Here is a 57671-nt window from a genome sequence, read left to right on the forward strand (position 1 = left end):
TCGCCAAATCGGCTTCCGTGACGCGACTACTATAACTATCATCATGAATATCAAGTTGGCGGCGGGTATATTTTACGTTGAATCGCGCCTCGAACAATTCCTGATGAAGCTCCTTGGGGTTAATCACTTTTTCATTTCTCATAGGGTTTCCTTTAACGCCTTTTCCAGATTGACCCACTGCTCGTCATAGCCGGCAAATGCCGGTTTTTGACCAAAATGGCACTGAGTACACCAGACCTGCAAGTCATCATCAGAAAACAGCGCCACGATAACCTGCAATAACATCAGTCCTGCCTGCGCCTGCCAGGAGGCTAGTTTCCCCAACAGTCGCAGCGCGCCGGTACGCGTCATAAACTTGCCGGCGATTTTTTTACCGTATCTTGACAAAGCATCGGCCCCCCCCGCAATTCTCTCTCCGCGCCCGTAAATAGAGGCCAGTTCGCCGGCGGCGGAAAGAAACGCTCCCAGATATTTTAACGCCCCCGCGCCATCCGCCACCCCTTTGACAAAATAGAAGCACGCCATGCCAAAACGATTTTGGCTCAGTGATTTTTTGACATTCATACCGTCAAGCATCACCGTCAATACCGATGCGGCACAGCCGACAAAGGCGCCGAATAACTTCATACTCTCGATAGTGACTTTGGCCGCCTTTTCCCCTTTTTCCAGCGCCGGCAACAGCAGGTCGCTGAGCACCGACATCATGCTTAGCCCGCTGGCCGCCAGCGCTGCTTTGCTTTTCCAGTCATCCTGCTTAAGCTGGTTGTATAGATAGCTGACGTCCAGCGCATTGAAAAACAGCATCAGCAGTCCGACGCGCGACACCTTCAGGGTATTTCTCCCCTCGTCTGTGCCGGAAAACTCCGCCCAACTACTCTTCAGTTTTTTATACTTTTCTAACCTTTCACCGCCCTCCGGCAAAAATTCCTGATTGGCGCTCAGATCATGCAAAATTTGCCGGCGCAGGTGCGGCATCTCCTGCAACTGAACCTCGAAAAGGCGCAGCGTATGCTCCAGCGGTACTCCGGCTCTGACGGAAAAAATGGTCTTGTAAATCATCGTGACATGATTATCAATATGCCCGCCCAGGCGGGTAACGTTAAAGATGCGATCGCCTACCGAGGCCATAAACAGATCCGCTTTTCTAAATTGCCGGTTTATCAAGTCGAGGTTATCCGGCGGATTTTTGGCGGACTCTTTCAGTGAGTTGGAGACAAAGTCGGAAAAATTTTTCAGATCGCCGGATTTCGCCAGCGCGGCATTCAATGCCGCCAGCGTGGTCGGCGCCGAATCGTCTTTGGCGTTCTTAGCCGAGGCCAGCAGAGCTTCAAGCTCATCTTTTATCTGCGGATTATTGCCGGCGACCTGGTTCCAGATGAGATTGGCGTCGCTGCCGGTGCTTTGCTCATCAACCCAACGCTCAATCAGCGCCTGCCCCTGTGGGACGTTGCCGATACCGTACAAGGCCACGCTGACGATATGGCAGTAGTTAAAATTATCGAGAAATTCCGTCGTCTTATAATCCTGCAACGTAACGATAAATAACTCCGCTTCCAGCCAGTGCAGAATATTTACCGCCCGCTCATCAAACGCCTTCTTCAGCGACGCGCTGAATGCATCGGCGCAACGCACGAAGTTTTCCCGCTGCGCGTTGTTCAGCCGCGACTGATATTTCCGCCAGCTTTGATGTCGCAGTTCGGCCGAACGTGTCGGATTACCCGCTAACCATATGTCCACCGATTTTTTTAGCTCGGCAAATTTCGCGCGTCGATCTTCCGCGCTGTTACGACGCAAGAGACCGCGTTGTTGAATGTAGCTATCCGGCACTTTCTGCTGATACCACTCATCCACCCTGTCGCATTCGTACAACAGTTGTTGCCGCATCGCCGGCTGGTCGGCATAACGGGTGCGAATGGCGGCACGCTCTGCCTCTATTTGCGCCGGCATGTCCACCGGGCTTGCCCTTCTGTCGCGAATCGACGTCAGCCTGGTCTGCGCCGCATCACTAACCAGCCCCTGCACCATCAGCAGGTCGCTGTGGGTTTTCAGCTCCAATTCCCGCTCATCGGAAAATTGCGCCTGGCGCCCGGCGATATCCATACACCAGCCGTTCAGCTCATGCACGATGCCGACGGCATCCCACAGCGGCAGCAATAAGGGCGCGCAGGGCGAACCGTCTTTTTTCTTGCTGCGGCTCAGCATTTTCTGCGCGGTATCCCGGCTTTTACCTTGTCGCTCCGACGCCCAGGGATAGAGTGTGGAAATACTTTCCAGCACTCTTTGGTCGTACCTATAGTCAGGACCATTGGCTTTGACGACCGCGCTTATCGCCCTCTGCGATGCGGCGGAAGTGATGCTGGGCAGTAACCCGGCGGAGCTGATATCCTGGTAATCAATCACGCTTTGCAACGCGTCCGCCGTCGCTTGAGCGGCGCCGGCCTGTTGCGGCTGATTAATCCATCTGGACGGCTGGATTTTCTGCATCCGCTTATTACGCGCGCGCTCATCCTGCTGATAGCGCGTCATCGTCGCGCCGCTCCATTGATATTGACTGAACGCGACCCATACATCCCCGCACGTATCAGGCTCCGCGATGCAAAAAAATTCAACCATAGCGGGATCATGCTGTGTCGCATCGCATGCCGGCGCATGTTGAGCTATGGGATTGCCAGGATGGCTTTGCAACCATAACGATCCATTCGGCGCAATACTGTAGCACTGCCAGTCATTGACGCCTTGCGCGCGTTTGGCATAAAAAACATACAAATAACCTTGACGCAACGCTCTCAGGGCATAATGGTCGCCATTTTCCAGCGGTACCCCGGTCAACGGCTCGCTTTGCGCCCAGGCAGGCAAACGGGTGGAGATGGTTTTAGGCACGACGGCATAACGCACCGGCAGGATTGCCAGTCCGGTGGAAATACATTGGCTGTTACAAATCATGGTAGAGTCCTTTCCTATTACCGCTCACTGATTAAAAATTTGCGCTTGCGCCACTACAGTCCAGATCCTGTACCGGGCAGGCAGCACCATCCATGATAAGGAATATGCCTTTGGGATGACGAGATTCTGCGCCATACGGTTTCCTTTTCATGTCCATTGAGGAAATTTATGGCGCGCATTATGCATAAAAAACCGGCAGTCTGACAAGCGGTCTTTTTAATAAAAAATAAAGTAAAATCAAATAATTAAAAACAAAATAATATTTATAATAATTATTATCAAGTGAAGGATCAGGCGGCTCTCGCAGCCTGATCCCGGTTGATGATGGAAAGAATAAACTGCGGCGCCTAAGGCTCAATTCCCCATATCAACGCGCCTTTATGATACACGGTCACCTTATCCCAGTCGGTAAAGGTGGCGATGTCTTTCTGGTAGGAATAATCATTGGTTTCGTCATAGCGGCTCCAGTCGGCCGGGTGAATACGCACCTGCACTTCGCCGCTCTCCGCGCCGGGTGGAATTTCCCCGGCTTCGCCGCTGAAAGAGACTTCCACATAGCGATTAGCCCGCTCGCCGCCGTCGGGCAACGCCGCCGTGGCGACGATAACCTGGTCCGCGCCGATATCGGCCCAATCGACATAGCGTTGATCGGCTGATTTACCATCGTCATTGAAATAATAACGCACCTTCAGATCGGTCAGATTGATTGCGGCGTCGCCGGTATTTTTGATCTTGAACGCCAGATGAATGGCGTTATCGGCCGGGTCGCTGTTTCTATTGATATATTGCAGCGTTACCTGCGCGTCGCCGTTTTCCGGCTCGGTCGGCATCGCGTCGTCCTCGCCGAGCAGCCGCTTTCTGACGAATTTTCCCGAGGTGGTCAGATCGGCATCCGTCCAGCCCCCGGTTGCGCTCGCCCCCGGTACCAATGCAGACGACATCTCCGCCTTGTCCGCCAGCGACCAGTTAACCCAACTGATGCCGCGTTCGTTGAGAAAATCAAGCCAAACCCGCGATTCCGCCAGAAAAGGGCCTTTATCGCCCGCCGCCTCGCTGGTTCCCCATTCGCTGACAAAGACAGGAACGCCCCGATTCAGGGCATCATCGAGCCGTTCGCGTAACGACAGCTTATGCGTGCCGGCATAGAAGTGCAGGACATACATGGTGTTTCGATCCGGCAGCGGATTGTCGGCGGCATCCTGTATATCCTGGCTCCAGTTGCCGGTGCCGACCAGAATGATGTTATCGGCATCTTTCGCCCGTATAGTCTGCGTCAACGCCAGCGCGTAAGGGCGAATCCGTTCGTTCCAGGTGACGTCGCCGTTCGGTTCATTGGCGATTTCATAAATCACATTCGGCGAATTGCCGTACAATTCGGCCATTTCGTTGAAAAAGGCCTGCGCCTGCGTTTTATATTTGTTCGGATCGCCATCCGACAAAATATGCCAGTCGATAATAACGTAAAGACCGAGACTCTGCGCCGCCTCCACCGCTTCTTTCACCTTGCCGGCCACCGACGGGTCGCTAATATAACCGTCCTCCTCCGTATACATCGCCAGCCGGAATACCGAGATCCCCCAGTCGTCGCGCAGCCATTTCATCGCATCCTTATTGACGAATTTACCGTACCATTGCAAACCGTGTGAGCTCATTCCCCGCAGTTGCACCGGCTTGCCGTGCGCATCAACCAACTTGCCGTTGGCGATGGATAATTGTCCGTGAGTCTGTACCGGTGTTTCCGTCTTCGCCGGTAATGCCCAGGCAAAGCCGCACAGCGCCACGACCAGTAGCGCCGACAGCTTGCCGCCGACATTTTTTTTGACGCGTTCCATCCGCATACTTCCTTCTCCTTTGTGGTCATACCCGTAACTAGCGGTATATATAAAGACAAATAGCGCCATCAGGCGCCGCGCATAGGCCGCGGCAAATCGCCTTCGCCGGCAAACACGCTATGTCAGGATAGGAAACAAGGTCGAAAAAACCTATAGGATGAAAGCTAAAAGGACGAAAAGCGGCGAATACGCCGCTTATCCGCAAGATTATATCGCCGTTATCGACGCCGCTTTTATTTTTTCGCCGCGCGATGGATAAAGAACGGCAACGTTTCCTCATCCACGCGCGGCGTAAAGGTTACGCTATCGGCGCGAGACGCCCACACCGACGACAGTTGCACCACCGGAATAATATCGTAGTTCTCCAGCGTCGAGGTCATCGCCTGCTGGAACAGTTGGCTGCGCTGGTCGTTGTCCAGCGTACGCATGGCGGCGGCGATCAGCTCATCGCTCTTCGGGTTGGAAACGTGCGAGACGTTGAAAGCCCCCAGGCCTTTGCTTTTGTCATTGGTGTGCGCAATCGACGACAGCGTATAACCCGCCTCACCGCTGACCGAACCCCAGCCGGCCATGGTCATGATATAGTCGCCGCGCGTACGCGCGGGAACAAAAACGGTACGCGACAGCGCGTTAACCTGCGTATCGATGCCGATGCGGGCAAACATCTGCCCCAGCGCCGTGCAGGTTGCGCCATCGCCGGGGAAACGGTCGCTGGTGCAGTGCAGCGGGAGTTTGAAGCCGTCGGGATAACCCGCATCCGCCAGTAGCTGACGCGCCCTGGCGACGTTGTACTCAAGTTTCGGCGGCGTGGGCAGCGCGCCGAAGAATTTATCGTCAATCAACTGATAGGCCGGCTTGGCGAAGCCTTCCAGCGCGCGTTCGGCAATCGCCGTACGATCGATGGCCAGCGACAGTGCCTGACGCACCTGCGGTTTGCTCAGCGGATTGACGTCCAGCGGCTTGCCGGACTTGTCCGTAACCAGATTGCTCTGCGCGCGCTGATCCGGGTAAAGCAGGAATACATAGATCGACTGCCCCTGTACGACGCTGACATCACGGTTACGGCGCATTTTCTCCACATCGGAGAACGGGACATAGTTCACCACATCCACCCGTTTGGACAGCAGCGCGGCCACGCGGGCGGCATCGTTGGAAATTTCGGTGAAAGAGACTTTGTCCCAATCCGCTTTTCCGCCCCAGTAGTCGTCGTTACGTGTGACGTCAAAACCGGTTCTGGCTTTAAAACCGGCGAATTTGAACGGCCCGGTGCCAATCGCCGCTTTGCCGCTGTTGAAATCCTCCACCGTCGCGTTGCCAATCGAATGCGGCAGGATGCTGACCCGCGCCAGATCCTGCGGCAGCGCGGGATTCGGCACGCTGGTCGTGACCTGTACCGTTAACGGCCCGGTCACCTCGACATGGGTGATATTGCGGGTATTAATCACCAACCCGCCGTCGGGGCCGGCGGCGCCCGGCACGCGATCCAGCGAGAATTTCACATCTTCCGCCGTCAGCGGTTCGCCGTTATGGAATTTGACGTTAGGACGAATGGCGAATTCCCACGTGGTGTCATTAATGGGTTTCCAACTTTCCGCCAGCCCCGGCGCAATTTGCAGATTTTCATCAAACGTGACCAGCGCTTCATAAATATTTTTCACGGCGGCGATTTGATGCCCCAGCGCCATATAGTGCGGATCCATCGCTTCCGGGCCGGCGCGCACGCCGATTTTCAGATCTTGCGCCTGCGCGCCGCCGACGGCGAGGGAGACAGCCAGCGATAACGCGCTAATCAATGTCCTGGATTTCACAGCTACCATAATGCCTACTCCTAAATGAAGAATGGGACCGTCTAAGTATTGAGATGACAAGCGGAAAAATGCCCCGCCTCCACCTCACGCAACGCAGGCTCCTCCTGAGAGCAGCGCGCCATCGCATGTGGACAGCGGGGGTGAAACTTACAGCCTTTCGGCGGCGACAACGGCGAAGGAATCTCCCCTTTGATGGGAATAAAGGTCTGGCGCCGGGAGTTCAGCGTCAGCATGTTGCTTAAGAGCGCCTGAGTATAAGGATGATTGGCGCGGCCAAAGATGGTTTCCGCCGGCGCCAGTTCCACCAGTTTGCCGAGATACATGATGGCGACGCGATCGCTCAGATGGCGCACGACGCCCAGATCGTGACTGACAAACAGATAGGTCAGTTGCAGGCGTTCGCGCAGATCCATAAACAGATTGATCACCTGCGCCTGAATGGATACGTCCAGCGCGGCGACGGCCTCATCGCACACCAGAAACTCCGGCTGCATCGCCAGCGCGCGCGCAATACCGATACGCTGGCGCTGGCCGCCGGAAAACTGATGCGGGAAACGGAAACGATAGGCGGGATCGATGCCGGCCTGATTCATCATCTCGCAGACGTACTCATCCTGCTCGCCCGGCTTAATCAACCGATGGTATAGCGGCCCTTCGGCGATAATGCGGTTGATGCGGTGGCGCGGATTCAGCGAAGCGTAGGGATCCTGAAAAATCATCTGTACCCGGGTGGTCAGCTTCACTTCCCGGCGCCCCTGCGTCACGGCGACCGGTTCGCCGCGATAGGTCACATTGCCCGAGGTCGGGGCATGAATACCCGCCATCACGCGCGCCAGCGTCGACTTGCCGCAGCCGGACTCGCCCACCAGTCCCAGCACTTCGCCTTGCCTGATGCTGAGCGAAACGCCGTTGACCGCATGGACTGTCGGAACCTCGACCTTGCGCCCCAACAGGCGGGCGATGCGTTGTTCCATCGACAGCGGCAGCGGAAAACGCTTATCGACGTTATTCATCTCCACCAGATTCATAGCCCGGCCTCCCTTTCGAGGGCATCGCGTTCAGCCGCGCGGCGAGGATGAAAACAGCTCGCGGTCTGGCCATCGGCCCAGCGCTGTTGCGGCGGCGGTCGTCGGCAGATGTCGCTCGCATACGCGCAGCGGGTGCGAAAAGCGCAGCCATCATCCAGCCCCAGCAGCGAAGGCGTCATCCCCGGGATCGGTTTGAGGGGCTTGCCCTGCTCGCCCTGTCCCGGCAGGGATTCAATCAGGCCCAGGGTATAAGGGTGAGCGGGATGATCCAGCACCTGATCGGTGGAGCCGGATTCCACCACCCGACCGGCGTACATCACGCAGATATGGTCGGCCAGTCCGGCCACCACCGAGAGGTCATGGGTGATCCAGAGCAGCGCCACGCCCTCATCCCGCGCCAGCCGTTGCACTTCGGCCAGAATCTGGCCCTGAATCGTCACGTCCAGCGCCGTTGTCGGCTCATCGGCGATAATGACGTCGGGCCGATGCAAAATGGCGGTGGCGATGGCGACACGCTGGCGCATCCCGCCGGACAGTTCATGCGGGTAGGCGCGCAGCCGTTCATCCGGCGCGGGAATGCCGGCTTTGACCAGCGCCGCCCGCGCCCGCTGCATCGCCTGCTTGCGCGGTACGCGCTCATGCACGGTGATGGCTTCAATCATCTGATCCGCCACCCGCATGACCGGGTTCAATGTCATCATCGGATCCTGGAAAATCATCGCCATACGCACGCCGCGCAGCGGACGCAGCGATTTTTCCGATAATCCCACCAATTCCGTGTCGCCAAGGCGAATACTGCCGCCGTGAATTTTCCCCGGCGGATCGATGAGTCCCATAATGGAAAAACCGGTGACGCTTTTGCCGGAGCCAGATTCGCCGACCAGTCCCAGGATCTCGCCGCGGCGCAGCGCGAAATCCACGCCGTTGACCGCTTTGATGGCGCCTTGCTCCGTGCTGAAATACGTTTGCAGGCCACTGACGCGCAGCACTTCTTCACGATGGCGTTCTGTGTTTGCGTTCATTTGTTCAACCTCGGATTCAGAACATCGCGCAACTGGTCGCCGACCAGATTGATCGCCAGCATCAAAATCACCAGCGTGACGCCGGGATAAACGCTCATCCAGTAACGGCCGCTGAGCATATACTCGAAGCCGCGATAAATCAGACCGCCCAGCGAAGGTTCGGTAACCGGCAGTCCGACGCCCAGAAAAGAGAGCGTGGCCTCCAGCACAATCGAGCTGGCGATCTGCACCGACGCCACGACGATCAGCGGCGGCAGCACGTTAGGCAGCAGATGGCCGAACATGATGCGTCTGGCGGGCAGCGGCAGCGCGCCGGCGGCTTCGATATATTCCTTCTGCCGTTCGGCAAGCGCCGCCCCGTGTACCGTGCGGGCAAAGTAGGCGTACTGCGCCGCGACCAGCGCCGCTATTACCTGAAATTGTCCCTGCCCCAGCATCGCCACCAGCACCAGCGCCAACATCAGCGGCGGGAAAGAGAGTTGCAGATCGACGATGCGCATCAGCAGCGCTTCGGCGCGCCCGCCGACAAACCCCGCCATCAGGCCGATTAACGAACCGATAATCATCGCAGCCAGACCGCTGATCAGTCCGATCGTCATGCTCAGCCGCATGCCGTAGACGATGGCGCTGTAGAGATCGCGTCCGTCGGCATCGGTTCCCAGCACATGCACATAGCCGCCGCTGCCAATCGAACCGGGGCTGAGGCGGGCATCCGCCAGTTCCAGGATCGACTGATCGAACGGGTTTTGCGGCGTGATCCAGGGCGCGAAAAGCGCCATTAGCACCGCGATAACCAATACCAGCAGCGCCAGACAGGCAATCCGGCTGCGCCGGTAATTACGCCAGACTTCCCGCAGATAGCTTTCCCGCCGCAGCGGGGTGCGTTGAGTCACGTCGCTCATTTTCGGCCCCCAAGGCGAATACGCGGATCGAGCAGGGAATACAACATGTCGACCAGTAAATTGATGACGACGAACATCGCGGCCACCAACAGCAGATAGGAGACCACCACCGGCTGGTCCAGCGTGCGAATGGAGTCAATGACCAGTTTGCCCGCTCCCGGCCAGGAGAAAATGGTTTCCGTGACCACGGAAAACGCCACCATGGCGCCGAATTCCAGTCCCAGCACCGTCGTCAGCGGGATCATAATGTTGCGCATAACATGACGCAGCAGGATGCGCATCGGCGGCACGCCCTTGGCGCGGGCAAATTTGACATAGTCGGACAGGATCGCTTCGCGCACGCCGGCGCGGGTCAGCCGCACAATCAGCGCCAGCCGGAACAGCGCCAGATTGACGGCCGGCAGCAGCAGATGCGCCCAGCCGTCCAGCGTCAGCACCGACCACGGAACGCCCAATACCGTCACCGTTTCGCCGCGGCCGCCGGAAGAGAACCAGCCCAGCTCCACCGAAAAAATCAGGATCAGCATCAGTCCCATCCAGAATCCCGGCACGGAAAACGCCAGCACGCTGCCGCCCATAATGCTCTTGCTCAGCCAGGCGTCCGGGCGATAGCCCGCATAGATACCCAGCGGGACGCCGATGATGATGGTCATCGCCATCGCCACCACCGCCAGTTCAAGCGTGGCGGGCAGGTACTCCAGGATCAGCCCCATCGCCGGCACGTTATAAATAAACGACAGGCCGAAATCGCCATGCAGCGCATTTCTCAGGAAGAACAGATATTGTTCCCACATCGGCTTATCCAGCCCGTAGCGCGCAATGGTCGCCTCGCGCAGCGCCTGATCCGCCTGCGGATTGATCAAAATGTCTATCGGGTTGCCGATGGCGTAAACCGCCATAAACACCAATATCGACATCAGCAACAGCACCAGAAGCGACTGCCAGGCTCGTACGGCAAAAAAACTCAACATATCGTATCCTTCACGGCGCGCCTTAGAGGAATCGGTTCGGTCGTCATTTGCCGCCGTCTACCGTTAACGTTTGCCCGGTGGTCCAACCGCTATGCTCCGAAGCCAGAAACAGCACCGCCGGCGCGATATCGCCGGCGACGCCGGTACGTCGCAGAGCGATCCCCTCGACCAGCGCCTTCTGTCCCTCGGCGCCGTAGGCCGCCCACTGACGTTCGGTGGTGGGATTGGAACGGACAAATCCGGGCGCCACCGCGTTAACCGTAATGCCATAAGGCCCGAGCTCATGCGCCAGTTGTCGCGTCAGCGCGACTTCGGCGGCCTTGCTGGCGGCGTACGCCTGGATGCCTGTCAGGCTGACGCCCAGCCCGGCGATGCTGGAAATGGTGACGATGCGCCCCCACCCTTTGCGCTTCATCGCGGGCGTCACCGCCTGCGAGAACCAGAACATGGCGTCGCTGTTGACGGCGAATATTTGCCGCCAGGCGTCTTCGCTGACGGCCTCAATCGGATGCCCCGTCTGACCGCATACGCCGCCGGCGACATTGATCAGCACATCGACCTCGCCGACGCCGTCGACAAAACGCTGTATTTCCTGACGCTGCGACACATCCACCACCGCCGTTTGGACGTCGGCGTCCGGCGCCTGCGCGCGGCAAAACGCCAGCGTCTGCGCCAGCCCGGCCGCATCAATGTCGCACAGCCATAATGCCGCGCCCGCCTGCGCCAGATTGCCGGCGATCTCGCGGCCAATGCCCTGGGCCGCGCCGGTCACAATGGCCTTGCGCCCATCAAACCTTATCTGCATAACGTCTACTCCTCTGGGCCGCCGCGCGCAGGACTTTCAGATTTCCCCAGGCGCGCGGAAGTCCGTCTTCACAGGCATGAATCAGTTCTATCAGTCGATGGGTTAACGGCGCCGCGATGCCATGACGCTGCGCGGCATCCAGAATCGGCCCCAGTTGGGCATCCACTTCGGTTTTACGCCGACGTACCGCCAAATCCCGCCAGATGCCGCTGTGCGTTTTCGTCGAGCGCCGGTTATGCGCCGCCATCGCGTCCAGACTGGCATAGGCCAGCGACAATGGCGCGTCGGGGAGATACGCCGCGGGTTCGAAGCCGTCAAACGCTTCCATGACCACCTGTTCGGCGCTGGCCACGGCGGCGATTTCTTTGCCGAGCAGGATGAAAACGTCGCGGTAATCCTGATGATCCAAGCATTCACAGATGGCGCCATCCGTCAGCGCGGTGGCATACAGCATGGCGCCATATACCAGTTTGCCCCACAGGTATCCCCAGATATTGTCCGTCAGGATCGCCCGATCATCGAAGGTCTGTAGCAATGCATGTATCTGTCGGACCCGCGCGCTGGATTGACCGTCCAGCTCGCCCACCACCACCGCCGCGCGGCCGCCATACAGAATATGACCGGGAGAAAGGTAATCGGCGCCGAAATTCACAAAGCACCCCAGGGTCCGTTCCCGCCTCAGCACGCCGGCGATCACCTGTTCATTCAGCCCGTTCTGGGCCGATACCACCACGCCGTCGTCCGCCAGAAACGGGCGCAGTTGCCGACAGGCTATCGCGGTGTGGTGCGCTTTCACCGCCAGAAATACCCACTCGTAGCACCCTTGCAGATCGTCCGGCGTATAAGCGCGCACGGCCAGATGCTGCTCGCGGATCGGACCTTCGATATAAAGCCCGTCGTGATTCATGGCATCGACATGGGCCTGTTCCCGATCGACAAAAACCACCGGGTAGCCGGCGGCGACAAAGGCGGCGCCCAGACTGGCGCCGATAGCCCCCGCGCCCCAAATCAGAATAGGTCGTTGCCGACTGATCATCACCGTCATGCCCAGCCGTCCTCCAGCAGTTGACGCGTCTCATCGACCGCCACCTGCCATAGTTGCCCCATCGTCTCATCCGGCTTCTGGTAATCGCCGCCGTAATTGCCGTCGCCCAGATAGCCGCGCGTTTGCGCAGGATCCAGCAGACGCAGGCGATCGAGATCGATCATCGCTTTTGCGACCTCCGGCGATGGCGCGTGCGCCAGGCGGGTAATGGGAAAGTTTTCCATCCACGAAGCGTGCGACGCCACCGGATCGATTTCTTTGACTTTTGCCCATGTTTTCGGCGCATTCCACCAGTTGTGAAAACGCACGCGATGGCCTGCATGTTGCGCCGCCCACTCCTGAGCAACCGCCGCCGCGGGCTGATTGCCGCCATGACCATTCAGGATCATGATGCGCCGGAAGCCATGCGCGGACAGACTGTCCAGCAGATCGGTGATCAATGCGGCATAGGTGGATACCCGCAGCGAGATGGTGCCGGGATACGCCATAAAGTAAGGCGCCAGCCCGTACGGCACCGCCGGATAAACCGGAACGCCCAGCGGCTCGGCGGCGGCGACGCCGACTTCCTCGGCCAGAATGGCGTCCACGCACAGGCTCAGATAGGCATGTTGCTCGGTACTGCCGATCGGCAGCACCACGCGGTCATCATGCCGCAAATAATTTTCAATATGTTGCCAGTGACAATCGCGGATCCTCATCTTCCCTTTGCTCCTAACGATAGATAGCGACAAACAGCGGCTGACCGATACGGGCATAGCCGCGATACATGCCGGCGGTATTAAACGGCAGAGCCACGTTGCCCGCGGCGTCGACGGCAATCAGCCCGCCCTGTCCGCCCAGTTTGATCTGGTTCTCATGGATCACCCGTCGGCCGGCTTCTTCCAGCGTCAATCCGGCATAGCGCATCAGCGCACAGACGTCGTAAGCCGCCACGCCGCGAATGAATGTTTCCCCGGTGCCGGTGGTGGCGACCGCGGCGGTACGATTGTCCGCATAGCAGCCCGCGCCGATAACCGCGCTGTCGCCCACGCGGCCCGGCGTTTTATTGGTCATCCCCCCGGTGGAATTGGCGGCGGCGAGGTTGCCGCGCAGATCGCGCGCCACGGCGCCGACGGTGCCGAATTTGCTGCGCGTATCGATGGGCTCGCCGGTATTGGTCAACGCCTCTGCGTCATGATCCAGCAGCAGGCGCATGCCGCCCAGTTTCTGCACTTCATGCAGTTGTTGCAGACGTTCGGGCGTGGCGTAATAACTTTGCTCCACCATCGCCAGTCCGGCATCGCGGGCGAACGCATCGGCGCCCGCGCCGGTCAGCAGGACGTACTGCCCGGACGCCATCAGCGCCCGCGCCGCTTCAATCGGGTTGCGCACATGGCGCAGTTGCGCCACCGCCCCGGCCTGGAGCGACTCGCCATCCATAATGGAAGCATCAAGCTCATGGTCGGCGGCGCTGGTGTACACCGCGCCTTTGCCGGCGTTGAACAGCGGACAATCTTCCAGTTGCCGAACCGCCTGCGTCACCACATCCAGCGCGCCGGCCCCGTCGGATAATGCCGCCTGCCCGACGCGCAATACCTCGCGCAGGGCGTCCTCATACGCACGCGCCTTCTGCGGCGTGATCTTGGCGCGGTTAACCGTTCCGGCGCCGCCGTGGATAGCCAGGATTGCATTTTTGCTCATTCTGCGTTGTTCCCCTTTCGCCGCGGGCGGCGGCGTTTTTGATTATTCGCGCGGTCTAACGATTCAGCGGCTCCCCCTGCCGGTTGATCGAGATAGAAATAAGGCAGCAGTTGTCCGGTCAGCTCGGCCGCGCTGTTTAACCCTTCCGGGGTACGGTGCGCCATCGCGGCGGCCAGCGCCTCAATCAAGGCAATCGGGGCGACCATCGAACTGGAAAGCAGCTGATGTTCCGCCGCGGCCAGCAGCGTGTGGTCGGCCAACCCGACCAGCGGCGAGCTCGGGCGATCGGTCAGCGCCAAAATCGAGGCGTTACGCGCGCGCGCAAAATGCATAATGCGGATCATGTCGGCGGAATAGCGCGGAAACGAAATCGCCAACAGCAGGTCCGGTTCGCCGATCTTCTGCAAATGGTGCAGCGCCATTTCCGCGCCGCCGTAGCTCGCCAGAGCATGGATATTCTGGCAATAGGCGGAAAAGCGGAAAGCGGCGATATTGGCCAGGTGAATACTGGTTCCCAGGCCAAAGCAGTACACATTGCGAGCGGAGGTGATCATGCGGATAGCCTGCTCGAGGCCGCTGCGGGTGCCGTGATCCCGCGTCTGACCGATGCTGGCCTGCGCGCCGGACAGCGATTCATCCACCACCTCATCCAACGGCGCATCGCGTCCCAGTTCGTTACGTAGCTTTTCCACCGGCGCCATCGACGGTTTGAATACCTGAAAAAGCGCATGGCGAAATTCCGCATAGCCGGAATAGCCCAGCGCGACCGCAAAACGGTTGGCCGTCGCGATGGAAACGCCGGTCGCGGCGGCCAGATTTTCGATATTGCCGGAGGCGACCTGAAACGCATTTTCCAGCACATAGTTGGCCAGTCGGCGCTGCGCCGCCGGCAGGCTGGGCGCAACATAGGCCACCTGTTTGATGACCTCGGCTTCCAGATAATGCGATGTCGTCATCGGTTTCACCTGTTTGAGTCGCTATGTGAAAAATATAATTCACAAATCTTCAATCTATGAAAAATTATTTTCTTATGTTAGACAATAATTGGCTAATGAAATTTATTTTTCAATTAAATTAAAGAGTTAATAATGTAAATAACTTCCCGCCTAAAGGAATTAGGAGAAAATAACCGCTCATACCGATTTAAAGCGATGCCGCCGGGCCGTTTTCCCGGTAACGGCGGGAATGACGGATTCAGCCAGACAGACGCCGTCGCCGCTGGCTCAATGACTACAGCGACTCGCGCCGCAGCAGCGGACTGGTTATTTTGGTGATGTCGGTGTGTTCCTGACGATTGATGATGTGCAATGTGGATTGCCGACCGATTTCATAGTGCGGGAGTTGTACGGTGGTCAAGGCAGGCAGGAACAGATCGCCGATGCCGACCAGATTGTCATAGCCGAGAACCGCGACGTCTTGCGGTATGCGAATGCCTTTCGACAGTAACGTCTGGTAAACCAGAAACGCGATGCGGTCGTTGCCGCACACCACGGAATCAAAGCGCGGTTTCCCGTGATCGAGATATTGCTCGATAATCGTCACGGCATCGAGGTAATACTCGTCGCCAAGGCGCAGATGATGTTGCCAGAGCAGTTCGGGATCGAGAGAAAACTCGCGGCAGGCGCGCTCAAGCCCCTGCCGGCGCCGGGCGCTGGCCAGTCTCTCCCGCGGCAGATGGATGCACAGCGGTTTACGGTAGCCCGCGCAGAGCAACGCGTATACGCCGTCATACTGCCCCTGTTCATCGTCCGGTATATAACTGGCCACGCCGCCCTGCTCGCTTTCGCAGTTCGCCAGCACGCAGGGCAAACTCAGCAACTTTTTCGGCACCGGCACCGTGCGCAGCCCCATGGTGGTGTAGATAATGCCGGCGGGCCGATGGGATAGCAGTAAATCGACGATATCGTCCACGCAGTCCGACATGAACATGTTGACGACAAAGCTGTTCCAACCGTGAGCGCGGGCCGTTTCTTCAATCGACAGGGTCATTTCGACTGAAAATGGCGTGGTCACGGTATCCAGCGCCAGCACGCCAATGGTCTTGGGCGTCGCCCTGGCGCCGCGGATTTTTTTCGCCGACAGGTCGGGTACATAATTCAGTGCTTCAATGGCCTGCTTAACGCGCTGATAAGTTTCCGGCTTCAGACTTTCCGGACTGTTCAACGCCCGCGATACCGTCATCAGGGAAACATTCGCCAGCTTTGCCACATCTTTTAAAGAAGCCATACCATCCCTTATTCCCGTGCTGAATGCACAAAAGTCATCGCTTATCCGCCCGCGGATAAACCGGCCCGACGTGGTTATCGCCGGAATGCGCTCGATTTCAGATGTTTATTATATTCATGCCGTTAGCGCCCTGATAAAGCGATTTTTACTCATAAACATGACCGCGATCGCATAAAATCAATGTTAACGTTAACTATTGTGATTAACATCAGAATTCTTTCATACGCCATCTTCTGCACCTTCGCCCCTCAATGTTAACGTTAACTCGCACGATTTACTAAAAGCAGAAGCTAATGTGCGACACCCACCAATAATGATGAGACCGATACGTGATGAAAAATACATATCTCTGTATTTCGCTTGCGCTGTTTGCAGGTCAGACCGCGGCGGCGACAACCGACAATGCCGCAGAAGCAGAACAAAAATGGTCGTCCGGCGATATCAGCGCCAGTACATGGGGCGTAACTTCGCTCGGCACGACGGGGCAAGCGACAACCACAAGCGACGCGCCGGAAGATAAGGCGGACATCGCTCGTATATCCCAGGAGCAGCAGTCAGTACACTGGAATACGGTCGACAGTTCGCTGGATGCCGGCGGTTTGCACGGTAATATTGGCAGCAAAATCGAAATCGACGACACGCGCTGGAAAAATAACAGTAAAAACGGCGGCAAATTTAAACTGGCGCTCATTCAGGCCTGGCTGCGTCACGATGAATTACCCGGCTGGTATTTCGGTTACTGGAACGCCCGCGAAGATAACTATAGCGGCCAATTTTCCAATCAGGATTACAGCGGCACCAATACCATCAACGAAATGTATATCGGCAAGATTAATGAGTTTTATCGTGGTAACTGGGGCGTGGAAGTTCTGGGCGGCACCGAGAGCGCGAGCAAACGCTGGAAAGGCCGCCTGAAACTGTGGGGAGAATCGCGCTTCACCGATAAATGGTCGCTGTCCGGTTATATCTTCCGCGAATATCAGCCGCAAAGTAATGACGCCGGCAACGGCGATCTGGAGCACCACATCATGGAAATGGAGCCTGCGCTGCAATATCGCGTGAATCCGGATTTAGGGCTATATATTCGGCCTTATTATTCCTGGGAAAAACAGGTTCGGCAATCATGGGGAAATATTATTGAGGAAGAGTGGAAAGTTACCGCCGGATTATGGCGCAACTGGTATCCCCTGCTGACTTCGCTCTACGTCGGTTTCGGCAACGACAAAATTTATAATAACGCCAATAAATCGGAAGTATTTTATTACGGGAAATACAACTTTATCGGCGCCACCGCCAGTTATCCCATTGTCGATAACCTGCGCCTGTATGGTGAATTTAAAGCGCAGTTTACCAAATCGCATGGTCAATGGACCCATGACGGCCATTCCTGGAATCCCTTTACTATCGTCGGTGTCGAATACAGTTTCTGATGCATTCACTCATATGAAAATAATTTTTCGGTAAGAGAGATCACCATGTTTAAAGCCAATAAAATGACAACGGCTATACTGATGTTTTTAATGACATCGATGAATACCGCCTGTACCTCATCGGCGACGACCGATAGCCAGACGCCGGCGGCGGAAAATAGCCGCGCGGAAGTTCACCAGCAGGTAGACGCCTTTTTTCCCCGGGTACCCGGCTCCTATATCGGCGATCCGATGCCGTATGCCGAGAATAATCAATTCTACATTTTTCATCTTAATGATATTCGCGGCGGCAAAGATCTCGGCGTTCACGCCTTTCATTTACTTGCGACCAGCAATTTATACCGTTATCAGAATCTGGGCGAAGTGATCCCCTATGTTAACGATCTCGACAGCCCGGAACTGCTATTAGGCACTGGTTCGGTGATTAAGGCCGGCGAGACTTATCACGCCTGGTATACCGCCCATAATCAGAATGTTTTTCCGGCCGAATCCATTATGCACGCCACCAGCAGCGATATGCGCAACTGGACCAAACACCCTGAAGATACCTTTCTCCCTGGGGAAAACTACCGGGCGAATGACTTCCGCGATCCGCACGTCGTCTATATTCCCGAAGAGCAGCGTTACTGGATGCTGATTACCACCCGTCAGAACGGCACCGGCGTCATCGCCAAATACACCTCGACCGACCTGACCCACTGGCAAGATGAAGGCGTGCTGTTCCGCAATGATACGACCAGCCATGATTCCAATCTGGAATGCCCGACGCTGGTCTATTTCAACGGGCGCTGGTATCTCAGCTTTAGCGACCAGTGGCCGCATCGCCTGACGCAATACCGCGTGGCGGCGTCGCCGAACGGCCCCTTCGTCAAACCGGAAAATTTCTACTTTGACGGCGCCGGATTGTATGCCGGCAAACTGGTTGAGCAAGGTAAACGTCTGTTTGTTTTTGGCTGGGTGCCGACCAAAGCCGGCGAGGATAATCACGGCAATATCGACTGGGCGGGCAATCTTATCGCCCATGAATTAACCGCGGACGCCGATGGCCGGCTAAGAACCAAACTGCCGCAGGAAATAGCGGATGTCTTCGGGCAAAAAGCCCCGCGGCCCGAACCACTGCGCCCGTTATTAACGGAAAACAGCGCCGCGTCATTTGGGGAAATCAGCAGTCAGGTCTTTGCGCCGTTATCCGGCACGATTGAAATCAGCGGTAATTTACCAATGAACGGCGACGGCGTCATTTTCAGTTTCGGTATGGATGACGATAGTCCGCAGAATGCGCCGCTGAACGTCGTCTTTAATAAAAAGACCAATAAAGTGCTGTTTTATCCGGCGGGAATAAATGATTTACCCAAACGCAAGCCGGAAATGGGTATAGAAACGCCATTATCCGACAATATTCATCTGAAAGTGATTATCGAGGACTCCATTGCCGTGTTCTATATCAACGACAATATCGCCTTCAGCACGCGTATGTACCATATTTCCGGCAAAAAATGGGCGATCAGCGCGCCGCAGGGAAATATCGATAGCCGCGATCTGCGTATTCGGCGTTTTTAATTAACGTGTCGTCTTATTTTCTCACTGTATTGCGATAGTTTTGCGCAAGGGAATTATTTATGAAAACGAATATCTCTAAAAAATGGGCCCTGCTCGCCATTACCGTATTACCCATGACCGGTCAGGCGGCGATGGATATCATGCGGAATGATGAAGGCGCGGTGATCGGCGTCAATCCCTGGTCCTATCTGAATGAAGAAATTATGTGGACCACCACCCAATCGTCTTATCCTCACGGCGGCAAGGTACACGGCAATATCAAAAGCAAACTGGAAGTTACCGACACCAACTGGAAAAACAACACCACGCATGACGGCGCGGACAACTTTGTTCTCTCGCAGGCCGTATTACGCCACGATAGCCTTCCTTCCTGGTATCTGGCCTTTTATAACGCCAGGGAAACCGAATATCAGGGCAGTTTTACCAGCCAGAAATATGAAGAGCATACCCAGCGCACCCAGTTGATTTTTGGCTACAACCATCAGATCGGCCGGGGCGACGTGGGGGCGGAACTGCTGGTCGGCAGCGAATCGCTGAATGAACGCTGGCAGGTGCGATACAAGCTGTACGGCACTTATCGCCTGACGGATCGTTTATCAATGTTCAGCTACTTCTATCAGGATCTTCAGCACAAACGCTCCGCCGGCGCCGAAGGGATTAACGATACCGATGTCACCACCAGCGAGATCGAACCCGGTCTGCAATATATCATCACGGATAATACCGGCGTCTGGCTGCGCAGCCGATACAGCGAAGGCAAGCTGACACGAAAACAGTGGGGAAATATCAACAATCAGGACTGGACGACCAGCGTCGGCGTTTGGCATAACTGGGACAACAGCCTGACCACCACCCTGCACAGCGGGGTCGGCCATTATCGTAAATACAACGCCCGTCCCGAAGATGGCGAAGTGTTCCAGAACACGCGCTATAAATATGTCGCGCTCGGCGCCAACTACCCGATCAGCAAGCGATTCAATATCTCAGGGGAAGTGAAAGCCTCGGATGATAAACAGTCCGGCAGTTGGGTAACCAACGGCAAAGCGATAAATATGTCCTACATGCTCTCCGCAGATTTCAACTTTTAATGCGCCTGCCGTTACGGTGCGTCGCTTAAGCGGCGCACCGCGCTAATAATCCTTCCTCAGCGGCAGGCCGGATAGCCGCCCGATCGCGCCGAAGCCGGCAGTACCGCACGGACGCTGAATTCTAAATATTCATCTTGGCTGAAATCCTTAACCTATAATAACAAAGTATATTTTCATTACAGTCTCGCTTAGCCGAGACAAAAAAGGTGAAAAGGACTCAGTTTTGCAGTGGATTAAAGTCGTTAACGCAACACAGAATAATCTCCAGGGCGTTTCTGTTGCCATACCCGTGGGACAAATTACCGTTTTTACCGGCGTATCAGGATCGGGTAAATCCTCTCTTGCATTCGGCGTATTGGCGGCCGAATCTCAGCGGCAGCTGAATTTTACCTACCCCAGCTATATTCGTAACCGCCTTCCGCATGCGGGAATACCTCAGGTTGATGTGATTACCGGCCTTTCTACCGCCATCATCATCGATCAGAAAGCCATAGGAACCAACAGCCGTTCGACGGTGGGTACCGCAACCGATGCATCTTCGCTGCTGCGCCTTATTTTTTCCCGCGCCGGCGTTCCTTTCGTTGGCTATTCGCCCGTCTTTTCATTTAACGATCCGGCGGGTATGTGCTCCCGTTGCAAAGGGCTGGGCGTTGCCGCCGATCTCAATATCGATGAGCTTATCGACGTTAATAAATCGATCAACGAAGGGGCATTCACTTTCCGTGGTTATGCGCCCGGCACCTGGTATTGGAAATGGTATAAGCGCACCGGGTTATTCGATCCGGATATGAAACTGCGCGACTACCCGGAAGATCTACTGAACATGTTGCTGTATGCGGAGCCGGCGCCGCTTCAATCTCCGCCGCCCGGCTGGTACGCGACGGCAAAGTACGAAGGGATCGTTCATCGTTTCAAACGCATGTTTTTGGGCCATGACAATGAAACCTTCAAAAAACGTTACGCCGACGATCTGGCGCGGATTATTCAGCAAACCACCTGTCCGGCATGCGGCGGCGCAAGGCTGAATGAGGCCGCGCTGTCATGTCGTATTGACGGAGACAACATTGACGAACTCAGCCGTCTGCCCGTCGACAAGCTATCTGAGAAGGTAAAGGGTTGGGATATGCCGGAGGTCGCGCCGGCGGTTGAAAATCTCTCCCTGCTGCTGGATACCATGTTGAATCTGGGGCTGGGATATTTGCAATTAGCCCGCCCCACGCCCAGCCTATCGGGCGGCGAGGCGCAGCGTATCAAGATGGTTCGCCACCTCAATAGCTCGCTGACCCGCTTCACTTATATTATGGACGAACCCTCTACCGGACTTCATCCGCGCGATGTCCGGCATCTGGCCGGCATCCTCCGGCAGTTGCGTGACAAAGGCAATACGGTGCTGGTGGTGGAGCACGATCCCGATTTAATCGGCATTGCGGATTTTGTTGTCGATATGGGGCCGGGGCCAGGAGAAAACGGGGGACAAATCTTGTTTGCCGGCCCGATGAAAAAGCTTTTCGCCAGCGGAACGCCGACCAGCAGCTATCTGCGCAGGCCGCGAACCTTTTGCCAACCCCGCTTACCGCAAGAGGGATCGATAACCGTACGCAATGCGCGGCTGCACAATCTAAAAGGGATCTGCGTCGATATTCCTCGCGGTCTACTGACGGTTTTAACCGGCATCGCCGGTTCGGGCAAAAGCTCATTGGTACAGGAAATCCTCAGGCAGGAACCTACGGCGCTGCTGATTGACCAAAAGCCGGTGCGCGGCAGCATTTCCTCCACCGTCGCGACCTACATGGGGTTTATGGACCGTATCCGCGACAGGTTCGCCGAGGAGAATCACGTCAGCCGCGGCTGGTTCACGTCATCGTCGCGGGGCGCATGCCCGGTATGTCGGGGACACGGCGTCATATCGACTGAACTCGCCTTTCTCGACAGCGCCGTGTCTGAATGCGAAGCGTGCGGAGGCTCCGGTTTTAACGATAAGGCGCTTAGTTACCGTTATAGAGAAAAAACCATTGCCGATGTCCTCGCCATGTCGGTCGATAAAGCAAAGGACTTTTTTACTTCGCGTGATTTACCCATCGGATCGGCGCTGATACGCCTGTCTCGCGTCGGATTGGGGCATCTGTCTTTAGGACGCGCCACGACGACATTGTCCGGCGGGGAGAGGCAAAGATTGAAACTGGCGGCGCGGCTTGAAGACAAGCTGGATATTTTGATTTTGGATGAGCCCACTACCGGTCTGCACGGTAATGATATCACCCTGTTTCTGGCATTGATCCGCTCCCTCGTTGAGCAAGACGTGACCGTCATTATGGTTGAGCACGATCTGGACGCCATGCTGGCGGCCGACTGGATTATCGACCTTGGCCCTGAAGCCGGCAACGCCGGGGGGGAAGTGATATTTGCCGGATCGGCGCGCCAAATTCTGACCGCCAGCGGGTCGATTACCGGTCGCGAACTGCGTCGTTATATTCAGGAAAGCCCTTCTTGATAGCGCTGGGTTCAGCGACGGCGGAATAAAGTCCCCTCTCCCTTGTCGTCGGCATCATGTGTTACAACGTAACCAGTGGCGAAGGTAAAATCAGGGGATCGCGTTTAATCCCTACCGTCGTTTACTACGCCGGCGGACTTTATGGCTTGACGCAACGCTCGCGGCGTAATCTGAAAGCGTTTCTGGAAACGGGCGGTAAAACGGGATGGACATTGATAGCCGTTTTCTATGGCGATCTGACCCACTGGTTTTTGGGTTGTCTGTAGCGCCGTTAATGCATTGCCTAAGCGCACATCATCAAGGATCTCCTGGAAACTCCCCCCCTCCGCCGCCAGGCGGCGGTGAAAGGTGGAGGTCGCCATATGCAGGTGAGTAGCGACCAGACTGGCGGTCCAGGGCGTCGAGGGATCCAGCATCAGGAGGCGCTGGCATCGATTGACTAACGAATCATCCCGCTGAGTCAGCAATATCTCAGCCGCGCCGCGGTTCTGAAGCATCAGCAGCATGCCCAACGTCGCATGCTCTAACAGCGGTCGGGAAAATTTCTTTTCAAATGCATCCGTAAGCTGTTGCCAGCAGTAAAGCAACTCATGATCCAGCGCGAGACAGAACGTGGGTTTCTTGTCGCGGGCTAACGGCGCGGGATGATGTTGTCTGAAGCGATGAATCAGTGACGGCGGAATATAAAGTATCTGCGAGAGATAACGGCCGTTATCAGGATAATTGGCGAGATGCAAATCGTAACCCGCCGGGAAAAGGATCAGTTGGGTGCGATCGGCGGTTTCGCCATGCTCGCCCCACTGAACCCTCTTTTTCCCACTGTTAACGCGACACAACGCCGGCATCAGCAATTTTACCCGATGAAGCTCATGCGCCTGACGTGAACAAATCGTCTGGAGACTCAACCGGGAAACATCATCATCTTCTGCCTGCATCGTGTTTTATATTCTTAATTAGTGACCATAAACCGGGACCAGTTCAGCCGTCGCCAGTTGGTTGGCGTTAAGCATGAAACCAACCAGCGCGCCGCTTGCGTTGCCATCAATCGGCAGGTTATCCGCTTTTAACGCCCAGATTTTAAAATGGTAACGATGAGGCTTATCGCCTTTGGGAGGACATGCCCCGCCGAAACCGACATCGCCATAATCATTTCTGCCCTGAACCGCGCCGGCGGGCAGTTTGGAACCATCTTTATTTCCAGCGTCGGACGTCAACGACGTTACTGTGGCAGGAATGTTCACCATCGTCCAGTGCCACCAGCCGCTTCCCGTCGGAGCGTCAGGATCATAGGCCGTGACGGCAAAACTTTTCGTTCCCTGCGGCGCATCAGACCAGCTCAGCGCGGGCGACCGGTTCCCGCCTTCACAGCCGAACCCCTGGAAAACCTGAGCTTCGGATAACGACTTGCCCGTTTTGATTTCATCGCTCGTTAGCTGAAATGCGGCGGCGTGCGTTGAAAAAGAGAATGAGGCGAGCAGAGCGAGTACGATATGTTTTTTCATAAATTATCCTGGGTAACCAATTGATGTTCAATGAGGTTACCCAGAATGCCAATCTATTATCGTGCAGTTACGACCGCGTATGATGCAAATCCTACCGATATTGCGCTTATCTGCGCAATTTACGACAGGGCGAGTTCCGCTTCGGCCTGGTAGCGAACCAACGTATCCCGGTACGGCAACGCCGTCATCGCGCCTTTCGAGGTGGTCGCCAACGCGCCGCAGGACTGCGCCTGCGCAATGATCGCCGGCAGCGCGACGCAATCCCGCCATTGCGCGCCCTCTTCGCTTAATCCCGCCAGCAGGCCGGCGACAAACGCATCGCCGGCGCCGGTGGTATCCACGGCCCGTACGGCTTGCGCCGGATAGAACGTCATCTTGCCCGGCCGGCCCGCCCAGGCGCCGGCCTTGCCCTGGGTCACCACCAGCAGCGCCGGGCTGATTTCGTCGCCGAGCGCCGTCATCGCCTGCTCAACATCCGTCATCCCGCTGATCAACATCAATTCATCATCAGAGAGTTTCACCACATCGGCCATCGCCAGCGCCTGTTTGACGCAGGATCGCATCTGGTCGCGATCCGGCCACAGATCGTCGCGCAGATTGGCGTCGAAACTCAGCCAGCCGCCGGCCTGTCTGACCGCAGCCATCGCCTGTAACGTGGTGGAACGGGACGGTTCGGCCGCCAGCGCGATAGAACAGCAGTGCAGCCACTCCCCGGCGCTAAAAGGCGGCAGGTCGCCCGGTTCAAGAAACAGGTCGGCGCCCGGACGCACCATGAAGGTAAACTGCCGTTCCCCTTCTTCATTCAGGGTAACCAATACAATGGAGGTTCGATGCTGCGCATCATAATGCAGGTAGGCGGTGTCGACATTTTCCTGTTGCAATACCTGCTGCAACCGGTGACCGAAAGGCTCATCGCCCACGCGGCCGATAAACGCGCTGTTGCCGTTCAGCCGGGCGATGCCGACGGCCACATTAGCCGGCGCGCCGCCGGGACAAGGTAATAAACGCTGCATATCGTCGGCGAACAGATCAATTACCGCATCGCCCAACACCCAGACTTTACTCGTCATGTTCACCTCGATAATACATTGATTATTAATTAAAATAGATGACTTCACCGCCCCGCTGATTTAGCAGGAGATCGGGTGTTCTTCATTTCAGACCGAAGCGGAAATCGCTCTTGAATGGGAATGTAACGGGTCGCTGGCAAAAATAAAATGTTAACGTTAACTTTCATGATTAACATCACATTCCAGCAATGAACCGCTTTAATTTTTTTATAGTTAACGTTAACAATTCAGCCATCAAAATGTCAGGAGTCAGACTGATGAACGCTGAAACCAGAAAAACCTATATTTTATTAAGCAGCCTATTTTTCTTTTTTTTCTTTACCTGGTCCTCGACCTGCTCGCTGTTATCCATCTGGCTTAACCAGTATGTGAATTTGAATTCGACCGATACCGGCATTATTTTCTCGGCGATTTTGCTGGTATCGTTCTGTTCACAACCGCTGTACGGCTACATCCAGGATAAACTTGGGCTGGGCAAACATCAGCTGTGGTTTATTTCTATTCTGCTGGTGTGCAGCGGGCCGTTCTTTATGCTGTTCGCCGATCTGCTGCGTTTTAATATTTATCTCGGCAGTCTTGCCGGCGGGTTATACATCGGCGCGACGTTTAACGGCGGTATCGGCCTGCTGGAAGCCTACATCGAACGTTTTTGTCGTACGCGAGGGATCGAATATGGCCGTTCCAGAATGTGGGGCTCGCTGGGCTGGGCCGTCGCCACTTTCTTTGCCGGCATCAACTTCAACATTAACCCGTTGTACAACTTCGCCCTGGCCTCCATTTCCGGCATCTTGTTCCTGCTGTGTCTGAGTCAGGTGCGCATCGCCAAAGAAAATGCGATGAGCCAGCTTCAGTTCGGCGATCCGGCCAAAATCACTCTGGCCGACGCCGTCGGGCTGCTGCGATTGTCGCGCTTCTGGGCGCTGGTCGTCTTTGTTATCGGCACCTGTATTTACGGCGTTTACGATCAGCAGTTCCCGGTCTATTTCGCTTCACAGTTTCCCGATCTGCATGCCGGCAACAGTATGTTTGGCTACCTGAACTCGCTCCAGGTATTCCTCGAAGCCGGCGGGATGTTCCTGGCGCCGTGGCTGGTTAACCGCATCGGCGCCAAAAACGGCTTGATATTGGCCAGCGCCATCATGGCGCTGCGCGTTATCGGTTCCGGCCTGGTCAGCGGCGTGTTTTTAATTTCCGTCATGAAGCTGCTGCATGCGGTAGAATTACCCATCCTTTTGATTTCTTTGTTTAAATATAACAGTCTGAACTTTGATAAACGGTTATCGACAACGATTTACCTGGTAGGCTTCACCTGTATCAGTTCCGTGGTCAGCAGCCTGTTGTCCCCGCTGGTGGGTTACAGCTATGAGCTATTCGGTTTCGCCCGAACCTATCTGTTTATGGGTAGTATGGTGCTGATCACCACGCTGATTTCCTGGTTCCTGCTGGAACCTAATCAAACTGTCCGGCCTTCCCCGACCTTAACCCCGCGCACAATAAAGTGAGTCGCTATGATTGAGTTATTAGAAAAAGCCAATAGTTACATTGCCGCGACGCGGCCCTTGATGAACATGGAATGGTATCCAACCTGGCATTTGGCGCCCACGGTCGGTTGGATGAATGACCCGAATGGTCTGGTTTGGTACGACGGCATGTACCATGCGTTTTACCAGCACTATCCCTACGAAGCCGTCTGGGGGCCAATGCACTGGGGTCATGCCCGCAGCCGCGACCTGATCCATTGGGAGCATCTGCCGGTGGCACTGGCGCCGGCGGGCGAAGATGATAAGGACGGCTGTTTTTCCGGCTCGGCGGTCGATAACAACGGAGAACTGTCGCTGATCTATACCGGGCACGTTCACGAAGGCGATCGCGCCAGCGATGAAGGACTGCGTCAGGTGCAGTGCCTGGCGACCAGCCGTGACGGCATACATTTCACGCCGCAGGGTAAGATCATCGACGCGCCGGCGGGCATCCAGCATTTCCGCGATCCGAAAGTCTGGAAAATGGGCGACTACTGGTACGTCGTGCTCGGCCTGAAGGTGGAAAACCGCGGCGAAGTCCGCCTGTGGCGCTCGACCGATCTGCGCAACTGGGAACCGCAAGGTCTGCTGGCTCGCTCGGCGCCGGGCGAAAGTTATATGTGGGAATGTCCTGACTTTTTCCCTTTGGGCGATAAGTGGGTATTACTGTTCTCCCCGCAGGGAATGAAAGCCGAGGGCTATCACAACCGTAATCTATTCCAGAGCGGTTATATGGTCGGCACATGGCAGCCCGGCAGCGAGTTCGTGATTGAAACCCCGTTTACCGAGATCGATGCCGGTCATGATTTCTATGCGCCGCAAACGCTGCTGGCGCCGGATGGCCGCCGTATTATGCTGGGCTGGCTGGCGATGTGGGAATCCCTGATGCCGGAGAAAGCGCATCTCTGGGCCGGCATGTTGTCAATGCCGCGCGAGCTGACGCTGACGTCAAACAACACGTTGCGGGTGGCGCCGGCGGCGGAAATCGACGCCTGCTGTCATCAGGAACACCGGCAGCAGAATGTTGAACTGAAAAACGGCAGTTTGCCGTTGGCACAGGACTGCGCCGCGCAGTTCGTAACGCTGGACATCGATCTGGCGGCCAGCGATGCCGAGAAGTATGGTTTGTCGCTGGGCAGCGAACCCAATAATGAGCAGGGACTGTTTATTTATGTCGATGATCAGTCACGCCGTCTGGTGCTGGAACGCCGTTATCCGGCGCATGGCATTAGCGGCTACCGCAGCGTACCCCTGCCCGTTTCTTCTAACCTGCGCCTGCGCATCTTCTTCGATCGCTCGTCGGTTGAAGTGTTCGTCGAGGATGGCGAACGCTGTCTGAGCAGCCGTATCTATCCGCAGGCGCAGGAGCGTCATCTGAGTCTGTTCGCCCAGAACGGCGGCGCTCGCTTCAATAGCGTCGAAAACGGGAAAATCAGCTGATCCTTTTGCCGCCCGACGACCGGGCGGCATGCCTTTTAATTGCGACGACAGGCATAAAAAAAAGCCAGCACGCAGGCTGGCTAAAATAATACTGGAAGCAATGTGAGCAATGTCGTGCTCTTCGCGAGTGCCTGGGAAGAGGCAACTACTGAAGTGCGGGATGATGATAATAGTTATCAGTATCAGTTGTAAAGTGTTTTGTTGAGAATTTTTCTCATTACCATACTGATGGTAAGGTTCCTTGCCGACAGCCCCGCTCTGTTTTATTACCCTTTCACCGTTTTCTTTAGCGTCCACGGCGCATACTTTTGCACAAAATCCTCCCAGCGATCGGCCAATAAACTTAAATGGCGCAACTCGGTATCCAGCATGGCTAAACTGCGGCGGTGACTTCTGAGCATCATTTCAAACTGATCGAGCATATCCACGACGCTGGATGCGTTGTCGGCAATGGCCAGCGCCTGACGCATTTCAAGCTGCGAGTGGTAGGTTCCCTGTTTTAAAGCCTCAATATCTTTGCGTACCGCTTCAGCGTATTCTTCGTCGCCCTTGCCGGATGCCAGTAAAAACTCCGCGTTGGCCGCGCCCAACCGCACACAATCCCGGCGCGCGACAAGCTCTCTGATATAGTTTTCAATGACTTTTGACGCGGCGGGCTGATAGGGTTCGCTGATGAACGTCGCTTTAATAAAACAGAGCATCTCCTTTTTCATAGCGATCTCAAAGGATTCCACCATTGCCGTCTTTTCGCTATCCAAAGGGCTTGAGAAGGCATCATGCAGAGCGCCGGCGAGAATATTGCCCGATGCATGCGCGCCTTCCAGCGCGATAATAAAAAAGGACGAGGCCAAATCAGAGACTTGATCCGACGGATCGCACAGAGAGCTATTTTTTAACTGCTTTATCCGCTCGCTTTGCGCAACAATATCCTGTGCGGATAACACTTGCGGGGCGGCCCGCTGTTCCGGGCAATCCTTACGCTCACCCGCAACGTCAATGGCTTCGAATGCCGCCATTTCGACCTCAACAGGCAAGTCAGGGGCATCATCGGTAACGTTTTCCGCCTTATGTGAAAACTCGACGTCAAGAGTGCGTTGAGACCTGATACCGTCCATCCAGAATTGCTCCCTTTTTCGAACAAAGTTCTTACCTATAACGGCATTTATTTGTCAGGGTTTAGTAAATTATTGGCACTCGTCATCACTAAGCCCACCGAACATGATCTATGACAAGAATTTGCGCCGTTGATTGAAATTAAAACGGTGTCTTTATTTAATAAAGATAAGGTTTTAAAAATGCGCCGCGTTTCAGGAAGCGATAGCCATCATCGCGCTATCCGATGAGCGGATCTCTGCTGTGAGCGCCTTGCGGCGTATTAAAACAATATGATGGGAGACGCCCAACGGAATGATTTATCCGTAATCTTCGGGCGTCTCGGCTGCCTTACTCTTGGCTTTCAGGCCACGTAGCGCAGCGGAAAGTATTACGGCCTTTCAAATCCTCATCAGGGTGATAGGTAATCGTCGCCGCGCCCCCTTCCATTGAAATTGCCTGCGATGTAATAAAAGTGCCATCGCGATCGGTGGCGGTCCATTCGAAGCCGTTTGACGCCATATCGTAAAAGCCCAATGGGGTTGGCGGAAATTGTCCCACCGACATAAGCGGCTGATCCAGGCTGCTGCCCGTGGGATTAACGGCCATTTTTTGCGCTTTACTGGCGACGTTGCGGCCGATATCGATCAGTCCATTATCCGTTGGGAACAGAACCCGTTTACCACCGTTACGAGCCGCATATTCCCACTCATTCCTGCTGGGTAGGCCCGCTTTTTGCCCGATCTGCTCACCGAACCAACGGCAATAACTTTCAGCCTGCGCGTAAGTCACTTCAGCCGGTGCATCATCGGGCGGCGACGACGAACTATCATCATCCGGAAGCTTTTGCGCCGCCTGATCCGTATTTATCAGATAACGCTCGTACTGCTTATTCGTAATTTTGGTTTTGGTCAGCGCAAAATCGCCAATGTAGAACGACTTGGTCGCAGAATATTTTTGGATTATCGGTAATGCATAGGCACGGCCTTTTTCATCCATTTCGAAATAACCTAATTCAGACTGTCGGCCTTTCACGGCGATTAACAGGTCACTCAGCGCTGATTTATCGACGCCTTTATCAGAGTCAAAGGTAAAAAAATGGCGAACCGGCGCCGTGGAATCACTGATTTTTTTATGCAGCTTATCGGAGAAAAGAATAAACGGCAGAGTAAAAGCCAGAACCAGAGATGTAAGATAAATTTTAGTTCCGCGTTTCATTATCAATGACTCCATATTGCGCAGCGAGCGGTAATCTGCCCATCGCCATCCGGTAGATTATCCGGTTGAATCCCTGCGAAATCCCGATCGTGCGCAGTAACGCCCATCCCGGAACTATCGGCATAGAATTTATAGGGACGAATAACTTTCGCCGGTCCCCGAGATGTGTAGGAAGGCTCAGACGGACCTGTTGGATCAACGGCGAGCGAATTTTCTCTCTCTTTGTTAGAGTACCAGTCGTAAACCCATTCCTGCCCATTGCCGATAAGATCGTAAATACCCAACGGATTCGGCGTTACCGAGCCTACATCCACCAGGTAGCTGCCGAACTCAAACATGTTATGGTTCATATCGTCAAATTCAGGCGCATTCTGACCAGGCTTAATCGTGCCGTCGTCGGTGGCGAAACCAACATATTGCCCACGGTTACGAGCGGCATATTCCCACTGCGCTTCCGTCGGCAAATGCATCGGCTTATTGACCTGTTGCCCCACCCACTGGCAATAGGCTTCGGCATCCTGCCAGCTCATTCGCGCAGGAAGTTGCGCCGCTTGCAAACTATGTCGTTTGTTCCACTCTCTATGTTCGAAGCGCTGTTCGGCAGGAAACGGGTTGACTAACCGCTGATGGACTGCCAGAAAGAGATCGAAATCCTGATTGGTGATTTTGTATTTCGATAGAGAATAGTCACTCAGTTGGACCGGGTAGACTGGACTAGGGGCGCACATGCTGAGCATCGGATATTTATGGCAATCATCCGCCCCCATCGTAAAACTGCCTCCGTTGATAGAAACCATATTATCCAGCGCACGCTTCAGCAGATCGGCTTGCCGGATTTTCACTGTGTCCGCATCAAGCAAAGGCAAATCTTGTTGCGACTCGACGGTTTCATCCTTACTAAAGTGGGAATAATAAAAACCAGCGACTTTAAACATACCGCCGCTGTAAAACATCGCGACGCACAATACCAGCAATACAAAGCAGGCTTTAGCAATCCCGATGAAGACGTTAATCAACGTCTTCATGCTACTGCGAAACCTTCCCATTTCCTTTCCCCCATCCATTATTTTAAGTACTATGCCAATCCAAGACGGACATTGTATCAGCGATCGTGTAATCCTTTATTTATTGCGAGCCTAAATGTATCCCCCCAGGGCAGTGTCCGCAATAGATTTTATAGAATAATTTATTTATTTTACAACGAGATATCTCTCTCATTATGACATTCCCGATCCCCCCTGGGGACGAATGATCAACGACACCCAATCCGGACCAAATCCCCGGCCGTACGCGTATGGCATAATATTCCATTGTCGGCCAAAAATGGTCGGAAAGTCGCCATACGCGCATAACGCAGTGGGGACAAGGGGCAGAGTGCGGTACACTCTGTCTATTACGTATTGACTGAAAAAATCCCGTATGCCTGGAAAAACCTGTCTCGCACTGGCATTCGCCTGGCTGGCGATACCTGCATTGGCGTCCTCTTTGCCTGTCGCGTCGGCCCCCGCGTCGCTGCCCGATATTCGTCAAAGCGGTTTCGTCTATTGCGTCAATGACGTGCTGAATACTTTTAACCCGCAGATGGCGCGCAGCGGCGTCACCATCGATACCCTGGCGGCTCAGCTTTACGATCGATTACTGGATGTCGACCCCTATACTTACCGGCTGATGCCGGAACTGGCGCAGCGCTGGGAAGTATTGGATGAAGGCGCGACATACCGGTTTTATCTGCACCGCGACGTTGATTTTCAAACCACCGCCTGGTTTAGCCCTACGCGTAAAATGAACGCGGACGATGTCCTGTTCAGCTTTCAACGCATGCTGGATAAGCATCACCCCTATCATGACGTCAACGGCGGAGAATATCCCTATTTCGACAGTCTGAAATTCGCCGATTCCGTCCACAGCATTCGCAAACTGGGCGAATATGCGGTGGAAATTCGGCTTAACAAGCCGGATGCGTCTTTCCTCTGGCATCTGGCCACGCATTATGCGCCGATTCTGTCGGCCGAATACGCGCAGGGGCTGGCCGCAAATGATAAGAAAGAATTACTCGACCGCGAGCCGGTCGGCACCGGCCCCTATATGCTGAATGAATACCGCAACGGACAATATATCCGCCTGACGCGCAACGACGCATACTGGCGCGGCCAGCCCCGCATGCGGCAGGTGGTGGTGGATCTCGGTTCGGGCGGCACCGGACGTCTGTCCAAATTGCTGACCGGAGAATGCGATATTCTGGCGTATCCCGCCGTCAGTCAGTTGGCGATTTTACGTAACGACCCGCGCTTGCGTCTGTCGCTGCGCCCCGGCATGAATATCGCCTATCTGGCATTCAACGTGCGCAAACCCCCGCTGGATGACCATCGCATGCGCGAGGCGATTGCGCTGGCGATCAACAACGATCGGCTGATGCAATCGATTTATTACGGTACGGCTGAAACGGCCGCCTCAATCTTGCCGCGCGCATCCTGGGCCTACGACAACGATGCGAAAATCACGGAGTACAACCCGGAAAAATCCCGTCAATTGTTGCAGGCGTTGGGCATCACCCATCTCAGTTTGCGTCTCTGGGTACCCAGCGCGTCGCAATCCTACAATCCCAGCCCGTTGAAAACCGCGGAACTGATCCAGGCCGATCTGGCGCAGGTCGGGATTCAGGTCACGATAGTGCCGGTTGAAGGCCGCTTCCAGGAAGCCAGATTGATGGAGCTTAGCCACGATTTAACGCTTGCCGGCTGGACGACGGACAGTAACGACCCGGACAGCTTTTTCCGCCCGTTGCTCAGCTGTGCCGCCATACCTTCCCAAACCAACTATGCTCACTGGTGTAATGCGGACTTTGATGACACGCTGCAAAACGCGCTGTCCTCACAGCAGTTGTCGAAACGCATTGAATACTATCAGCAGGCACAGCAGATCCTGGCCGAGCAGTTACCGGTATTGCCGCTGGCGTCCTCTTTACGATTGCTGGCCTATCGCTATGATATGAAAGGAATTGTGTTAAGTCCGTTCGGCAGCGCCTCGTTCGCGGGGGTTTTCCGGCAAAACGACGGCGACGATGATCAGGAAAGCGCGCCGCAAGAGCCTTCTTCACAACACGCCGCTGAAGGAGAAACACCGTGATTATCTTTACCCTACGCCGCCTGTTGCTGTTGCTGGTGACGTTTTTTCTGCTGACGCTGCTGGGTTTCAGCCTGAGCTACTACACGCCGCATGCGCCGCTTAACGGCGCGGCGTTATTCGACGCTTACCGTTTTTATCTCTCCAGTCTGTTGCAGGGTGACTTCGGCCGATCCAGTATCAACGGCCAGGCCATCCTGGTACAGCTGAAACAGGTGTTCCCGGCGACGATCGAACTGTGCCTGCTGGCTTTCGCGCTCTCCTTGCTGGTGGGGATCCCGCTGGGAATCACCGCGGGAGTGATGAAGAATAAAGGGGCGGATATCGTTATCAGCACGCTGGCGCTGATCGGCTTTTCCCTGCCGGTATTCTGGCTGGCGCTGCTGCTCACGCTGTTTTTCTCCCTGCATCTTGGCTGGCTGCCGGTTTCCGGTCGCTTCGATTTGCTCTATCAGGTAAAAAGCGTCACCGGCTTTGCGCTGATCGATGCCTGGCTATCCGATTCGCCCTATCGCAACGAGATGATCATGAGCGCCATTCGACATTTGATTCTCCCCATAGCGGTGCTTGCCGTGGGGCCGACGACGGAGGTCATCAGACTGATGCGCATCAGCACCACCGACGTCATGGGGAAAAACTACATCAAGGCGGCGGCGACGCGCGGTTTATCGATGATGGCCATCATTCGCCGCCATGTGCTGCACAATGCGTTGCCGCCGATTATGCCCAAGTTGGGGTTACAGTTTTCGACCATGCTGACGCTCACCATGATTACCGAAGTGGTGTTCAACTGGCCGGGTCTGGGCCGCTGGCTGGTCAACGCTATTCGTCAGCAGGATTACGCCGCCATATCCGCCGGCGTGATCGTCGTCGGCGCGATGGTTATTACCGTTAATGTGTTGTCCGATATTGGGGGTGCAATGACCAACCCGCTGAAACATAAGGAGTCGTATGCCCTTCGATAATGTTTATAGCGAAAAACGGATCCCCAGCCGGCTGGGGGATATCTGGCGGGTATTCCATCAAGACACGCTGGCGATGATCGGTTTTTACGGTTTTTTGATTCTGCTGGGTCTGTGCCTGTTCGGAAAACTGCTGGCGCCCTATGACGTCAGCCAGCAATTTCTCGGCTACCAGATGCTGCCGCCCTCCTGGTCGCACTATGGCGAAGTCTCCTTCTTCCTGGGTACCGACGATCTGGGCCGCGATCTTTTGAGCCGCATATTAAGCGGCGCCGCGTCCACCGTGGGTTCGGCCTTTATCGTCACGCACGGCGCGGCGTTATGCGCCGTGATTTTGGGCGTATTGGCCGGCGTTACGCACGGGCTGCGTTCCGCGATGCTTAACCATATTCTCGACACGCTGCTGTCGATTCCGTCGCTGTTGCTGGCGATCGTCGTCATCGCCTTTATCGGTCCGCGGCTGGAGCACGCCATGCTGGCGGTGTGGCTGGCGCTGGTGCCGCGTATGGTGCGCACCATATACAGCACGGTACATGACGAAATGGATAAAGAGTACGTCATCGCCACCCGGCTTGATGGCGCATCGACCTTTTACATTATCTGGTACGTGGTATTACCGAACATTGCGGGCATTCTGGTATCCGAATTCACCCGCGCCCTGTCGATTGCGATTCTGGATATCGCGGCGCTGGGGTTCCTCGATCTTGGCGCGCAGTTGCCGACCACCGAGTGGGGCGCCATGCTGGGCAACTCATTGGAACTGGTCTATGCCGCGCCCTGGACGGTCATGTTGCCCGGCGCGGCCATTGCGCTGAGCGTTCTGATCGTTAACCTGCTTGGGGACGGCATTCGCCGCGCCCTGGTCGCAGAAACAGAATAATGGCGGAGACAACCTATGCCATTGCTTGATATTCGTAATCTGACCATCGAATTTTTCACCTCGGACGGCCCGGTGAAAGCCGTTGACCGAGTCAGCATGACGCTCAATGAAGGGGAAATCCGCGGGCTGGTGGGGGAATCGGGATCGGGCAAAAGCCTGATTGCCAAGGCCATCTGCGGCATCACCAAAGATAACTGGCGGGTGACCGCCGACCGTTTCCGCTTTGATGATATAGACCTGCTGCAACTGACGCCGCGTCAACGGCGTAAGCTGGTAGGCCACAATGTCTCCATGATTTTTCAGGAACCGCAGTCCTGTCTGGATCCGGCGGAAAATATCGGCCGGCAATTAATTCAGGCCATCCCCCGCTGGACCTATAAAGGCCGCTGGTGGCAGCGCTTCCAGTGGCGCAAACGGCGAGCCATCGAACTGTTGCACCGCGTCGGCATCAAAGATCATAAAGATGTCATGGGCAGCTACCCCTATGAGTTGACCGACGGCGAGTGCCAGAAAGTGATGATCGCCATCGCGCTGGCGAACCAGCCGCGCCTGCTGATCGCCGACGAACCGACCAATGCGATGGAATCCACCACGCAGGCGCAGATTTTTCGCCTGCTGTCGCGGCTGAACCAGAACAATAACACCACCATTCTGCTGATCAGCCACGATCTGCAAACCATGAGCAAATGGGCGAATCGGATAAACGTGCTCTATTGCGGCCAGACGGTGGAAAGCGCCACCAGCGACGATCTGATTAGCGCGCCGCATCACCCTTATACCCAGGCCCTGATTCGGGCAATGCCGGATTTCGGCCGTTCGCTGCCGCATAAAAGCCGTCTGAATACCCTGCCGGGGGCGATTCCGTCGCTGGAACACTTGCCGGTCGGCTGTCGGTTGGGGCCGCGCTGTCCTTATGCGCAAAAGCAATGTATGCAGGCTCCCCTGCTGCTATCGGTCAAGAACCATTGGTACGCCTGCCACTTCCCGCTCAATATGGAGGAATCCTGATGGTCGAAACGTTGCTTGAAGCCCGTAACCTGACCAAAACATTCCGTTACCGTACCGGTCTGTTTCGCCGACAGCATGTTGAAGCCGTGAAGTCCGTCAGCTTTACCTTACGCGAACGCCAGACGCTGGCGATTGTCGGTGAAAATGGTTCCGGAAAATCCACGCTGGCAAAAATGCTGGCGGGCATGATCCCCCCCACCGAGGGCGAGCTGCTGATCGACGATCATCCGCTGCATTATGGCGATTACAGCTACCGCAGCCAACGTATCCGCATGATTTTTCAGGATGCGGGCAATGCGCTGAATCCACGCCAGCGGATCGGCCAACTGCTGGATGTGCCGCTGCGTCTGAATACCGATCTCAGCGCCGAAGCGCGAGAGAAAGCCATCAACCTGACGCTGCAACAGGTCGGGCTGCGGCCGGATCACGCTTATTATTATCCCCAGGCGCTGGCGCCGGGTCAGAAGCAGCGCGTGGGTCTGGCGCGGGCGCTGATTCTGCAACCGAAAGTGATCATCGCCGACGAAGTGCTGGCTTCGCTGGATATGTCTATGCGCTCACAAATTATCAATCTGATGCTGGAACTCCAGGAGAAACACGGCATTTCTTATATTTATGTCACCCAGCATCTGGGTATGATGAAACACGTCAGCGATCAGATTCTGGTCATGCAAGGGGGTGAAGTGGTCGAGCGCGGCAGTACGGCCGACGTGCTGGCCTCCCCGCTGCATGAACTGACCAAGCGTCTGATCGCCAGCCATTTCGGCGAGGCATTGAGCGCCGATGCCTGGCGGCGCGATGGCGCGCAATTTTAAACGCGGCCGGTTCGAACGATTTCAGCGCGACAGCCTGAAAAACGGCGGCAAGGCTAAAAAAACGGCGATGATGCTTCGGAGTACCCTTCTCGGCTCCAGACATGGTAGAATCGCCCGGTTTATTCACCTCGGTCATCATTAACTGATTATTTTTAATATTGATGATTGCAGCAACAATGTTCACAAGGATTACTGCTATGGGTTTTCTTACCGGTAAGCGCATTCTGGTAACTGGTGTCGCCAGTAACCGCTCCATTGCATTCGGTATCGCACAGGCAATGCACCGCGAAGGGGCTGAACTGGCGTTCACGTATCAAAATGATAAATTGAAATCTCGCGTTGAAGGCTTTGCCGGCGAACTGGGTTCCAGCATTGTTCTGCCCTGTGATGTCGCTGAAGATGCCAGTATTGAAGCGCTGTTTGCCGAACTGGCCAAAGTCTGGCCGAATTTCGATGGCTTTGTTCACTCCATCGCTTATGCGCCGGGCGACCAGCTGGATGGCGACTATGTTGATGCGGTAAACCGTGAGGGCTTCAGCATTGCTCACGATATCAGCTCTTACAGCTTTGTCGCGTTGGCGAAAGCCAGCCGTAAAATGCTGAATCCGAATTCCGCGCTGGTTACCCTGTCCTATCTGGGCGCGGAACGCGCTATCCCCAACTACAACGTGATGGGTCTGGCGAAAGCCTCGCTGGAAGCGAACGTGCGTTATATGGCGAATGCCATGGGCGCCCAGGGCGTGCGCGTCAACGCCATCTCCGCCGGCCCGATCCGTACGCTGGCCGCGTCGGGCATCAAGAACTTCAAGAAAATGCTGTCGCACTGCGAAGCGGTCACCCCGATCCGTCGCGTCGTCACCATCGAGGATGTCGGCAACACCGCGGCGTTCCTGTGCTCCGACCTGGCTGCCGGTATTTCCGGTGAAGTTCTGCACGTTGACGGCGGCTTCAACATCGCCGCGATGAATGAGCTGGAACTGGATAATTAATCTGCCTGATTAAGCCCCCGAGACTTCTGCGGGGGCTTTACCGCATCCCCCTCTTCCTACTTTTCACATTTTCATGCGGCTCAATCCCAATAGGCTGTTTCACGCGTCAAAACGCCTGCTTAATCCCCCTTCTCAACCACTCCAGGGTAGCGATCAATTGCTTATTATGCGTGATTGCCGATACTCGGATGGACTGCAATGTTCATAAAGTCGAAATTGATGACGTAATGTCGCTTCCGATGAGTGGCCGGAGAGTTCCGCAATTTTATCTATCGGATAATGCGTGGCGCGCAGTAATTCTTTGGCGCACTCTAGTCGTCGTAGCGCCAGCCAACGCATCAGGGGCAAACCAGTAACATTATAGAAATGACGTTGTAATGTTCGTTCAGACATCATCATACGCTTTGCCAAAGCCGGGACGCTTTGATGCTCTCTAAAATTTAAATTAAGCCAGTCAATCAAGGCGGCGATACGGTTTTCACCTTTTTCCACCACCCGATAATTATTTTTCTGACTATGGCCGCCAGCGCGAAGGAATGGAATGACCAGACGTTCTGCGACCATATTGGCCACACGCAATCCATAATCTTTTTTTACCAGATGCAGAAGCATATCCAGCCCAGCCGCGGAGCCGGCGGAGGTAATAATTTGCCCTTCATCAATATAGAGCGCAGAGTTGGATACATTGATCTCGGGATAACGTTGAGCTAATAACCGAGTATGGTGCCAGTGACTGGTAACAGTTTTTCCCTTCAGCACGCCTGCTGCGGCCAGCACAAACACACCGGAACAGATGCTACAAAGACGTGCCCCGCGTTGCCAGGCCGCGCGCAATGCAGACAATAGCGCCGGAGGGGGCTGGTCGTTGACATTACGCCAGGCAGGGATCACGATCGTATCAGCGACCTCCAGCAATTCAAGCCCATTGGCAACCCTTACTTCAATGCCTCCCACTGCATGCAATATGCGAGATTCTGCTGAGCAGACAGAAAAACGGTACCAGTCGGTTTTCAACTCTGGTCGTTCCACTGCAAAAAATTCCACTACACAACCAAATTCGAAAGTTCGTAAACCATCGTAAGCGACAGCGACTACATGGTGGTTCAGTTTGGCAGAATTCTTATGAAATTTGGCTGTTTCCATGTTTCCCCCACCCGAATAAATATACGAAAATATCCAGAAATTATAGTGATATTAGCAGATTACTTATACGGAGCTCAGTCTTTTACTGGCATTTTCTTTACGGAGGCCATATGGATATTACAGTTGCCTTGGTGAATCCAGAAACAGTAACAGCGGAGATGCGCGAACTCTATGAGCAACATGAAAATCACGCACTGAGTTTGATTGCAGCTCGTCTGCGAAGTTTAGGATATCTAGTTGATTTATATGATTTACGTGTTGATGGACTAACAGAAAATGAAATAGCTGAATTAGGGAAAATCCCTCGCGATACATATGACGAGCATGTTTTTATATCTGAATTTAGCAGTCAACTGCGAGAGATAAATAAAAAATTCAGGAGGCTGGAGTTATGAATATAAGAGTTTATATCAAGCTGGCATTATCGGCTTTTTTCTGGGGAGGTTCGGCGATTGCAGGGAAATATGCACTTCAAGTATATAGCCCTTCCTTTGTTACATTTTTCCGTTTTTTTATTGCTGCTTTGATAATGTTTATTATTGTACGACGTGACCATGCATCTCTAAGACTTGACACGCGAAATCATTTACAATTATTCATTATTGCATCGGCGGGAGTCAGCATGTGTTACTATTTCTATTTTAATGGATTATACCATAGTTCTGCATTTAACGCTGGCATTATTGAGGCAACCATTCCGCTTCTGACTTTATTATTCGCTGCTTTATGCAAAATGGAGCGCATTATGTTATATCAACTTTTCGGACTGACAATTGCCTACGTAGGCGTTGGTTTAACCATAACCAATGGTAGCTGGAAAGTAATTAAGGAAGCAAGTTATAATATTGGCGACATCATGCTGTTAATAAGCACAGTATGTTTTGGTGTTTATAACGTTCTAACAAAACGCTGGCAAATAAAAATCCCTGGAATGGTGTTTATGTTTTATTTCTTTTTTTATGGCAGCATTGCATTGTTCCCATGGTTTTTTAACGGACAGAAAGAATCATTTTCCACTGATATTAACATGCTATCTTTAGCATGGGTCGCCATTTTATTTATGTCGTTGGGTGGTTCAGTTATTGCCTATCTATTTTTCAACCAAGGCATTGCAGAAATAGGCGCATCGCGGGCTGCGTCCTTCATCAACCTTGTACCATTCATCACTGTTTTTTTATCTGTAATTGTTTTGAGGGAACGTTCAGAGCTATTTCAGTGGATGGGCGCGGCCATAATTCTAGCTGGGGTTTTTATAGCAAATAAAAATCCAAAAAATGATATTGTGTGAAGACCATTATGGGTGTGCGGAATTATCTTCTGTGGCGAGAAAGAGATCGTGAGGGGCAATGATAACCATATTTTATATATCAGCAGATTAAGCCCCGCGATTTCTCGCGGGGCTTTTTTTTACAGTTCAAAAATGTGGGTACGCACGTTGTTGATATACAGTTCTCTGCGCTCCCCGGCCGGCAGACGAAGGGTCGCCTGCGTCCAGGCGGGTTTGAATCGACCTTCGCGCGTGAAGTGGATATCAATGCGTCGGCTATCGCTGATGATGTTCCAGCGTAACCACAGCGCATTTCCCTGCCGCCATGCCCAGGTTTCGCCGTCATCCTCAAACAGCAGCCCGCTGTCTTCCCCTGCGCCAATCGGCGGGAACAGCAGAAACTCGCGCTGGTTATCCTCTTCATGACGGACAAACGCCGTACGCGCGGACAGCGGGATCATCGCGCCGGCGCGAATCATCAGCGGAAGACGCTCCAGCGGCGCATCCAGCGTAATGGTTTGCCCCCCGCCGTACCACTGTCCCTGATAAAAGTCATACCACCCCTGCTCGCTGGCCGGCAGATAGACTTCCCGCCGCCGCTGCCCCGGCTCCATCACGCTGGCCACCAACACGTCCTGACCCAACATAAAATCATCCGTTTCGGCGAATGTGGCTTCATCATGTTCGTGGTCGAGGAACGTCGGCCGCAGCATCGGCTCATCGTCGGCGCTGGCGCGCCAAAATAAGGTATAAAGATAAGGCAGCAGACGATAACGCAACGCGATGGCGCTGCGAATCGCCGGGGTCGCTTGCGGATACATCCAGGGTTCATTGACGGTGTGATCGTCATTCCATGAATGGATGGTAAAACGCGGATGCATCACGCCATTCTGCACCCAACGCACAAACAGCTCGACATCAGGCATATCGCCGGAAAATCCGCCGACATCGTGGCCGACATTATAAATACCGGAAAGACTCATGCCGACGCCCATGCGGGTGTTATAGCGCAAAGTTTGCCAGTTGGTGCGGTTATCGCCGCTCCAGGTCTGCACATAGCGCTGCATGCCCGCGCAGCCGGAACGGGAAATCAGATAAGGACGAAGCTGAGGCGCGAAACGCTGCTGAGCTTCCAGCGAGGCCCGCATCATCAGTAACGGCATCAGCGGCCGGATATTTTTGATCGCGATCTGCTCGCCAAAGCCATGACAGCGCGCTTCGCCATCCCACACTTCATATTCATTGTTGTCGTTCCAGGTCGAATCAATGCCCTTTTGCAGCAGTTGACGGGTAACGTTCTCCTGCCACCAGGCCACCGTCGCCGGGTTGGTAAAATCGAGGTGAGACCCTTCGTCATCCCAGAAGCTGGAGCGTTCAGGCGCATCCGACTCGGAGTCGAGGATGAATAACCCCTGCTCCGCGACTTCAGCGTATTTGGGATGATCCTGCAACAGACAGGGTTTGATATTGGCCGCCAGTTTTAACCCCGCATCGTGAAAAGCCTGCGACATCGCCTCCGGCTGCGGCACCTTGTCGTAATTCCAGTTAAACACGTAGCGTTTGTTGTTGATGGAAGTATAGCCGGACGACAGTTGAAACGAGTCGCACGGAATATCATGCTGGCGGCACAGGGCGATAAACTTCATCAACTGTTGCTGCGCATCCGGCGCGTCGGTGTAATGCATGGTCGAGCCGCTGTAGCCCAGACTCCACTTCGGCCCGAACAGCGTCTTGCCCGTCAGGCGCACAAAGGTTTTGGTGACATCCAGCACCCGCGCGCCGAGGAACAGGTAGTAATCTAGGTCGCCCGCTTCAGCCTGATAGCGGCGGTAAGCCTGGTGGTAATTATCGATTTCATTACCCAAATCCAGCCAGGTGCTGCTCAGGTTGTCATAAAACAGCCCAAAGCTGATGTCCTGGCGGCGGGTAATGGTAAACGGTATGTGCTTATAGAGCGGATCGGTGGCGGCGGCGTTATAACCCATCGCATCCAGATTACGAAACTCATAGCGTCGGCCGTTACGCTGAAGGTCGCCGGATTTCTCGCCCAAACCGTAATAGCGATCTTCAGCAAAACGGCGCTGGTAGTGCGCAACGCCGTCGCCATGCATATTGAGCAGGTAGGCGCTGGTGGCTCGATCGCTCGCCAGCAGTCGCCATTCCCCTTGATCGTCGCGATATTCCCACTCCAGCCACAACGGCTGATGAATCGTAATCCGCATGCGTTCAGTGCCGACGCGCAGGCCGTCTTGATATTCCTCCAGCGAGAAGCCCGGCAGGCTGAACCCCTCGCTGCTTTCCCTGCTGCGCCCTTCCCAGGGAACATCCTGCCGCGGGGCAATACTCCAGGTACGTTTCAGTTGCAGCTCGCCATTCTGTTTAATCAACACCCGGCCGATATCCGGTTCCAGAATGTATAAGCGGAAAATGTGCTTTCCATCGACCAGCAGTTCGAGATGATCTTGCGCCTGATGGCGAAACACCCAATTTTTCAGCGTTTTCATATCGCGTCCTTTTCAGGATGATTAGCAAAGATAAAATTAAATCTGACGCGCTTTCTGGCGACGTTCGGCGATAAAAGCGATGAGGAAGATCGCGCCGATCAGGTCGAAAAAGCCCATAGCGACAAACAGCGGGTTAAAGCCGATTTTGTCCGCGGTGACGCCGATTAACAGAGAAAACAGGAAGCTGGCGATCCAGGCGAAGGAGCCGCGCATGCCGTTGACCGTCGCCATCTGTCCTTTATCAAAGGACTCCACCACCAGCGCGCTCAGCATGCAGGAGATAACCTGATGACCGAATCCGCCGATGGAAATCAGCAGGATCGCCAGCCAGGGATCGCGGGCGATGGCGACCAACGCCAGCGACAGCATCAGAAACGCCCCGGTGACCGAACTGGCGACAATGGCGTTAACCCGTGAATAACCGAACCAGCGGGTATACAGGCGGGTCAGATAACCGCTGGCGACGCTGCCGAGGTCGGCGGCAAGGAACGGCAGCCAGGCGAACATGGCGATTTGTTTCAAATCCATGCCGCGCTCGCTGGCCAGATAAAGCGGAACCCAGAAACTCAGCACCGCCCAGGCCGGTTCAGCCATGAACGCCGGAATGGCGATGCCGTAAAAACGCTTGTTTTTCGATACGGTCTTCAGCGCGGTGAAAAACGGCAATTTAACCGGCTCAGGCTCGTTATCCTGACGGATAAAGTCCAGTTCCTCACGACTCAGATTGGGGTGTTTCGCCGGATCGTGGTAGAACAACCACCACAGCACCACCCACAGCATCGCCAGCGCGCCGGTGAACATGAATGCGCCCTGCCAGCCGAAATTGACATGCGCGATCACGATAATCGGCGGCGCCAGCATAGCGCCGATGGAGAACCCGACGCCGGCCCAACCCGCGGCGATAGGACGTTCTTTTTTCGGGAACCATTCGCCAATCGTCTTGGCGTTGGCGGGCGTCGCCGCCGCTTCGGAAGCGCCCATAAAGAAACGCAAGATGGCAAGGTGCAGCCAACTGCCGGCGCCGGCATGCAGCATACACATCAACGCCCAGATCACGGCGCAAACCAGGAAGCCGATCTTCAAGCCGATGACGTCGATTAGCCAGCCGCAGAGCGGTTGGAAAATGGTGTAAGCCAGTTGGAAGGCGCCGACAATCCATGAATATTGTTCGGTCGTGATACCGAGACTGGTTTTCAGTTCCGGCGCCAGGATGCCGAGCGAGTTACGGGTAATGTAGTTAACGGTCACACCCAGCAAAAACAACGTTAACACCCACCAGCGCAGATTCCTGAATTTACGTTTTCCCCTGCTGCCGACGGTCGGCTGATTAATATCGATACTCATCATAAACTCCTTGCAAGGAGATAAGGTTATATTGGCCTGACATGTCGGCGCGTGTTGGTATTTTTTTCTGCACCCGGTCACATCAATTGTTTTATCTATTTGTATTGATTACCTTTAAATAAGAAGCCAATTATTTATACGTCGATAATTGGTTTACCAAACGAAAAGTAAAGCAATTAAAAACAACGCGACACTCACTTTTTTGCAAGGATTTTCATGATACGCTCAAAGTTATATCAACCAGGCTGATTGAGCCTATCCTGACAGGGTTTGTTTCTCATGAAAATTTTGTCATTTGCGAAGTTGAACGAGATCACAAAATGAAAAGAAACCTGAAAATACGGGAAATTGCCGCGCAAACGGGGTTATCGATCAGTACGGTTTCACGCGTCTTGTCTGGTAAGGCCAATACCAGCGAGTCGGCCAAAAGGCGCATTCTCGACTGCGCCAGACAGTACGGCGTACTGGATAACCTGGTTACCGGGCGTCTGCTGCTGAACGGTCTGATGGTCTTTGCGCCGCAGCGGGCATTTGACGTGCGGTCTGACATCTTTTACCACAAAGTGATCCAAAGTATTATCGACGCGCTGGCGCCGCATGAGGTTCGTCTCCGCTACTGCGGCCTCGACGAAAATGACAGCGATGTTCCCCTGTTTCTGGAAAAGATGAACGACCCGGATACGGAAGCGGCGATATTGATCGGGATTGACGATCCCTATATTCATTCGCTGGCGGCCGATATGGGTAAACCCTGCATTCTGATTAACTGTATCGATCGCAAAATGAAACTGCCCGGCGTCGCGCCCAACCATCGGTTGATCGGCGAACACTCGGCCAATTATTTGATTGAGCAAGGGCATCGCGACGTGCTGAGCCTGCTGTGTTTGCGGCGCTATACCATGGAGTGGCGGCTGGCGGGGATCCGCGATGCTTATCAGCACCACAATCTGCCGTTCGTCGATCAATACAATTTGCTGGCGATACAGAATTTCAGTACGGCCGAATCCGAACAGGCGGTGAGCGAGTTTCTGGCGCGCTGTCCGCAAGAAAAAAGACCGACGGCGATCCTGGCGGGCGGCGATTTTATGGCGGTGGGCGCCGTGAACGCGCTGCATCAGGCCGGATTACGCGTACCGCAGGAGGTGTCGGTAATGAGCATGGATGGCTTCAATCTGGCGTCCATTCACGACATTCCGCTGACTTCCGTCCATGTTCCGCGCGAGGAGTTGGGCGAGGAAGCGGTCCGGCAACTGCAATATCTGTTGATGCGCCCGGACGCCCCCACAGGCAACCTGCTATTAAACGGGAAACTGGTGATCCGCGACTCGGTCAGGCGTATTCGTCCCAGCACGACGCACTCGCCGGTACAAAAAGATCATCTCTATGACTGATGCATTAACCGACGGGTGCCGGGCGCGATTGAGCGCATCAATTCAGGCTTCTGCGCCGTCCTGATTATCCCGTAGCCATTGCCGCGCCGCGTCGAAGAAATTCTGCGCCAGCGGCGTCACTTTCCCCGGCGGGGCCACCACGATAGCCGCCTGTCGGCGCATCGCCGGCAACGTAACCGCGCGCAGCTTCAGGGCCGGCGTCATTTCCGCCAGCAGACTGCCGCGCGGTACGAGCGCGCACCCCAGGCCGATAAACACGCTCTGGATCTGTTGCAAGATCGAACTGCTCTCTATTTTCACCCAGGGCGTCATGTTCGCTTCATGAAAATGGGTGTCCAGATAACGCCGGAAGTAGCGGCTGGATTCCGCCAGACACAGCGGCAACGCGGTCAGTTCGCTTAACGCCAGCGGCGCATCCCCGACCAGTTGAGGAAAATGCCGAGGATGAAACAACACGTCAACCCCCTGCCCGGCCAGTTGCGCCGCCTGGAAACGCCATTCCTGCAAGATGGCGACTTCAAAAAAGCCGATGCCGACATCGACGGAATGGGCATGCAGGGCTTCTAATAACCGATCGGCGCTAAACAGCGATATCTGAAAATCCAGTTCCGGGTAGCTTCGACCGACGGCGGCCAGCAATCGCGGCAGCGCAATATTGCTTTGCGGAACCGCGCCAATGCGCAATACGCCCCCGGCGCCGCGCTTCAGCGCCGCAACGTCCAGTTTCAGCCCCTGATAGACGGAAACTATCTCCTTTGCCCAGGCCAGTACCCGCTCGCCTTCCGCGGTGAAACCTTCGAAATTATTTCCCCGGTTGATCAGCGCCAGACCCAGTTCCCGCTCCAGATTTTTCAAGCGCATCGACAGCGTCGGCTGGCTAACGAAACTGGCTTCCGCCGCCCGGCCGAAATGACGTTCTTTTTCCAGATTGCACAGGTAAATCAACTGCTTTATGTCCATTGCGGTATTCTCTCGTGAGGCGTGTCGTGAGTATATTAACGCATGCTTTTAGTCATGCGCGCCTGAACCTCGACGAATGCTTGTCTAGATAACTACCCATCTATACTATCTTGACTGATAAGCCAACGGGAGAAAGACGACATGATTGATAAGCATTCCTTTATCCCTTTTTATCTGCAAATTGAGCAGATATTGAGTCGTCAGATACGAGAAAATGCGCTGAAGCCCGGCGATCCGCTGCCGACCGAGGCGGAAATGTGTCAGCAATATCAGGTTTCGCGCATGACGGCGCGCAAGGCGGTGGATTATCTGGTCAGACAAGGGTTGGTCGAACGCTTTCGCGGCCGGGGAACTTTTGTCGCCCGGCCGGATACGCAGGTAAAAGTTCAGTTGCCGCTGGATCAACATCTGACATCCAGCGAAGTCGCCAACAGCACCCAGCGCAAGATCGTCAATCAGTTGCTGCATTTTTCCCAGCAACCGGCGACGGATGATATCGCCGACGCGCTCCAGATTGCCGAAAACACGCCGGTTCACTATATGGTGCGTCTGCGTTTGATTGACGGCACGCCGTTTGTCTATGAGCAATCCTGGATGAATCTGGCGTTGTTCCCCGACCTGAGCGCACAGGCGCTCAGCCAGTCCAAATACGCCTACCTGAAATCGAAAGGCTACGACGCCGTAGGCAGCCATAAGGAGATCTTCGCCGAGCTTCCCTCCTCCGAAGTACGGGAAGCGCTGGGGCTGGCGCGCGATGAGCCTGTTCTGCGCGCCAGCGTGGTCGCCTTCTTCGCCGACCGCGTCCCTTTCGAACTGTCGAATGTCTATTACAATCAGCGGCGCTATACCTTTACCCTTGATGCGCCGCTGCGTCCATTGTTAGCGCTGTAACCGCCTATTTCAGTTCCGGCCAATACCCCTTATTGGCGACAATCAGCGCATCCAGCACCTTGCGGGCTTTTTTGGCATCGACCACCAGCCGGTTAATCGTCAGCGCCTGCAACGCTTTGTTGTAAGAGCCTTCGAACCAGGCTTCGACAGTCAGACGCTCATAGGCGAACTGTTGCTCAATCATCCCCTTATAGAAGGTAGGAATATTGCCGACGCCATAGGGCCGCGGCCCGTTGCTGCCCAGCGTCGCCGCCACCTCCACCATCGCCGTATCGTCCAGGTTATTCACCAGCCCGTTGTTTTCCACGATCACCACGAAAATCCGGTGCTGGTTATAGGCGATGGATTCCGCCACCTCCACAATCATGTCGCCGTGCGCATCGTTATGCACCACGCTGGCGCTTTTCGTGGTGCCGGCTTTCACCGCATCGCGGCAGCTTTCAAACACCCGTTTTTCCCGGCCCGCCATCACTTCGTTGGCGCGGGTAAAATTCGGATCCAGCTTGCTGAGCTTATAGTCGGGGTAGAGGTAATATTGCAGGTAGGTATTCGGCAGGTAGTCCGGGAAATCACGCAGCATATCGGCGACGACCGCATAGGTCTCCAGCCACGAACGATCCCGCTGCTCCGCGTCCGCCGGCTTAAAGCCCTGGTTGCTGATGATTTCTTTCAACTGCGGCAGCAGATCCACGCCGGCGCGATCGTACAGATGGGTAAACCAGCCGAAGTGGTTCAGACCGAAATAGACAGGTTCAAATTCGTTGACGTCCCGCCCCAGTAAACGGGCATACGAGCGCAGCAGGTTGACCGGCTGGTCGCAAATATTCAGGATGCGCCGGTCATGGGGGAACTTCACCCGCAGCGCATCGGCCACAATGGCCGCCGGATTGGTATAGTTCAGGATCCATGCATCCGGCGAACGGGTGCGAACATTCTGCACCAGTTCAATCATGTCGCCGATAGAACGCAGCCCATAGGCAAAACCGCCCGGCCCGCAGGTTTCCTGTCCAATCACCCCCAGAGAGAGCGGGATTTTCTCATCCTTCTCGCGCATTTCATAACCGCCGGTGCGCATCTGGCAGAAGACAAAATCCACATCATGAAAGGCTTCATCAATATCGGTGGTATAGGAAAACGCCAGCGCCGGGTACTCTTCGCTGAACAGCAACCGGGCGAAGTCGCCAATCACCGTCTGGCGTTCGGCATTGACGTCGAACATCACCAACCGCCTGAGCGGAAAGGTATTCTGCCGTTTACACAACGCTTTCAGCAGGCCCGGCGTCCAGGTTGACCCGCCACCGACAATCACAATACTGTATGTCTTCGTCATAACCATTTCCCGTTTTATCCGCTTCAGATTAAGTTACGTTGTCACACCAAGCGCGGTTTTGACATCATTGGCGATTTTTTCCACCTTAGGGCCGTAAATGACCTGGATGTTATGCTCGTTCACCCGCTTGATGCCGTTCGCGCCGGTCGTCATCAATGTCTTATCCACCACCAGATTCATGTCTTTTACCTGCACGCGTAAACGGGTAAAGCAGCAGTCCACTTCCGCAATATTGCCCTCGCCGCCCAATCCGCTGATGATGTTTTGCGTACGCTCATCGGCGCTGACCGGCGCGGTTTCCGCCGGCTGTTCTTCCGATTCCCGCCCCGGCGTTTCCACGCCCATCCGTCTGATAATGGTTTTGAATACGAAGTAATAAGCCGCGAAATAGAGCAGCCCCAGTAACACCGCATACCACCACTTGGTTTTCAATCCGCCCAATACGCCGAACACCAGCAAATCAATCGCGCCGCCCTGAATATTGCCGATCATCAGTTGCAGCACGGACATCAGCATGAAGGACAACCCGCTCAGCGCCGCATGCAGCAGATATAACACCGGCGAGACGAAGATGAAGCAGAACTCCAGCGGTTCGGTAATCCCGGTGGTGAACGAGGCCAGCCCCCCGGCCAGCATCAACGCTTTCACCCGCTTTTTATGCTCGGGACGGGCGCATTGGTACATCGCCAACGCCGCCCCAGGCAGCCCGAACATCATGATGGGAATTTTGCCCTGCGCCAGAAACTGGGTCGCATTGCGGATAATGTCGTCGCTGACCGCCCCCGGATTGGTCAGCGACGCATTAAAGATATTCAGCGCGCCGACCACCGTTTCATTATTGATGGTGGCCACGCCGCCGATGGGCGTAAAGCGCACGGTTTCATTCAGAATATGGTGCAACCCGGTAGGGATCAGAATGCGCTCGGAAAAGCCATACAGAAACGCGCCATACTGCCCGCTGTGTCCAATCAATTCCCCGACCCAGGCGATGCCGCTGCCGATGGTCGGCCAAATCAGCGCCAGCCCGACGCCGACTAACGGCAGGCAGGCCACCGTGACGATCGGCACAAAGCGGCGGCCGCCGAAAAAGCTGATGGCGGTGGGCAACTCGATGGTGTAGAAACGGTTGTGCAGCATCACCGTGATCACCCCGGCTATCACGCCGCCCAACACGCTCATGTTGTAGGTGAAGATCCCCAGCGTCTGGGTAAACTCGGCGGCGTACATCAATGCGGCGGTATGATCCATCCCGGTCGCCGTCAACGCGTCAATCGCGGTGGTGGCCGGCGTCAAATTCTGCGCCGTCAGCGTCGCCCTTACCCCGACATGCATGGAAATAAAGCCGATCACGGCGGCAAAGGCCGCCGTCGGTTTCTCGGCGTTGGCCAGGCCAATCGCGCTGGCGACCGCAAAAAACAGCGGCAGATTGGCAAACAGCGCGCCGGCTATCTGGCGAATAAATCCGATAATCAACTGCGGGATCTGCATATTGGCGAATGCCTCGCCGGTGACGGCCGGGTTTTGCATCGCCGCCGCCAGCCCCAGGAAAATCCCGGCTGCGGCGATAACCGAAATCGGCATCATCAGTGCCTTACCAAAGGCGTGAACCTTATTGCCAAGATCTTTCATTATTTGCCCTTCCTGTTTTTCCGTACTGGTTAAGTAATAGCCGGAAAACACCTCACTTTGTATATACAACTAGACAAAAAAATCAAGATTCTGCACCCGGTCACACTTTATTTACGATAAACGCCATCTATCCCGCCATTGCCCTATTTGATTAGACGAGATGGCGCGCACCACCTAGACTCGCGGCAGAAGAGCAAATCATTAAAGAAATGTTCACATATTAAAAACATTCTCACCTGCGGATCTCGCCATGAAATTCAAACCATCCATCAAGCCATACCGCAGCGCGGCTGGCGGCTGGGGCTCATTGGAAGCCACCACCCGTTTTGTGCTGGACAGCAAGCAAGCGCTGAAAAATATCCGAAACTTGTTACGGGTCAATAAAGCCAAAGGTTTTGACTGTCCCGGCTGCGCCTGGGGCGACGATAACCACAGCACCTTCAGCTTCTGTGAAAACGGCGCTAAAGCGGTAAGTTGGGAAGCCACGCGCAAAGCGGTGGATCTGGAATTTTTCGCCGCGCACAGCGTCTCGACCCTGCGTCAGCAAAGCGATTACTTTCTGGAATATCAGGGACGGCTGACCCAGCCGATGCGCTACGACCGCGCAACCGATCGCTACGTCCCCATCCGTTGGGACGATGCATTTGCCTTGATTGCGCAACATATCAGGGCGATGGATCATGCCAATCAGTTGGAGCTGTATACATCGGGGCGGGCAAGCAACGAAGCTTCTTATCTGTATCAACTGTTTGGCCGCATGCTGGGTACCAACAACTTTCCCGACTGCTCCAACATGTGCCATGAGGCCAGCGGTACCGGGCTGAAACAGAGCATCGGCGTGGGTAAAGGCACAATTCGTCTGGATGATTTCGAGCATGCCGACGCCATTTTCGTATTCGGCCAGAATCCCGGCACCAATCATCCCAGGATGCTGCACAGCCTGCGCCATGCCGCCGATCGCGGCGCGCACATCGTTTCGTTCAATACGCTGCGCGAACGCGGACTGGAGCGTTTCGCCAACCCGCAAAATCCCCTGGAGTTGTTGACGCCGCTGGCGGGCGATATTAGCGAAACCTACCTGCAACCCAATCTGGGCGGCGATATGGCCGCCGTGCGCGGCATAGTGAAAGCGCTGTTGGAAACGCACCGCCAACGCCTGAACGCCGGCGAAAACGGGCTGTTTGACGAAGAATTCCTCTCTGCCCATACCCGACAGGTTGAAGCCTATCTGGCGGCGGTCGACGACACCAGTTGGCAAAAAATAGAACGACAGTCCGGCCTGAGCGCCGCGCAATTGCGCGGCGTGGCCGCAATTTACCAACAATCGCCGCGGGTGATTTGCACCTGGGCGATGGGCGTAACCCAGCATAAACACTCGGTGGCGACGGTGCGTGAAATCGTTAACCTGCAACTCTTGTTCGGCCAGTTAGGCAAACCCGGCGCCGGGCTGTGTCCAGTACGCGGACACAGTAACGTGCAGGGGAACCGAACGATGGGGATCGACGAAAAACCCGCGGCCGATTTTCTGGCGCGGCTGGCCGCACGCTTTAACTTTACGCCGCCGCACGCGGCGGGTCATAACACAGTGGAAGCGCTGGAAGCCATGCTGCGCGATGAAGTGAAAGTGCTCATCGCGCTGGGCGGAAACCTTGCCGCCGCCGCGCCGGATTCGCCGCGCACCGAAGCCGCGCTGCGCCGTTGCGATCTGACGGTACACATCAGCACCAAACTGAACCGCAGCCATCTGATTACCGGAAAAGTTGATGCCTTGATCCTGCCCGCGCTGGGGCGAACCGATCTCGATATACAGGCCGCCGGGCCGCAGTTTATTACCGTGGAAGACTCCTTCAGCATGGTGCATGCCTCCGAGGGCGTCGGCCAGCCGTTGTCTGCGTTGCAACGTTCGGAAACCGCGATTGTGGCGGGCATCGCCGACGCCGTATTGGGCAAGGGAAAACTGGACTGGCCGGCGCTGGCGGATGACTATTCCCGTATCCGCGATCATATTGCCGCCACCATCCCCGGCTTTGAGAATTTCAACGAAAAATGCAATCTGCCGGGCGGATTTTACCTCGGCAATGCGGCGGCCGAACTGCGCTTCGCAACCGCCAGCGGCAAAGCCGAATTCAGTCATGCCGCGCTGCCGGATTCGCTGTTTCCGCAGTTGGATGAAGCGGTTCCCTTCACGCTGCAAACGCTGCGCTCGCACGATCAGTACAACACCACGATTTATGGTCTCGACGATCGCTACCGCGGCGTCTACGGTCAGCGCGAAGTGCTGTTCATCCACCCTGACGATATGGCGGCGCAAGGGCTGGCGGACGGCGACCTGGTGGATATCGAAACCCTGTGGCATGACGGCATAACCCGTAAAGTCAGCGGCTTCCGGCTGGTCGGCTACCAGATTCCACGCGGTAATCTGACCGCCTACTATCCGGAAACCAACCCGCTGGTTCCTTTGTCCAGCTACGGCGACGAAACCTTTACCCCGACGTCAAAATCCGTACCGGTGAAGATTTCCCGCAGTGAGCAAACCGCTGCGCCGATCCATACGCGCCGAGTATAAACCGCAAATCCGCTATCTGGGACGATCGTTACTCCGATCGTCCCGCGTATTTATAAAGGAGGGCTGTGAAAAATGCGTATTAAACCAGAAGAAAGGCTTTAATCGGAAATGACATTTCATGATGATGATCTGGGTGACCGGCGGCTACTCTCTCCAGGCGTTTACCCCTCGGGCATCAAGATCAATCGTCGGCATTACCGCTGTTTTTCCATCATAGAAAAACGCCGAGTTACTGAATGAATAGATTTTCCCTGTCAGTCTGACCGTAATACGGCTTCCCACGCCGGATACAGACGCATCGCCTCGATCCGCCGTCATAAATGGCGTCGAATCGCCCAGAACTTCCATCGGGTCACCGTCAATTCGGTGATAGAGATAATAGCGATATATATCAGAATCCGTCGCGCCGGCGTCCTGATATTTAGTGACATAAAGCCAAATGTTTTCGGTAAGCGACTTTTGACTGTAAAGCCGATCATGATAAGGGCCAGATGTCATGTACTGAACAATGCAGAATAGGATGACAGCGGCCAATAGCGCGACGGTTAGCAACCGATGACCCCATTTAATAGCCGTGCTTATTTGCATAGTCTATCCCTTGTTGAATCCTGAACTGGTCGCGGGGGTCATCACCATAAGGCGGCTTCTGATACCAGGCTCCCCACGCAGAAGTGGGAAACCGCCTGAAGGCATTAGGGGAATAACGGCCATTATTGTCTCCATTCAGGGCTATGCGTTCCTTGTACGTCGACGTTTATAGCAGAGGAAAAGGAATAGTCCAGAATAAGAAATAGATATTGAGAGAATTCTCACTTTATCGTTGTTTTATCGTGAAGAAGAGCGGATGTTTTTTAACTTGTCGTTAAGGACAAGTTAATTGGCGGGGTATCAACTGGCCGACGAATACCCCGGCCGTCTCGCATCTTTGCTTTCTTAAATGACCGGCATCACACATGCCCGCAACCTTGTTTCGTCTCTGTCAATTATCCTGCTATCAACGCTTGCCGCCGGCATCCGATTCGCGTAAAACTGTCAGCCGCTAATCGAGCTACTTATAACCATATTTTTGGACGCTATGTTTCAAGATAATCCGCTGCTTGCACAGCTAAAACAGCAACTTCACTCACAGACGCCACGGGTTGAAGGTGTCGTCAAAGGCACTGATAAAGGGTTTGGCTTTCTTGAAGCTGACGCACAAAAAAGCTATTTCATCCCGCCGCCGCACATGAAAAAAGTGATGCACGGCGACCGTATCACCGCCACCCTGCACACGGAAAAAGAACGCGAAATCGCCGAGCCGGAAACGCTGCTCGAACCTTTCCTGAGTCGCTTTGTCGGCCGCGTGCAAAAAAAAGACGATCGTTTATCCATCATCCCCGATCATCCGCTGCTGAAAGACGCGATTTCCTGCCGCCCCGCACGCGACGTCAGCCATACATTTCAAAATGGCGACTGGGCCGTGGCGGAGATGCGCCGTCATCCGCTCAAGGGCGACCGCGGATTCCATGCCGAATTGACCCAATTCATCACCACCGGCGACGATCCGCTGGCGCCGTGGTGGGTGACATTGTCACGCCATAATCTGGAGCGCGCCGCGCCCGAGGCCGAGGCCACCGAACGCAACGATGGTTCTCTGGCGCGTGAAGACCTGACCGCGCTGGATTTCGTTACCATCGACAGCGCCAGCACCGAAGATATGGACGATGCGCTGTACGTGCAGGATAGCGGCGCGGGCGCGTTGCAACTGACCATCGCCATTGCCGATCCCACCGCCTACGTCGAAGCAGGCAGCGAACTGGATAACATCGCTCGCCAGCGCGCCTTCACTAATTATCTGCCCGGCTTCAATATTCCGATGCTGCCGCGCCAACTGTCGGACGATATCTGCTCGCTGCGTCCGAATGAGCGCCGTCCGGTTCTCGCCTGCCGCGTCACAATCAACGCCGACGGTTCTCTGGGCGACGACATTCAATTCTTTGCCGCCTGGATCGAATCCAAGGCCAAGCTGGCCTATGACGATGTGTCCGACTGGCTGGAGCAACAGGGCGACTGGCAACCGCCGAGCGATGCCATCGCGCAACAAATTCGCCTGCTGCACCGCGTTTGTCTGGCGCGCAACGAATGGCGCACCGCGCATGCGCTGGTATTCAAAGACCGCCCGGATTACCGCTTCCTGCTGGGAGAAAAAGGCGAAGTGCTGGATATCGTCGTCGAACCGCGGCGCATCGCCAACCGCATCGTCGAAGAAGCGATGATCGCGGCTAACGTCTGCGCCGCCGTCGTGCTGCGCGACAAACTGGGATTCGGCATCTACAACGTGCATAACGGTTTCGATCCGGCCTCCGTCGAACAGGCGGTATCGGTATTGGATTCGTTCGGCATACAGGCCGATGCCCAGACCTTGCTGACCCTTGACGGTTTCTGTTCCCTGCGCCGCGAGTTGGACGCCTTGCCGACCTCGTTCCTAGACGGCCGCATCCGTCGCTTCCAGTCGTTCGCCGAAGTCAGCACCACGCCGGGGCCGCACTTTGGTCTGGGGCTGGAGGCCTACGCCACCTGGACCTCGCCGATTCGTAAGTATGGCGATATGGTTAACCACCGCCTGCTGAAAGCGGTGATCGCCGGTCAACCGGCGGAGAAACCCCAGGATGACGTCACCGTGCAACTGTCGGAACGTCGCCGCCTTAACCGGATGGCGGAACGCGACGTCGGCGACTGGTTATACGCCCGCTTCCTGAAGGATAAAGCGGGAACCGATACGCGCTTCCCGGCCGAGATTATGGATGTCACCCGCGGCGGCCTGCGCGTGCGCCTGCTGGATAACGGCGCGGTGGCGTTTATCCCCTCCTCCTTCATCCACTCGGTACGCGACGAGCTGGTGTGCAGCCAGGATACCGGTACGGTATTGGTAAAAGGCGAAGAAGTTTACCGTCAGGGCGACGCTCTGGATGTCGTGATTGCGGAAGTTCGCCTCGAAACCCGCAGCGTCATCGCCAAACCCGCAGCATAATGTTCCTTTGTCGCTGGCCCATTCGTGGGCCAGCCTCGGCATATTTTTCTATCGCAGGAGATTGCAGGTGAACAAGATCACGATAGGCACATCCAGGTTATACGCATCGAACATTGCTTTAGGCTGCATGAGAATGGATTCGCTAACGCCGGCTCAGGCCGCGGAAGTCATTCAGACCTCGATTGATGCCGGCATCGACTTTTTCGATCATGCCGATATTTATGGCGCGGGCAAATCAGAAGAAATTTTTGCCGCCGGCTTACAGAAAACCGGCGTTAGTCGTGACGCTATCGTTCTGCAATCGAAATGCGGCATTCGCAAAGGCGTTTTCGATTTTTCCCGACAGCACATCATCTCCTCGGTGGAAGGCAGCCTGCGGCGCTTAAAAACCGACTATCTTGACGCCCTGCTGCTGCATCGTCCGGATACCCTGTTCGAACCCGACGAAGTGGCCGCCGCTTTCGATACGCTGGAAAAAAGCGGCAAAGTGCGTTATTTCGGCGTCAGCAATCAACATCCGCTGCAAATCGAACTGCTTAAAAAATCGGTGCGCCAACCGCTGATTGCCAATCAGCTTCAGTTCAGCATTATGCACACCGGTATGATTGACGCGGGCTTTAACGTCAACATGACCAACGCGTCGGCCGCCGATCGCGACGGCGCTATTCTGGAATATAGTCGGCTGCACGATATGACTATCCAGGCATGGTCGCCTTTTCAATACGGTTTCTTCGAAGGCGTTTTTCTGGATAACGAAAAATTTCCTGAGCTGAATGCCGTTATCGACCGTATCGCCAGTCAGTATCAGGTAAAAAACACCGCCATCGCCACCGCCTGGATTTTGCGTCATCCGGCCAATATGCAGGTGATCGTCGGCAGTATGAACCCTGCGCGTATTGGTGATATTGCGCTGGCGTCGGCGCTGCGGCTGAGCCGTGACGAGTGGTATGAGATCTACCGCGCGGCGGGTAACGTTCTTCCTTAACGGGTTATCAGCCCTGTGATTAACGACAGGGCTTGCTTACGACAGCCAATTCCTTGTTCATCCCCTCTCTTTCACACTGTTTTTCAGCGATTAATGGTTCTCACGTTTAAATTTCTTTACAGAAATTTATGGTTGCTCACATTTTCATATCCGCCCGCTTCTCTTCGGCATTAAACCCACTATTGTTAAATTGCCTTAACA

Annotated in this window: 45 protein-coding genes; 19 read left to right on the top strand and 26 right to left on the bottom strand. The window is 55.1% G+C overall.

Annotated elements, in window-relative coordinates; all coding sequences use genetic code 11:
* Positions 1–138 precede the first annotated feature (138 nt).
* The 13 genes from ABRZ28_RS16500 to ABRZ28_RS16560 all read right to left on the bottom strand — a co-directional run bounded on the left by ABRZ28_RS16500 (position 139) and on the right by ABRZ28_RS16560 (position 16262).
* A complete protein-coding gene (locus ABRZ28_RS16500; RefSeq protein WP_330520933.1) occupies positions 139–2943 on the bottom strand; it encodes a T6SS effector BTH_I2691 family protein in 2805 nt (934 codons plus the stop codon).
* Positions 2944–3290: 347 nt separating this feature from the next.
* Entirely contained in the window at positions 3291–4775 is a 1485-nt protein-coding gene (locus tag ABRZ28_RS16505) for a cellulase family glycosylhydrolase (protein WP_330520934.1), read from the bottom strand.
* A gap of 233 nt (positions 4776–5008) precedes the next feature.
* Positions 5009–6592 (bottom strand): ABC transporter substrate-binding protein, encoded by a 1584-nt coding sequence (locus ABRZ28_RS16510; RefSeq protein WP_319602314.1) that lies wholly within the window; start codon positions 6590–6592, stop codon positions 5009–5011.
* Between the two features lie 32 nt (positions 6593–6624).
* Positions 6625–7611 (bottom strand): ABC transporter ATP-binding protein, encoded by a 987-nt coding sequence (locus ABRZ28_RS16515; protein WP_319602313.1) that lies wholly within the window; start codon positions 7609–7611, stop codon positions 6625–6627.
* Positions 7608–8633, bottom strand: coding sequence for an ABC transporter ATP-binding protein (locus tag ABRZ28_RS16520; protein WP_319602312.1), 1026 nt, complete (start codon positions 8631–8633; stop codon positions 7608–7610). Before ABRZ28_RS16520 ends, ABRZ28_RS16515 begins: the two co-directional genes overlap by 4 nt.
* Entirely contained in the window at positions 8630–9535 is a 906-nt protein-coding gene (locus ABRZ28_RS16525) for an ABC transporter permease (protein ID WP_319602311.1), read from the bottom strand. Before ABRZ28_RS16525 ends, ABRZ28_RS16520 begins: the two co-directional genes overlap by 4 nt.
* Positions 9532–10506, bottom strand: a complete 975-nt coding sequence (locus tag ABRZ28_RS16530; protein WP_319602310.1) for an ABC transporter permease — start codon at positions 10504–10506, stop codon at positions 9532–9534. The genes ABRZ28_RS16525 and ABRZ28_RS16530 overlap by 4 nt, the downstream gene beginning before the upstream one ends.
* Before the next feature lie 43 nt (positions 10507–10549).
* Positions 10550–11311, bottom strand: coding sequence for an SDR family NAD(P)-dependent oxidoreductase (locus tag ABRZ28_RS16535; protein ID WP_330520935.1), 762 nt, complete (start codon positions 11309–11311; stop codon positions 10550–10552).
* Positions 11295–12356: a ketopantoate reductase family protein gene (locus ABRZ28_RS16540; RefSeq protein ID WP_330520936.1), complete on the bottom strand. Its 1062-nt coding sequence runs from the start codon at positions 12354–12356 to the stop codon at positions 11295–11297. The genes ABRZ28_RS16535 and ABRZ28_RS16540 overlap by 17 nt, the downstream gene beginning before the upstream one ends.
* Entirely contained in the window at positions 12353–13054 is a 702-nt protein-coding gene (locus tag ABRZ28_RS16545; protein WP_330520937.1) for a creatininase family protein, read from the bottom strand. The genes ABRZ28_RS16540 and ABRZ28_RS16545 overlap by 4 nt, the downstream gene beginning before the upstream one ends.
* A gap of 13 nt (positions 13055–13067) precedes the next feature.
* A complete protein-coding gene (locus ABRZ28_RS16550; RefSeq protein ID WP_319602306.1) occupies positions 13068–14036 on the bottom strand; it encodes an isoaspartyl peptidase/L-asparaginase family protein in 969 nt (322 codons plus the stop codon).
* Positions 14033–14992, bottom strand: coding sequence for a MurR/RpiR family transcriptional regulator (locus tag ABRZ28_RS16555; protein ID WP_330520938.1), 960 nt, complete (start codon positions 14990–14992; stop codon positions 14033–14035). The genes ABRZ28_RS16550 and ABRZ28_RS16555 overlap by 4 nt, the downstream gene beginning before the upstream one ends.
* 274 nt (positions 14993–15266) lie before the next feature.
* A complete protein-coding gene (locus ABRZ28_RS16560; protein WP_136166245.1) occupies positions 15267–16262 on the bottom strand; it encodes a LacI family DNA-binding transcriptional regulator in 996 nt (331 codons plus the stop codon).
* Between the two features lie 332 nt (positions 16263–16594).
* Here ABRZ28_RS16560 and ABRZ28_RS16565 point away from each other — a divergent pair, with 332 nt between their 5' ends.
* The 4 genes from ABRZ28_RS16565 to ABRZ28_RS16580 all read left to right on the top strand — a co-directional run bounded on the left by ABRZ28_RS16565 (position 16595) and on the right by ABRZ28_RS16580 (position 22831).
* A complete protein-coding gene (locus tag ABRZ28_RS16565) occupies positions 16595–17692 on the top strand; it encodes an OmpG porin family protein (protein WP_319602914.1) in 1098 nt (365 codons plus the stop codon).
* 81 nt (positions 17693–17773) lie between these two features.
* Positions 17774–19252: a family 43 glycosylhydrolase gene (locus ABRZ28_RS16570; protein WP_319602304.1), complete on the top strand. Its 1479-nt coding sequence runs from the start codon at positions 17774–17776 to the stop codon at positions 19250–19252.
* A gap of 59 nt (positions 19253–19311) precedes the next feature.
* Positions 19312–20340 carry an OmpG porin family protein gene (locus tag ABRZ28_RS16575; RefSeq protein WP_330520939.1) on the top strand — a complete coding sequence of 343 codons (1029 nt, stop codon included), beginning with the start codon at positions 19312–19314 and terminating at the stop codon, positions 20338–20340.
* A 223-nt stretch (positions 20341–20563) separates the two neighbouring features.
* The gene (locus ABRZ28_RS16580; RefSeq protein ID WP_330520940.1) at positions 20564–22831 is read left to right on the top strand and encodes an ATP-binding cassette domain-containing protein; all 2268 of its coding nucleotides are present in this window, start codon (positions 20564–20566) and stop codon (positions 22829–22831) included.
* 104 nt (positions 22832–22935) lie between these two features.
* Here the strand turns inward: ABRZ28_RS16580 and ABRZ28_RS16585 are convergent, their stop codons facing one another.
* The 3 genes from ABRZ28_RS16585 to cscK all read right to left on the bottom strand — a co-directional run bounded on the left by ABRZ28_RS16585 (position 22936) and on the right by cscK (position 25403).
* Entirely contained in the window at positions 22936–23766 is an 831-nt protein-coding gene (locus ABRZ28_RS16585) for a helix-turn-helix transcriptional regulator (protein ID WP_330520941.1), read from the bottom strand.
* An 18-nt stretch (positions 23767–23784) separates the two neighbouring features.
* Positions 23785–24333: a kinase inhibitor gene (locus ABRZ28_RS16590; protein WP_319602300.1), complete on the bottom strand. Its 549-nt coding sequence runs from the start codon at positions 24331–24333 to the stop codon at positions 23785–23787.
* A 119-nt stretch (positions 24334–24452) separates the two neighbouring features.
* Positions 24453–25403: a fructokinase gene (cscK, locus tag ABRZ28_RS16595; RefSeq protein ID WP_330520942.1), complete on the bottom strand. Its 951-nt coding sequence runs from the start codon at positions 25401–25403 to the stop codon at positions 24453–24455.
* Between the two features lie 257 nt (positions 25404–25660).
* On the opposite strand from cscK, the gene ABRZ28_RS16600 reads away from it, so the two are divergent.
* Positions 25661–26905, top strand: a complete 1245-nt coding sequence (locus ABRZ28_RS16600; RefSeq protein ID WP_319602298.1) for an MFS transporter — start codon at positions 25661–25663, stop codon at positions 26903–26905.
* A gap of 6 nt (positions 26906–26911) precedes the next feature.
* The gene (locus tag ABRZ28_RS16605) at positions 26912–28363 is read left to right on the top strand and encodes a glycoside hydrolase family 32 protein (protein WP_330520943.1); all 1452 of its coding nucleotides are present in this window, start codon (positions 26912–26914) and stop codon (positions 28361–28363) included.
* Positions 28364–28629: 266 nt separating this feature from the next.
* Here the strand turns inward: ABRZ28_RS16605 and ABRZ28_RS16610 are convergent, their stop codons facing one another.
* From ABRZ28_RS16610 to ABRZ28_RS16620, 3 genes are all read right to left on the bottom strand, one after another.
* The gene (locus ABRZ28_RS16610; RefSeq protein ID WP_319602296.1) at positions 28630–29478 is read right to left on the bottom strand and encodes a hypothetical protein; all 849 of its coding nucleotides are present in this window, start codon (positions 29476–29478) and stop codon (positions 28630–28632) included.
* 328 nt (positions 29479–29806) lie between these two features.
* A complete protein-coding gene (locus ABRZ28_RS16615) occupies positions 29807–30688 on the bottom strand; it encodes a formylglycine-generating enzyme family protein (protein ID WP_330520944.1) in 882 nt (293 codons plus the stop codon).
* Positions 30676–31698 (bottom strand): formylglycine-generating enzyme family protein, encoded by a 1023-nt coding sequence (locus ABRZ28_RS16620; protein WP_319602294.1) that lies wholly within the window; start codon positions 31696–31698, stop codon positions 30676–30678. Before ABRZ28_RS16620 ends, ABRZ28_RS16615 begins: the two co-directional genes overlap by 13 nt.
* A 394-nt stretch (positions 31699–32092) precedes the next feature.
* Between ABRZ28_RS16620 and sapA the strand changes: the two genes are divergently transcribed.
* The 6 genes from sapA to fabI all read left to right on the top strand — a co-directional run bounded on the left by sapA (position 32093) and on the right by fabI (position 38450).
* Positions 32093–33799, top strand: coding sequence for an ABC transporter substrate-binding protein SapA (sapA, locus tag ABRZ28_RS16625; RefSeq protein WP_330520945.1), 1707 nt, complete (start codon positions 32093–32095; stop codon positions 33797–33799).
* The gene (gene sapB, locus ABRZ28_RS16630; RefSeq protein WP_330520946.1) at positions 33796–34761 is read left to right on the top strand and encodes a putrescine export ABC transporter permease SapB; all 966 of its coding nucleotides are present in this window, start codon (positions 33796–33798) and stop codon (positions 34759–34761) included. Before sapA ends, sapB begins: the two co-directional genes overlap by 4 nt.
* The gene (gene sapC / locus ABRZ28_RS16635) at positions 34748–35638 is read left to right on the top strand and encodes a putrescine export ABC transporter permease SapC (protein WP_319602291.1); all 891 of its coding nucleotides are present in this window, start codon (positions 34748–34750) and stop codon (positions 35636–35638) included. Before sapB ends, sapC begins: the two co-directional genes overlap by 14 nt.
* A 15-nt stretch (positions 35639–35653) precedes the next feature.
* Complete coding sequence (sapD, locus tag ABRZ28_RS16640; RefSeq protein ID WP_319602290.1) at positions 35654–36646, top strand: putrescine export ABC transporter ATP-binding protein SapD; 993 nt, start codon at positions 35654–35656, stop codon at positions 36644–36646.
* Positions 36646–37461, top strand: coding sequence for a putrescine export ABC transporter ATP-binding protein SapF (gene sapF, locus ABRZ28_RS16645; RefSeq protein ID WP_319602289.1), 816 nt, complete (start codon positions 36646–36648; stop codon positions 37459–37461). The genes sapD and sapF overlap by 1 nt, the downstream gene beginning before the upstream one ends.
* Positions 37462–37658: 197 nt before the next feature.
* On the top strand, positions 37659–38450 hold the full coding sequence (gene fabI, locus ABRZ28_RS16650; RefSeq protein WP_330520947.1) for an enoyl-ACP reductase FabI: 792 nt from the start codon (positions 37659–37661) through the stop codon (positions 38448–38450).
* A 153-nt stretch (positions 38451–38603) separates the two neighbouring features.
* Here fabI and ftrA read toward each other — a convergent pair whose 3' ends face one another.
* Positions 38604–39593, bottom strand: coding sequence for a transcriptional regulator FtrA (ftrA, locus tag ABRZ28_RS16655; RefSeq protein WP_319602287.1), 990 nt, complete (start codon positions 39591–39593; stop codon positions 38604–38606).
* A gap of 110 nt (positions 39594–39703) precedes the next feature.
* Between ftrA and ABRZ28_RS16660 the strand changes: the two genes are divergently transcribed.
* Positions 39704–39988: a hypothetical protein gene (locus ABRZ28_RS16660; protein WP_319602286.1), complete on the top strand. Its 285-nt coding sequence runs from the start codon at positions 39704–39706 to the stop codon at positions 39986–39988.
* Positions 39985–40881, top strand: a complete 897-nt coding sequence (locus tag ABRZ28_RS16665; protein ID WP_319602285.1) for a DMT family transporter — start codon at positions 39985–39987, stop codon at positions 40879–40881. Before ABRZ28_RS16660 ends, ABRZ28_RS16665 begins: the two co-directional genes overlap by 4 nt.
* 119 nt (positions 40882–41000) lie before the next feature.
* On the opposite strand, the gene ABRZ28_RS16670 is transcribed toward ABRZ28_RS16665, so the two are convergent.
* Together ABRZ28_RS16670 and ABRZ28_RS16675 are read right to left on the bottom strand one after the other, a co-directional pair.
* The gene (locus ABRZ28_RS16670; protein WP_330520948.1) at positions 41001–43364 is read right to left on the bottom strand and encodes a glycoside hydrolase family 31 protein; all 2364 of its coding nucleotides are present in this window, start codon (positions 43362–43364) and stop codon (positions 41001–41003) included.
* A gap of 36 nt (positions 43365–43400) precedes the next feature.
* Positions 43401–44708, bottom strand: a complete 1308-nt coding sequence (locus ABRZ28_RS16675) for an MFS transporter (protein WP_319602913.1) — start codon at positions 44706–44708, stop codon at positions 43401–43403.
* A 320-nt stretch (positions 44709–45028) separates the two neighbouring features.
* Between ABRZ28_RS16675 and ABRZ28_RS16680 the strand changes: the two genes are divergently transcribed.
* Positions 45029–46099: a LacI family DNA-binding transcriptional regulator gene (locus ABRZ28_RS16680; RefSeq protein WP_319602283.1), complete on the top strand. Its 1071-nt coding sequence runs from the start codon at positions 45029–45031 to the stop codon at positions 46097–46099.
* 42 nt (positions 46100–46141) lie between these two features.
* On the opposite strand, the gene ABRZ28_RS16685 is transcribed toward ABRZ28_RS16680, so the two are convergent.
* Positions 46142–47059, bottom strand: a complete 918-nt coding sequence (locus ABRZ28_RS16685) for a LysR family transcriptional regulator (RefSeq protein WP_330520949.1) — start codon at positions 47057–47059, stop codon at positions 46142–46144.
* A 141-nt stretch (positions 47060–47200) separates the two neighbouring features.
* Between ABRZ28_RS16685 and ABRZ28_RS16690 the strand changes: the two genes are divergently transcribed.
* Positions 47201–47950, top strand: coding sequence for a GntR family transcriptional regulator (locus tag ABRZ28_RS16690; protein ID WP_330520950.1), 750 nt, complete (start codon positions 47201–47203; stop codon positions 47948–47950).
* A gap of 4 nt (positions 47951–47954) precedes the next feature.
* Here the strand turns inward: ABRZ28_RS16690 and ABRZ28_RS16695 are convergent, their stop codons facing one another.
* Positions 47955–49280, bottom strand: coding sequence for a 6-phospho-alpha-glucosidase (locus ABRZ28_RS16695; protein ID WP_330520951.1), 1326 nt, complete (start codon positions 49278–49280; stop codon positions 47955–47957).
* Positions 49281–49313: 33 nt separating this feature from the next.
* On the bottom strand, positions 49314–50909 hold the full coding sequence (locus tag ABRZ28_RS16700; RefSeq protein WP_330520952.1) for a PTS transporter subunit EIIC: 1596 nt from the start codon (positions 50907–50909) through the stop codon (positions 49314–49316).
* Between the two features lie 250 nt (positions 50910–51159).
* Here ABRZ28_RS16700 and ABRZ28_RS16705 point away from each other — a divergent pair, with 250 nt between their 5' ends.
* Positions 51160–53475, top strand: coding sequence for an FdhF/YdeP family oxidoreductase (locus tag ABRZ28_RS16705; RefSeq protein ID WP_330520953.1), 2316 nt, complete (start codon positions 51160–51162; stop codon positions 53473–53475).
* Between the two features lie 144 nt (positions 53476–53619).
* Here the strand turns inward: ABRZ28_RS16705 and ABRZ28_RS16710 are convergent, their stop codons facing one another.
* Positions 53620–54063 (bottom strand): hypothetical protein, encoded by a 444-nt coding sequence (locus ABRZ28_RS16710; protein ID WP_319602277.1) that lies wholly within the window; start codon positions 54061–54063, stop codon positions 53620–53622.
* Between the two features lie 487 nt (positions 54064–54550).
* Here ABRZ28_RS16710 and ABRZ28_RS16715 point away from each other — a divergent pair, with 487 nt between their 5' ends.
* Positions 54551–56485: an exoribonuclease II gene (locus ABRZ28_RS16715; protein WP_330520955.1), complete on the top strand. Its 1935-nt coding sequence runs from the start codon at positions 54551–54553 to the stop codon at positions 56483–56485.
* Between the two features lie 67 nt (positions 56486–56552).
* Positions 56553–57470, top strand: a complete 918-nt coding sequence (locus ABRZ28_RS16720; protein WP_330520956.1) for an aldo/keto reductase — start codon at positions 56553–56555, stop codon at positions 57468–57470.
* Positions 57471–57671 lie beyond the last annotated feature (201 nt).

Origin of the sequence: Brenneria sp. g21c3 (genome assembly GCF_040240345.1) — a bacterium.
GTDB lineage: Bacteria > Pseudomonadota > Gammaproteobacteria > Enterobacterales > Enterobacteriaceae > Brenneria.

What these genes read in the sequence shown, in the direction of transcription:
- ABRZ28_RS16515 (WP_319602313.1), bottom strand. Translation starts at nt 7,611, where the DNA reads ATGAATCTGGTGGAGATGAATAACGTCGATAAGCGTTTTCCGCTGCCG.
- ABRZ28_RS16600 (WP_319602298.1), top strand. Translation starts at nt 25,661, where the DNA reads ATGAACGCTGAAACCAGAAAAACCTATATTTTATTAAGCAGCCTATTT.
- ABRZ28_RS16585 (WP_330520941.1), bottom strand. Translation starts at nt 23,766, where the DNA reads ATGCAGGCAGAAGATGATGATGTTTCCCGGTTGAGTCTCCAGACGATT.
- ABRZ28_RS16710 (WP_319602277.1), bottom strand. Translation starts at nt 54,063, where the DNA reads ATGCAAATAAGCACGGCTATTAAATGGGGTCATCGGTTGCTAACCGTC.
- ABRZ28_RS16685 (WP_330520949.1), bottom strand. Translation starts at nt 47,059, where the DNA reads ATGGACATAAAGCAGTTGATTTACCTGTGCAATCTGGAAAAAGAACGT.
- ABRZ28_RS16545 (WP_330520937.1), bottom strand. Translation starts at nt 13,054, where the DNA reads ATGAGGATCCGCGATTGTCACTGGCAACATATTGAAAATTATTTGCGG.
- ABRZ28_RS16500 (WP_330520933.1), bottom strand. Translation starts at nt 2,943, where the DNA reads ATGATTTGTAACAGCCAATGTATTTCCACCGGACTGGCAATCCTGCCG.
- ABRZ28_RS16680 (WP_319602283.1), top strand. Translation starts at nt 45,029, where the DNA reads ATGAAAAGAAACCTGAAAATACGGGAAATTGCCGCGCAAACGGGGTTA.
- ABRZ28_RS16560 (WP_136166245.1), bottom strand. Translation starts at nt 16,262, where the DNA reads ATGGCTTCTTTAAAAGATGTGGCAAAGCTGGCGAATGTTTCCCTGATG.
- ABRZ28_RS16665 (WP_319602285.1), top strand. Translation starts at nt 39,985, where the DNA reads ATGAATATAAGAGTTTATATCAAGCTGGCATTATCGGCTTTTTTCTGG.
- ABRZ28_RS16575 (WP_330520939.1), top strand. Translation starts at nt 19,312, where the DNA reads ATGAAAACGAATATCTCTAAAAAATGGGCCCTGCTCGCCATTACCGTA.
- ABRZ28_RS16705 (WP_330520953.1), top strand. Translation starts at nt 51,160, where the DNA reads ATGAAATTCAAACCATCCATCAAGCCATACCGCAGCGCGGCTGGCGGC.
- ABRZ28_RS16610 (WP_319602296.1), bottom strand. Translation starts at nt 29,478, where the DNA reads ATGGACGGTATCAGGTCTCAACGCACTCTTGACGTCGAGTTTTCACAT.
- ABRZ28_RS16670 (WP_330520948.1), bottom strand. Translation starts at nt 43,364, where the DNA reads ATGAAAACGCTGAAAAATTGGGTGTTTCGCCATCAGGCGCAAGATCAT.
- ABRZ28_RS16555 (WP_330520938.1), bottom strand. Translation starts at nt 14,992, where the DNA reads ATGACGACATCGCATTATCTGGAAGCCGAGGTCATCAAACAGGTGGCC.
- ABRZ28_RS16525 (WP_319602311.1), bottom strand. Translation starts at nt 9,535, where the DNA reads ATGAGCGACGTGACTCAACGCACCCCGCTGCGGCGGGAAAGCTATCTG.
- ABRZ28_RS16620 (WP_319602294.1), bottom strand. Translation starts at nt 31,698, where the DNA reads ATGAAGACGTTGATTAACGTCTTCATCGGGATTGCTAAAGCCTGCTTT.
- sapD (WP_319602290.1), top strand. Translation starts at nt 35,654, where the DNA reads ATGCCATTGCTTGATATTCGTAATCTGACCATCGAATTTTTCACCTCG.
- ABRZ28_RS16695 (WP_330520951.1), bottom strand. Translation starts at nt 49,280, where the DNA reads ATGACGAAGACATACAGTATTGTGATTGTCGGTGGCGGGTCAACCTGG.
- fabI (WP_330520947.1), top strand. Translation starts at nt 37,659, where the DNA reads ATGGGTTTTCTTACCGGTAAGCGCATTCTGGTAACTGGTGTCGCCAGT.
- ABRZ28_RS16530 (WP_319602310.1), bottom strand. Translation starts at nt 10,506, where the DNA reads ATGTTGAGTTTTTTTGCCGTACGAGCCTGGCAGTCGCTTCTGGTGCTG.
- ABRZ28_RS16715 (WP_330520955.1), top strand. Translation starts at nt 54,551, where the DNA reads ATGTTTCAAGATAATCCGCTGCTTGCACAGCTAAAACAGCAACTTCAC.
- ABRZ28_RS16675 (WP_319602913.1), bottom strand. Translation starts at nt 44,708, where the DNA reads ATGAGTATCGATATTAATCAGCCGACCGTCGGCAGCAGGGGAAAACGT.
- ABRZ28_RS16590 (WP_319602300.1), bottom strand. Translation starts at nt 24,333, where the DNA reads ATGAAAAAACATATCGTACTCGCTCTGCTCGCCTCATTCTCTTTTTCA.
- ABRZ28_RS16510 (WP_319602314.1), bottom strand. Translation starts at nt 6,592, where the DNA reads ATGGTAGCTGTGAAATCCAGGACATTGATTAGCGCGTTATCGCTGGCT.
- sapF (WP_319602289.1), top strand. Translation starts at nt 36,646, where the DNA reads ATGGTCGAAACGTTGCTTGAAGCCCGTAACCTGACCAAAACATTCCGT.
- ABRZ28_RS16690 (WP_330520950.1), top strand. Translation starts at nt 47,201, where the DNA reads ATGATTGATAAGCATTCCTTTATCCCTTTTTATCTGCAAATTGAGCAG.
- sapC (WP_319602291.1), top strand. Translation starts at nt 34,748, where the DNA reads ATGCCCTTCGATAATGTTTATAGCGAAAAACGGATCCCCAGCCGGCTG.
- sapA (WP_330520945.1), top strand. Translation starts at nt 32,093, where the DNA reads ATGCCTGGAAAAACCTGTCTCGCACTGGCATTCGCCTGGCTGGCGATA.
- ABRZ28_RS16520 (WP_319602312.1), bottom strand. Translation starts at nt 8,633, where the DNA reads ATGAACGCAAACACAGAACGCCATCGTGAAGAAGTGCTGCGCGTCAGT.
- ABRZ28_RS16565 (WP_319602914.1), top strand. Translation starts at nt 16,595, where the DNA reads ATGAAAAATACATATCTCTGTATTTCGCTTGCGCTGTTTGCAGGTCAG.
- cscK (WP_330520942.1), bottom strand. Translation starts at nt 25,403, where the DNA reads ATGACGAGTAAAGTCTGGGTGTTGGGCGATGCGGTAATTGATCTGTTC.
- ABRZ28_RS16615 (WP_330520944.1), bottom strand. Translation starts at nt 30,688, where the DNA reads ATGGAGTCATTGATAATGAAACGCGGAACTAAAATTTATCTTACATCT.
- ABRZ28_RS16540 (WP_330520936.1), bottom strand. Translation starts at nt 12,356, where the DNA reads ATGACGGTGATGATCAGTCGGCAACGACCTATTCTGATTTGGGGCGCG.
- ABRZ28_RS16505 (WP_330520934.1), bottom strand. Translation starts at nt 4,775, where the DNA reads ATGGAACGCGTCAAAAAAAATGTCGGCGGCAAGCTGTCGGCGCTACTG.
- ABRZ28_RS16570 (WP_319602304.1), top strand. Translation starts at nt 17,774, where the DNA reads ATGTTTTTAATGACATCGATGAATACCGCCTGTACCTCATCGGCGACG.
- ABRZ28_RS16550 (WP_319602306.1), bottom strand. Translation starts at nt 14,036, where the DNA reads ATGAGCAAAAATGCAATCCTGGCTATCCACGGCGGCGCCGGAACGGTT.
- ABRZ28_RS16605 (WP_330520943.1), top strand. Translation starts at nt 26,912, where the DNA reads ATGATTGAGTTATTAGAAAAAGCCAATAGTTACATTGCCGCGACGCGG.
- ABRZ28_RS16535 (WP_330520935.1), bottom strand. Translation starts at nt 11,311, where the DNA reads ATGCAGATAAGGTTTGATGGGCGCAAGGCCATTGTGACCGGCGCGGCC.
- ABRZ28_RS16660 (WP_319602286.1), top strand. Translation starts at nt 39,704, where the DNA reads ATGGATATTACAGTTGCCTTGGTGAATCCAGAAACAGTAACAGCGGAG.
- ftrA (WP_319602287.1), bottom strand. Translation starts at nt 39,593, where the DNA reads ATGGAAACAGCCAAATTTCATAAGAATTCTGCCAAACTGAACCACCAT.
- ABRZ28_RS16700 (WP_330520952.1), bottom strand. Translation starts at nt 50,909, where the DNA reads ATGAAAGATCTTGGCAATAAGGTTCACGCCTTTGGTAAGGCACTGATG.